Origin of the sequence: Micromonospora sp. NPDC048830, from assembly GCF_043198215.1 — a bacterium.
Lineage (GTDB): Bacteria > Actinomycetota > Actinomycetes > Mycobacteriales > Micromonosporaceae > Micromonospora.
The window spans coordinates 55,300-109,501 of the sequence record NZ_JBICUP010000006.1 but is presented as its reverse complement, the minus strand read 5'-3'; the positions used below and the strand labels follow the sequence as shown (position 1 = coordinate 109,501).

General features: G+C 73.4%; 56 protein-coding genes, 1 tRNA gene and 2 pseudogenes (2 of these 59 running past the window's edge). 32 read left to right on the top strand and 27 right to left on the bottom strand.

Annotated features, from left to right (window positions below):
• A protein-coding gene (locus ACGFIZ_RS08260) for an MFS transporter (protein ID WP_393417051.1) crosses the window boundary here: on the top strand, nt 1–869 show its 3' portion. It extends 556 nt beyond the left edge of the window; 869 of the gene's 1,425 nt are visible here — the last part of the coding sequence; the start codon falls outside the window, past its left edge; its stop codon occupies nt 867–869.
• Between the two features lie 57 nt (nt 870–926).
• Here the strand turns inward: ACGFIZ_RS08260 and ACGFIZ_RS08255 are convergent, their stop codons facing one another.
• The 5 genes from ACGFIZ_RS08255 to ACGFIZ_RS08235 form a co-directional block, all read right to left on the bottom strand.
• On the bottom strand, nt 927–2,603 hold the full coding sequence (locus tag ACGFIZ_RS08255) for an alpha-amylase family glycosyl hydrolase (protein ID WP_393417264.1): 1,677 nt from the start codon (nt 2,601–2,603) through the stop codon (nt 927–929).
• 63 nt (nt 2,604–2,666) lie between these two features.
• Nucleotides 2,667–3,725: a LacI family DNA-binding transcriptional regulator gene (locus ACGFIZ_RS08250; protein ID WP_393417049.1), complete on the bottom strand. Its 1,059-nt coding sequence runs from the start codon at nt 3,723–3,725 to the stop codon at nt 2,667–2,669.
• A gap of 61 nt (nt 3,726–3,786) precedes the next feature.
• Nucleotides 3,787–4,752: a carbohydrate ABC transporter permease gene (locus ACGFIZ_RS08245; protein WP_393417047.1), complete on the bottom strand. Its 966-nt coding sequence runs from the start codon at nt 4,750–4,752 to the stop codon at nt 3,787–3,789.
• A 1-nt stretch (nt 4,753) separates the two neighbouring features.
• Nucleotides 4,754–5,803, bottom strand: a complete 1,050-nt coding sequence (locus ACGFIZ_RS08240) for a carbohydrate ABC transporter permease (RefSeq protein WP_393417045.1) — start codon at nt 5,801–5,803, stop codon at nt 4,754–4,756.
• A 71-nt stretch (nt 5,804–5,874) separates the two neighbouring features.
• Nucleotides 5,875–7,221, bottom strand: coding sequence for an ABC transporter substrate-binding protein (locus ACGFIZ_RS08235; protein WP_393417043.1), 1,347 nt, complete (start codon nt 7,219–7,221; stop codon nt 5,875–5,877).
• A 262-nt stretch (nt 7,222–7,483) separates the two neighbouring features.
• Between ACGFIZ_RS08235 and ACGFIZ_RS08230 the strand changes: the two genes are divergently transcribed.
• Nucleotides 7,484–8,257, top strand: a complete 774-nt coding sequence (locus ACGFIZ_RS08230) for a peptidoglycan DD-metalloendopeptidase family protein (protein ID WP_393417041.1) — start codon at nt 7,484–7,486, stop codon at nt 8,255–8,257.
• 158 nt (nt 8,258–8,415) lie between these two features.
• On the opposite strand, the gene ACGFIZ_RS08225 is transcribed toward ACGFIZ_RS08230, so the two are convergent.
• From ACGFIZ_RS08225 to ACGFIZ_RS08210, 4 genes are read right to left on the bottom strand one after another with little or no spacing between them, the layout of a single operon-like run.
• Complete coding sequence (locus ACGFIZ_RS08225) at nt 8,416–8,559, bottom strand: GPGG-motif small membrane protein (RefSeq protein WP_393417039.1); 144 nt, start codon at nt 8,557–8,559, stop codon at nt 8,416–8,418.
• 6 nt (nt 8,560–8,565) lie between these two features.
• Complete coding sequence (locus ACGFIZ_RS08220; RefSeq protein WP_347667464.1) at nt 8,566–9,327, bottom strand: metallophosphoesterase; 762 nt, start codon at nt 9,325–9,327, stop codon at nt 8,566–8,568.
• 10 nt (nt 9,328–9,337) lie between these two features.
• Nucleotides 9,338–9,601 (bottom strand): hypothetical protein, encoded by a 264-nt coding sequence (locus tag ACGFIZ_RS08215; protein WP_393417262.1) that lies wholly within the window; start codon nt 9,599–9,601, stop codon nt 9,338–9,340.
• Nucleotides 9,602–9,627: 26 nt separating this feature from the next.
• Entirely contained in the window at nt 9,628–10,212 is a 585-nt protein-coding gene (locus tag ACGFIZ_RS08210; protein ID WP_347667462.1) for a nucleotidyltransferase, read from the bottom strand.
• A gap of 157 nt (nt 10,213–10,369) precedes the next feature.
• Between ACGFIZ_RS08210 and ACGFIZ_RS08205 the strand changes: the two genes are divergently transcribed.
• Nucleotides 10,370–11,107, top strand: coding sequence for a dTMP kinase (locus tag ACGFIZ_RS08205; RefSeq protein ID WP_393417036.1), 738 nt, complete (start codon nt 10,370–10,372; stop codon nt 11,105–11,107).
• Here ACGFIZ_RS08205 and ACGFIZ_RS08200 read toward each other — a convergent pair.
• Nucleotides 11,092–11,784 carry an SDR family NAD(P)-dependent oxidoreductase gene (locus ACGFIZ_RS08200; RefSeq protein ID WP_393417034.1) on the bottom strand — a complete coding sequence of 231 codons (693 nt, stop codon included), beginning with the start codon at nt 11,782–11,784 and terminating at the stop codon, nt 11,092–11,094. The genes ACGFIZ_RS08205 and ACGFIZ_RS08200 overlap by 16 nt on opposite strands.
• 216 nt (nt 11,785–12,000) lie before the next feature.
• Between ACGFIZ_RS08200 and ACGFIZ_RS08195 the strand changes: the two genes are divergently transcribed.
• The 3 genes from ACGFIZ_RS08195 (at nt 12,001) to ACGFIZ_RS08185 (ending at nt 15,460) form a co-directional block, all read left to right on the top strand.
• Nucleotides 12,001–12,915: a MurR/RpiR family transcriptional regulator gene (locus ACGFIZ_RS08195; protein ID WP_393417032.1), complete on the top strand. Its 915-nt coding sequence runs from the start codon at nt 12,001–12,003 to the stop codon at nt 12,913–12,915.
• Entirely contained in the window at nt 12,912–13,862 is a 951-nt protein-coding gene (gene murQ / locus ACGFIZ_RS08190; RefSeq protein WP_393417030.1) for an N-acetylmuramic acid 6-phosphate etherase, read from the top strand. The genes ACGFIZ_RS08195 and murQ overlap by 4 nt, the downstream gene beginning before the upstream one ends.
• Nucleotides 13,863–14,470: 608 nt before the next feature.
• Nucleotides 14,471–15,460, top strand: a complete 990-nt coding sequence (locus ACGFIZ_RS08185; protein WP_347667524.1) for a sigma-70 family RNA polymerase sigma factor — start codon at nt 14,471–14,473, stop codon at nt 15,458–15,460.
• Between the two features lie 92 nt (nt 15,461–15,552).
• On the opposite strand, the gene ACGFIZ_RS08180 is transcribed toward ACGFIZ_RS08185, so the two are convergent.
• Nucleotides 15,553–16,524 (bottom strand): NlpC/P60 family protein, encoded by a 972-nt coding sequence (locus ACGFIZ_RS08180; protein ID WP_393417028.1) that lies wholly within the window; start codon nt 16,522–16,524, stop codon nt 15,553–15,555.
• Nucleotides 16,525–17,051: 527 nt separating this feature from the next.
• Here ACGFIZ_RS08180 and ACGFIZ_RS08175 point away from each other — a divergent pair.
• Nucleotides 17,052–17,534 (top strand): DUF6232 family protein, encoded by a 483-nt coding sequence (locus tag ACGFIZ_RS08175; protein WP_393417026.1) that lies wholly within the window; start codon nt 17,052–17,054, stop codon nt 17,532–17,534.
• Nucleotides 17,535–17,575: 41 nt separating this feature from the next.
• Here the strand turns inward: ACGFIZ_RS08175 and ACGFIZ_RS08170 are convergent, their stop codons facing one another.
• Both ACGFIZ_RS08170 and ACGFIZ_RS08165 read right to left on the bottom strand, forming a co-directional pair.
• Nucleotides 17,576–17,902, bottom strand: coding sequence for a DUF3817 domain-containing protein (locus ACGFIZ_RS08170; protein ID WP_347667455.1), 327 nt, complete (start codon nt 17,900–17,902; stop codon nt 17,576–17,578).
• Nucleotides 17,903–17,955: 53 nt separating this feature from the next.
• Nucleotides 17,956–18,399 (bottom strand): hypothetical protein, encoded by a 444-nt coding sequence (locus tag ACGFIZ_RS08165; RefSeq protein ID WP_393417024.1) that lies wholly within the window; start codon nt 18,397–18,399, stop codon nt 17,956–17,958.
• Between the two features lie 122 nt (nt 18,400–18,521).
• On the opposite strand from ACGFIZ_RS08165, the gene ACGFIZ_RS08160 reads away from it, so the two are divergent.
• The 3 genes from ACGFIZ_RS08160 to ACGFIZ_RS08150 all read left to right on the top strand — a co-directional run bounded on the left by ACGFIZ_RS08160 (nt 18,522) and on the right by ACGFIZ_RS08150 (nt 19,806).
• Nucleotides 18,522–18,848: a DUF6158 family protein gene (locus tag ACGFIZ_RS08160; RefSeq protein ID WP_393417022.1), complete on the top strand. Its 327-nt coding sequence runs from the start codon at nt 18,522–18,524 to the stop codon at nt 18,846–18,848.
• Nucleotides 18,848–19,180, top strand: coding sequence for a hypothetical protein (locus ACGFIZ_RS08155; RefSeq protein WP_393417020.1), 333 nt, complete (start codon nt 18,848–18,850; stop codon nt 19,178–19,180). Before ACGFIZ_RS08160 ends, ACGFIZ_RS08155 begins: the two co-directional genes overlap by 1 nt.
• An 86-nt stretch (nt 19,181–19,266) precedes the next feature.
• A complete protein-coding gene (locus ACGFIZ_RS08150) occupies nt 19,267–19,806 on the top strand; it encodes a DUF1360 domain-containing protein (RefSeq protein ID WP_393417018.1) in 540 nt (179 codons plus the stop codon).
• A gap of 19 nt (nt 19,807–19,825) precedes the next feature.
• Here ACGFIZ_RS08150 and ACGFIZ_RS08145 read toward each other — a convergent pair whose 3' ends face one another.
• The 3 genes from ACGFIZ_RS08145 to ACGFIZ_RS08135 all read right to left on the bottom strand — a co-directional run bounded on the left by ACGFIZ_RS08145 (nt 19,826) and on the right by ACGFIZ_RS08135 (nt 21,719).
• Nucleotides 19,826–20,023: a hypothetical protein gene (locus tag ACGFIZ_RS08145; RefSeq protein WP_393417016.1), complete on the bottom strand. Its 198-nt coding sequence runs from the start codon at nt 20,021–20,023 to the stop codon at nt 19,826–19,828.
• Between the two features lie 119 nt (nt 20,024–20,142).
• Nucleotides 20,143–20,451, bottom strand: a complete 309-nt coding sequence (locus tag ACGFIZ_RS08140; RefSeq protein WP_393417260.1) for a hypothetical protein — start codon at nt 20,449–20,451, stop codon at nt 20,143–20,145.
• 182 nt (nt 20,452–20,633) lie between these two features.
• Entirely contained in the window at nt 20,634–21,719 is a 1,086-nt protein-coding gene (locus ACGFIZ_RS08135; RefSeq protein ID WP_393417014.1) for a 3-deoxy-7-phosphoheptulonate synthase, read from the bottom strand.
• 516 nt (nt 21,720–22,235) lie between these two features.
• Between ACGFIZ_RS08135 and ACGFIZ_RS08130 the strand changes: the two genes are divergently transcribed.
• From ACGFIZ_RS08130 to ACGFIZ_RS08075, 12 genes are all read left to right on the top strand, one after another.
• Nucleotides 22,236–22,490 (top strand): hypothetical protein, encoded by a 255-nt coding sequence (locus ACGFIZ_RS08130; protein ID WP_393417012.1) that lies wholly within the window; start codon nt 22,236–22,238, stop codon nt 22,488–22,490.
• A 246-nt stretch (nt 22,491–22,736) separates the two neighbouring features.
• Nucleotides 22,737–24,029, top strand: a complete 1,293-nt coding sequence (locus tag ACGFIZ_RS08125; RefSeq protein WP_393417010.1) for a M16 family metallopeptidase — start codon at nt 22,737–22,739, stop codon at nt 24,027–24,029.
• The gene (locus tag ACGFIZ_RS08120) at nt 24,026–25,375 is read left to right on the top strand and encodes a M16 family metallopeptidase (protein WP_393417008.1); all 1,350 of its coding nucleotides are present in this window, start codon (nt 24,026–24,028) and stop codon (nt 25,373–25,375) included. Before ACGFIZ_RS08125 ends, ACGFIZ_RS08120 begins: the two co-directional genes overlap by 4 nt.
• A gap of 528 nt (nt 25,376–25,903) precedes the next feature.
• A complete protein-coding gene (locus ACGFIZ_RS08115; protein ID WP_393417006.1) occupies nt 25,904–26,926 on the top strand; it encodes an aspartate-semialdehyde dehydrogenase in 1,023 nt (340 codons plus the stop codon).
• 189 nt (nt 26,927–27,115) lie between these two features.
• A complete protein-coding gene (locus tag ACGFIZ_RS08110; protein WP_393417005.1) occupies nt 27,116–27,556 on the top strand; it encodes a PPOX class F420-dependent oxidoreductase in 441 nt (146 codons plus the stop codon).
• Between the two features lie 87 nt (nt 27,557–27,643).
• Nucleotides 27,644–28,060, top strand: a complete 417-nt coding sequence (locus ACGFIZ_RS08105) for a CBS domain-containing protein (RefSeq protein ID WP_393417004.1) — start codon at nt 27,644–27,646, stop codon at nt 28,058–28,060.
• Between the two features lie 163 nt (nt 28,061–28,223).
• Entirely contained in the window at nt 28,224–28,592 is a 369-nt protein-coding gene (locus ACGFIZ_RS08100; RefSeq protein WP_393417002.1) for an SCP2 sterol-binding domain-containing protein, read from the top strand.
• Nucleotides 28,592–30,652: a glycogen debranching N-terminal domain-containing protein gene (locus ACGFIZ_RS08095; protein WP_393417000.1), complete on the top strand. Its 2,061-nt coding sequence runs from the start codon at nt 28,592–28,594 to the stop codon at nt 30,650–30,652. Before ACGFIZ_RS08100 ends, ACGFIZ_RS08095 begins: the two co-directional genes overlap by 1 nt.
• A 563-nt stretch (nt 30,653–31,215) precedes the next feature.
• On the top strand, nt 31,216–31,956 hold the full coding sequence (locus ACGFIZ_RS08090) for a hypothetical protein (protein ID WP_393416998.1): 741 nt from the start codon (nt 31,216–31,218) through the stop codon (nt 31,954–31,956).
• Nucleotides 31,957–31,991: 35 nt separating this feature from the next.
• Nucleotides 31,992–32,465 carry a GNAT family N-acetyltransferase gene (locus ACGFIZ_RS08085; RefSeq protein WP_393416996.1) on the top strand — a complete coding sequence of 158 codons (474 nt, stop codon included), beginning with the start codon at nt 31,992–31,994 and terminating at the stop codon, nt 32,463–32,465.
• A gap of 173 nt (nt 32,466–32,638) precedes the next feature.
• Nucleotides 32,639–33,019, top strand: a complete 381-nt coding sequence (locus ACGFIZ_RS08080) for a YybH family protein (protein ID WP_393416994.1) — start codon at nt 32,639–32,641, stop codon at nt 33,017–33,019.
• Between the two features lie 77 nt (nt 33,020–33,096).
• Entirely contained in the window at nt 33,097–33,990 is an 894-nt protein-coding gene (locus ACGFIZ_RS08075; protein WP_393416993.1) for a hypothetical protein, read from the top strand.
• 56 nt (nt 33,991–34,046) lie between these two features.
• On the opposite strand, the gene ACGFIZ_RS08070 is transcribed toward ACGFIZ_RS08075, so the two are convergent.
• The gene (locus ACGFIZ_RS08070) at nt 34,047–34,751 is read right to left on the bottom strand and encodes a uridylate kinase (protein WP_393416991.1); all 705 of its coding nucleotides are present in this window, start codon (nt 34,749–34,751) and stop codon (nt 34,047–34,049) included.
• Between the two features lie 415 nt (nt 34,752–35,166).
• Nucleotides 35,167–35,463, bottom strand: coding sequence for a hypothetical protein (locus ACGFIZ_RS08065; RefSeq protein ID WP_393416989.1), 297 nt, complete (start codon nt 35,461–35,463; stop codon nt 35,167–35,169).
• A gap of 211 nt (nt 35,464–35,674) precedes the next feature.
• On the opposite strand from ACGFIZ_RS08065, the pseudogene ACGFIZ_RS08060 reads away from it, so the two are divergent.
• Nucleotides 35,675–35,857 (top strand): annotated as a pseudogene (locus ACGFIZ_RS08060) (helix-turn-helix domain-containing protein); the annotation flags it as partial.
• Between the two features lie 135 nt (nt 35,858–35,992).
• Nucleotides 35,993–36,898, top strand: coding sequence for a transcriptional regulator (locus ACGFIZ_RS08055; RefSeq protein WP_393417258.1), 906 nt, complete (start codon nt 35,993–35,995; stop codon nt 36,896–36,898).
• Nucleotides 36,899–37,240: 342 nt separating this feature from the next.
• Here ACGFIZ_RS08055 and ACGFIZ_RS08050 read toward each other — a convergent pair whose 3' ends face one another.
• From ACGFIZ_RS08050 to ACGFIZ_RS08025, 6 genes are all read right to left on the bottom strand, one after another.
• Nucleotides 37,241–37,750, bottom strand: a complete 510-nt coding sequence (locus tag ACGFIZ_RS08050) for a TrmO family methyltransferase (protein ID WP_393416987.1) — start codon at nt 37,748–37,750, stop codon at nt 37,241–37,243.
• A 32-nt stretch (nt 37,751–37,782) separates the two neighbouring features.
• Nucleotides 37,783–38,838, bottom strand: a complete 1,056-nt coding sequence (locus ACGFIZ_RS08045) for a Tat pathway signal protein (RefSeq protein ID WP_393416985.1) — start codon at nt 38,836–38,838, stop codon at nt 37,783–37,785.
• Between the two features lie 92 nt (nt 38,839–38,930).
• A complete protein-coding gene (murF, locus tag ACGFIZ_RS08040) occupies nt 38,931–40,322 on the bottom strand; it encodes a UDP-N-acetylmuramoyl-tripeptide--D-alanyl-D-alanine ligase (RefSeq protein WP_393416983.1) in 1,392 nt (463 codons plus the stop codon).
• Nucleotides 40,323–40,522: 200 nt separating this feature from the next.
• Nucleotides 40,523–40,595 (bottom strand) — tRNA-Arg (locus tag ACGFIZ_RS08035).
• Nucleotides 40,596–40,725: 130 nt separating this feature from the next.
• Nucleotides 40,726–41,775: an alpha/beta hydrolase gene (locus ACGFIZ_RS08030; protein WP_393416981.1), complete on the bottom strand. Its 1,050-nt coding sequence runs from the start codon at nt 41,773–41,775 to the stop codon at nt 40,726–40,728.
• Nucleotides 41,776–41,879: 104 nt separating this feature from the next.
• Nucleotides 41,880–42,299: an HPF/RaiA family ribosome-associated protein gene (locus tag ACGFIZ_RS08025; RefSeq protein ID WP_393416979.1), complete on the bottom strand. Its 420-nt coding sequence runs from the start codon at nt 42,297–42,299 to the stop codon at nt 41,880–41,882.
• Nucleotides 42,300–42,634: 335 nt separating this feature from the next.
• Between ACGFIZ_RS08025 and ssb the strand changes: the two genes are divergently transcribed.
• From ssb to ACGFIZ_RS08005, 4 genes and pseudogenes are all read left to right on the top strand, one after another.
• Complete coding sequence (gene ssb / locus ACGFIZ_RS08020) at nt 42,635–43,549, top strand: single-stranded DNA-binding protein (RefSeq protein WP_393416977.1); 915 nt, start codon at nt 42,635–42,637, stop codon at nt 43,547–43,549.
• A gap of 366 nt (nt 43,550–43,915) precedes the next feature.
• Nucleotides 43,916–44,902 (top strand): annotated as a pseudogene (locus ACGFIZ_RS08015) (cobalamin biosynthesis protein); the annotation flags it as partial.
• Between the two features lie 230 nt (nt 44,903–45,132).
• On the top strand, nt 45,133–46,689 hold the full coding sequence (locus ACGFIZ_RS08010) for a cobyric acid synthase (RefSeq protein WP_393416975.1): 1,557 nt from the start codon (nt 45,133–45,135) through the stop codon (nt 46,687–46,689).
• A gap of 9 nt (nt 46,690–46,698) precedes the next feature.
• Nucleotides 46,699–47,760 carry a hypothetical protein gene (locus ACGFIZ_RS08005; protein ID WP_393416973.1) on the top strand — a complete coding sequence of 354 codons (1,062 nt, stop codon included), beginning with the start codon at nt 46,699–46,701 and terminating at the stop codon, nt 47,758–47,760.
• A 21-nt stretch (nt 47,761–47,781) separates the two neighbouring features.
• Here the strand turns inward: ACGFIZ_RS08005 and ACGFIZ_RS08000 are convergent, their stop codons facing one another.
• Nucleotides 47,782–48,183 (bottom strand): rhodanese-like domain-containing protein, encoded by a 402-nt coding sequence (locus ACGFIZ_RS08000; RefSeq protein ID WP_347670280.1) that lies wholly within the window; start codon nt 48,181–48,183, stop codon nt 47,782–47,784.
• A 113-nt stretch (nt 48,184–48,296) separates the two neighbouring features.
• Between ACGFIZ_RS08000 and ACGFIZ_RS07995 the strand changes: the two genes are divergently transcribed.
• The 4 genes from ACGFIZ_RS07995 to ACGFIZ_RS07980 all read left to right on the top strand — a co-directional run bounded on the left by ACGFIZ_RS07995 (nt 48,297) and on the right by ACGFIZ_RS07980 (nt 52,221).
• Nucleotides 48,297–48,920 carry a uridine kinase gene (locus ACGFIZ_RS07995; RefSeq protein ID WP_393416971.1) on the top strand — a complete coding sequence of 208 codons (624 nt, stop codon included), beginning with the start codon at nt 48,297–48,299 and terminating at the stop codon, nt 48,918–48,920.
• Between the two features lie 50 nt (nt 48,921–48,970).
• The gene (locus tag ACGFIZ_RS07990) at nt 48,971–50,326 is read left to right on the top strand and encodes a dipeptidase (RefSeq protein ID WP_393417255.1); all 1,356 of its coding nucleotides are present in this window, start codon (nt 48,971–48,973) and stop codon (nt 50,324–50,326) included.
• A 73-nt stretch (nt 50,327–50,399) separates the two neighbouring features.
• A complete protein-coding gene (locus ACGFIZ_RS07985) occupies nt 50,400–50,606 on the top strand; it encodes a hypothetical protein (protein ID WP_347670264.1) in 207 nt (68 codons plus the stop codon).
• Nucleotides 50,607–50,637: 31 nt separating this feature from the next.
• The gene (locus ACGFIZ_RS07980; protein ID WP_393416969.1) at nt 50,638–52,221 is read left to right on the top strand and encodes an ATP-dependent DNA ligase; all 1,584 of its coding nucleotides are present in this window, start codon (nt 50,638–50,640) and stop codon (nt 52,219–52,221) included.
• A gap of 70 nt (nt 52,222–52,291) precedes the next feature.
• On the opposite strand, the gene ACGFIZ_RS07975 is transcribed toward ACGFIZ_RS07980, so the two are convergent.
• Together ACGFIZ_RS07975 and ACGFIZ_RS07970 are read right to left on the bottom strand one after the other, a co-directional pair.
• On the bottom strand, nt 52,292–53,113 hold the full coding sequence (locus ACGFIZ_RS07975; protein ID WP_393416967.1) for an SURF1 family protein: 822 nt from the start codon (nt 53,111–53,113) through the stop codon (nt 52,292–52,294).
• Between the two features lie 97 nt (nt 53,114–53,210).
• On the bottom strand, nt 53,211–54,202 hold the end of the coding sequence (locus tag ACGFIZ_RS07970) for a transglycosylase domain-containing protein (RefSeq protein WP_393416965.1). It continues 1,141 nt past the right edge of the window; only the last 992 of its 2,133 coding nucleotides appear in the window; its start codon lies beyond the right edge, outside the window — the gene reads right to left on this strand; the stop codon is at nt 53,211–53,213.

Here is a 54,202-nt window from a genome sequence, read left to right as displayed (position 1 = left end):
TCGCCACCGTCGCGTACCTGTTCACGTACGACATCCGGCGCGGGCAGAGCGAGCCGGAGCTGGCCGACGCGCTGGCCACCGGCGCCGAGTACGACTACCGGATCACCCGCGCCGACCTGCCGCGCATCCTCGCCCGGCGGACCAACCGGTGGCTGGTGCTGCAGGGGCTGACCGCGCAGGCCGCCTTCGGGTCGCTGGTCTGGCTGCCCGTGCTGTTCGCGCAGCGCGCCGAGGCGCAGGGCTACTCGGCGGCCACGGCGGTCGTCGTGGGCAGCGTGTTCGCCACCCTGTTCCAGCTCGGCGGGGTGCTGTCCATCGTGGGCGGCCTGGTCGGCGACGCCGTGCAGCGGCGTACCCCGCGCGGCCGGGCGCTGGTGGCGGCGGTGGGCATCCTCGCGGCCCTGCCGTTCTACCTGGTGCTGTTCTTCGTGCCGCTGCGCATCGACGTGCCCGACGGCGCCGGCTCCGGCGCGGTCGTCGCCGCCGTGCTGGCCAGCGTGGTCACCGAGCCCACCGTCGGGCTGAGCCTGCTCACCGCCGTGCTCGCCCTCGCGCTCACCTCGGCCAACTCGCCGAACTGGTTCGCCCTGATCGCCGACGTCAACCCGCCCGAGCACCGGGGCACGGTCTACAGCCTCGGCAACCTGGTCAACGGGGTGGGCCGGGCGGCCGGCAACGGACTGGTCGGGGTGGCCTTCCACGCCCTGCGGGCGGCCTTCCCGCCGCCGCTGAACTACGCCGTCGGCCTGGCCGCGTTCCAGCTCTTCTTCGTCCCCACCGGGGTCATGTACTGGCTGGCCTCGCGCACCTCGCCGCGGGACATCGAGGCGGTGCGCGACCTTCTGCACACCCGCGCCGCCCGGCTGTAGGGAAGGGCCCCTTCTCGACGCCGTGGGCGTCGGGAAGGGGCCTCCTCGCGCACCCCGTCAGGCCGAGCGGTACCAGACCGTGACGTCCGTCGGGACCCTCCCGTCGTCGGTCAGCGGCCCGCTGGCCCGCACCGGCTCGGCGCCGGACGGCAGCGGCACGGCCGCCTCGCCGAAGTTCGTCAGCACGCCCACCGGCCCGTTGCGGAAGTGCAGCACCTCGTCGCCGGAGGAGAGCCAGTACAGGGAGCCCCGGCCCAGCCCGTGCTCGCGGCGCAGCCGCAGCGCGCTCCGGTACAGCTCGTACGTCGAGCCGGGCACCCCGCGCTGCCGGTCCAGGGCGTACTCGGCCCAGAGTGGCGGCTGCGGCAGCCAGCTCGCGTCGGTCGGCCCGAAGCCGTACGACGGGGCGTCGGCCTCCCACGGGATCGGCACCCGGCAGCCGTCCCGGCCACGCTCGGTGTGCCCGCTGCGCTCCCAGGTCGGGTCCTGGCGCACCTCGTCCGGCAGCGTCATGTGCTCCGGCAGCCCCAGCTCCTCGCCCTGGTACAGGTATGCGGAGCCGGGCAGGGCCAGCATCAGCAGCGTGGCCGCCCGGGCCCGGCGCAGGCCCAGCGCGGCGTCGGGCTGCGGGTCGCCGATGCCGATGCCGTTCGGCCGGGGCGTGCCCACGGGCAGCCCCAGCCGGGACGCGTGCCGGACGACGTCGTGGTTCGACAGCACCCAGGTGGTGGGCGCGCCGACGGCGTCGGCGGCCTCCAGCGAGCGGGTGATGACGGCGTACTGGGCGGGCGCGCTCCAGGAGGCGAGCAGGTACTCGAAGTTGAACGCCTGGTGCATCTCGTCCGGCCGGATGTACCGCGCCAGCCGCTCGGCGGGCTCCACCCACGCCTCGGCGACCATGACGCGGTCCCCGGGGTACGAGTCGAGCAGCTGCCGCCAGTCCCGGTAGATCTCGTGCACGCCGTCCTGGTCCCACATCGGCGGGCGTGGCTTGTCGACCTCGTTGCCGGAGAGGATCTCCTGCGGCTCCTGCCAGTCCGCCAGGTCGGCCTGCTTGACCAGCCCGTGCGCCACGTCCACCCGGAAGCCGTCCACCCCGCGGTCCAGCCAGAACCGGAGCACGTCCAGGAACTCCGCACGGACCTCCGGGTTGTCCCAGTTGAGGTCGGGCTGGCCCGGGTCGAACAGGTGCAGGTACCACTGCCCGGGGCGGCCGTCCGGCTCGGTGACCCGGGTCCACGCCGGGCCGCCGAAGACGCTGCGCCAGTCGTTCGGCGGCCGGTCGCCGTCGGGGCCGAGGCCGTCGCGGAAGACGTACCGGGCGCGCTCGGGGCTGCCGGCGCCGGCGGCGAGGGCCGCCTGGAACCAGCGGTGCGCCGACGAGGTGTGGTTGGGCACCAGGTCGACGATCACCCGGAGTCCCCGGCCGTGGGCCTCGGCGATCAGCCGGTCCGCGTCCGCGAGCCGCCCGAAGAGCGGGTCGACGTCCCGGTAGTCGGCCACGTCGTACCCGGCGTCGGCCTGCGGGGACGGGTAGAACGGCGACAGCCAGACGGCGTCCACGCCCAGTTCGACGAGGTGGTCGAGGCGGGCGGTGATGCCCGGCAGGTCGCCGAGGCCGTCGCCGTCGGAGTCGGCGAACGAGCGGGGGTAGATCTGGTAGATGACCGCCTCGGTCCACCAACCGGTGGCCGGGCCGACGGACCGTTCCTGGTGGGTCGCGTTGGTGTTCAGGGTCTTCTCCCGTGTGTCGAAGCCGTCCCGGTCAGGTGCCCGCCACGCTACGGGCTGAACCGCTCAGGGTGCCCGGGGTGGGGCGGTCGACTCCCGCACCACGAGCCGAGTGGGCAGGATCACCACCCCGGCCCCCAGGTCGCCGCCCGGGGCGGGGGTCCGTCCGGCCAGCGGGGACAGCTCCCGCCCGCCGAGCGGGTCGAGCAGGATGCGGACGGCCAGGCGGCCCTGCTCGGCGGCCGGCTGGGCGATCGTGCTCAGCCCGAGTACGCCGGCCAGGTCGTGGTCGTCGATGCCGATGACGCTGACGTCCTGCGGCACCCGCAGGCCGGCCTCGCGCAGCGCGTTGATGGCGCCCATCGCCATCTCGTCGCAGGCGGCGAAGATCGCCGTCGGCGGCTCGCCCCGGGCCAGCAGTTCGGCGGTGGCCCGGTTGCCGCCGTCGATGGTGAGCTGGGACTCGACGTCCAGGCCGGGGTCGGGGACGATGCCCGCGGTCCGCAGCGCCTCGTGGTAGCCCCGCCGCCGGTCCAGGTGGGTGGTGTAGGCCAGCTCGTCGTCCGGGTCACCGGAGATGTGGGCGATCCGGCGGTGGCCCAGGTCGAGCAGGTGCCGGGTCGCGGTCCGCGCGGCGGCCACGTCGTCGATGCGTACGCAGGGCCAGCCGGGCACCTGGCTGCCGGAGCTGATGGTCACACCGGTCAGGCCGAGCGCGGCCAGGGCGGTCAGCTCGGCCGGCCGCAGCGGGGTGGCGACCAGCATGACGGCGTCGACCCGCTTGTGCAGGTTGGCGGTGCGCAGCACCCGCTGGCGGGTGTGTTCCCGGCCGCCGAGGTTGTAGAGCAGCAGGTCGTAGCCGGACTCGTGCAGGGTGTCCTCGACCGCCTCGACCACGGTGCCGAAGAACCAGCGGGTGATCCGGGGGACGACCACCGCCACGGTGGCGGTCCGGCCGCCGGCCAGCCGCGAGGCGTTCGGCGAGACGGCGTACTGGAGCTGCTCGGCGGCGGCGAGCACCCGGCGGCGGGTGGCCGCGGAGACGGTCGGCAGGCCGCGCAGCGCGCGCGAGACGGTGGCCGTGGAGACCCCGGCCAGGCGGGCGACGTCGTCGATCCTCGTCATGCTTGCTCCGCTCCGGGCCCGACCGCCGCCGCCCGTCCACGGGCGGCGGCGGTCGTCCGGTTCAGCCCTTGACGCTGCCGGCGAGCAGGCCGCGGACGAAGTACCGCTGGAGCGACAGGAACACGATCAGCGGTACGACCAGCGAGACGAACGCGCCGGCGGTCAGCCGCTGCCACTCGTTGCCGCGGGTGCCGGCCATCTCGGCCAGCCGGACGGTGAGCGGGGCGGTCTCGTCGCCGCCCCCGGCGAAGATCAGCGCGACCAGCAGGTCGTTCCAGACCCAGAGGAACTGGAAGATGCCGAAGGCCGCCAGGGCCGGGGTGACCAGCGGCAGGACGATGGTGCGGAAGATCTTCGGGTGGGTGGCCCCGTCGACCCGGGCCGCCTCCATCAGGTCCCGCGGCAGCTGCGCGATGAAGTTGTGCAGCAGGAAGACGGCGAACGGAAGCGCGAAGCAGGTGTGTGCGAACCACACCTGCGCGAACTTCTGCTCGTCGACCAGGTCCCAGGCGGGCATCAGGGTGACCCCGCCCAGGGTGACGCCGGTGGAGAAGAACTTCAGCAGCGGCACCAGGGCCATCTGCAGCGGCACGATCTGCAACGCGAAGATCGCGATGTAGAGCCAGTCCCGCCCCCGGAAGTTGATCCACGCCAGCGCGTACGCGGCCAGCGAGGCGAACGCCAGCGGGAACAGCACCGACGGGATGGTGATCGCCAGCGAGTTGATGAAGTAGCTGGCGAGCTGCCCGGACGACGAGGAGGTGCCGAACAGCACCTCCTGGTAGTTCTCCAGGGTGAACCGCGGGTCGCTGAAGAACGTCCACCAGCCCGTGGTCTTGATCTGGTCCTCCGGCCGGACCGAGGAGACGAACAGGCCGAAGGTCGGGATCGTCCAGAGCAGCGCGAGCGCGATCGAGACGACGGTGGCGGTGCGGCTGTTCAGCCGCCTACGGACGCGGCCCGCCGCGGTGGTGGCCTTCCCGGTGGCCTGGGCCCCGGCGGGGAGTGTGGGCGTTGCGGTGGTCATCTCAGCCCTCCCGCTGCTGACGCAGGTTGCGGATCTGGTAGATCACGATCGGTACCACGAGGACGAACAGGAACACCGCCAGCGCCGAGCCCTGCCCGTTCTCGCCGTACCGGAAGGCCTGGTTGTACATCTCGTTCGCGATCACGCTGGTGTCGTAGTTGCCGTTGGTCGCGGTCCGGACGATGTCGAAGACCTTCAGCGTGGCGATCGACAGCGTCACCACCACGACGATCAGCGCCGGCCGGATGCTCGGCATGGTGATCTGCCAGAACATCTGCCACGGGCTGACGCCGTCGAGCCGGGCGGCCTCCACGATGTCGGCCGGGATGGCCTTGATCGCGGCGGAGAGCACCACCATGGCGAAGCCGGCCTGGATCCAGATCATGATCACGATCAGCAGCAGGGTGTTCAGCGGGGGGTCCAGCAGCCACTGCTTCGGCTCCCCGCCCAGGCTCACCACGATCTGGTTGAGCAGACCGATCTGCTCCTGCCCGTCGCCGCGGAAGGCGTACACGAACTTCCAGATGATCGCGGCGCCGACGAACGAGATCGCCATCGGCATGAAGATCAGCGACTTGGCCACCGACTCGAATTTCGCCCGGTCCACCAGCACGGCGTAGAGCAGGCCGAACGCGGTGGTGACCAGCGGCACGAGGAGGACCCAGACCAGCGTGTTGATCAGCACCCGGACGATCGAGTCATCGGAGAACATCCAGGTGTAGTTCCGGAACCCGACCCAGTCCACGCTGCTGCCGTCCATGAAGGACAGCAGCATGGTGCGGACGGCCGGAACGACCAGGCCGACGAGGAGCAACAGCACCGCCGGCAGCAGGAAGAAGAACGCGAACATGCCCTCCCGCGGCTTCGGGCGCCGGGGCAACGGTGCCCCGCTCGCCGATGCGGCGACCAGCTGTGCCTCGCGGCGCCGGGCGAACCAGGCCGGCACGGCGTCGAGGAGCAGCAGCAGGCCCCCGACCACCGCGACGAACGCGATCAGCCCGTACATCAGCATGAGGAGCTTCGGCTGCTCAGCGGCGAAGTCGAACTCCATCAACCCTCCTTCGGGGTCTCGGCTCGGCCGGTGGTCCGGCCCGCGACCGCGGGCCGGACCACCGACTCAGGTCACTTCGGCCAGCTGCTCTCGATGCCCTGGAGCACCGTCGCGGTGTCCTTGCCGTTGATCCAGTCGACCATGCCCTTCCAGAACGTCCCGGCACCGACGGCGGCCGGCATCAGGTCGGAACCGTCGAAGCGGAAGACCGTCTTGGGGTCCTGGAGGATCTGCACGGACAGCTTGTCGACCGGGTTCGGCACGTTGGCCAGGTCGAGCTTCTTGTTCGCCGACACCCAGTCGCCGATCTTGGCGCGGCTGTTGGCGTACTCGCCGGAGGCCAGGTAGGTCTGCACCGCCTGGACCTCGGCGCGGTCGGCGAAGGCCGCGACGAACTCGCCGCCGCCCAGCACCGGCTTGCCCTTGGCCGGGTCGACGGCCGGGAAGTAGAACGCGAAGACGTCGCCGTCCTCGGCCACCTTGGTGCCCTTCGGCCACTGGTTGGCGTAGAAGGACGCCTGGCGGTGCAGGGCGCACTTGCCGGTGGTGATCGGCGTGCCGGCCTCCTGGAAGGAGGTGGTGGCGATGCTCTTCACGCCGCCGAAGCCGCCGTTGACGTACTTCTCGTTCTTGAGGATCTGGCCGGCCTTGTCGAGGGCCTCGGCGACCTTCGGGTCGTTGAACGCGACGCCGTGGGTGGTCCACTGGTCGTAGACCTCGGGGGTCTGCGTCCGCAGCATCAGGTCCTCGATCCAGTCGGTGGCCGGCCAGCCGGTGGCGTCACCGGACTCGATGCCGACGCACCACGGCTTGGTGCCGCTCGCCGCGATCTTGTCGCTGAGGGCGATCAGCTCGTCCCAGGTGGTGGGGACGGTCCAGCCCTTCTCCTTGAACGTCTTCGGTGAGTACCACACGAAGGACTTCACGTTGGAGCCGAGCGGGGCGCCGTAGAACTGGCCGTTGACGGTGCTGTACTTCAGCCAGTCGGCCGAGTAGTTCTGCTCGGCCATCGCCTTGGTGTCGGCGCCGGCCGGCTTGAGCTTGCCCGAGTCGACGAACCGCTTGAGCAGACCCGGCTGCGGGATGAAGGCGAGGTCGGGGGCGTTGCCGCCATCGACCCGGACGCCGAGCTGGGCCTCGAACTCACCGCTGCCCTCGTGGTCGATCTCGATACCGGTGCAGTCCTCGAACTGCTTCCAGGACTCGGCGAGGCGGTCGGCCTCGATGTCCCGGATGGACGAGTAGATCGTGACCTTCTTGCCCTTGTGGCCCTGGTACTTCTCGTATGCGGCGCACTCCGCGGAGCCCGCCTTGTCGCTCTTCTTGTCGTTGCCGGTGCCACAGGCGGTGACGCTGAGCGCCAGCCCCAGCACGCCGGCGATCGCGAGAGCCTGGCGTGGTCTGGCAAAGACCGCCATGCCGTTCTCCTTACCTAGCCGGCGCGGCCGGGTCGGACCTGGCGCCGGTACCGATGGACGTCCACACATGTAAGCGCTTGCATTCGGGTCAGTCCACCCCGGATCGGACACGGACGAGTAACAATCCCGAAACCCGCCGATCCCGCGTGGGAACGTCCCCGGCGACGGCGGCGGGAGATCGACGGATGGCACTTCCTTGTGCTGCAGGTTTCTGTCACCCTATGGGCAGTGAATTGAAGGATATGCACATCGGAGGTACTGAATGCGCAAGCGGTGGATGAGCCTCGCGGCGGTCAGCGCGCTGGCCGTGGCGATGCTGGTGCCGGCGGCCCCGGCGATGGCTGCCCCGACCTTCAAGGTTCCTTTCCCCTGCGGGCAGTCCTGGTCCGGCCAGACCCGCACGGACCACAGCCCGGCGTACGCGATCGACTTCAACCGCACCGACGACCTGGGCGACCCGGTGGTGGCCAGCGCGCCCGGCACGGTGGACCGGGTGACCGACCTCGGTGGCACCAGCTACGGCAAGTACGTCCGGATCGACCACGGCGGCGGCTACACCACCTACTACGCCCACCTGCAGGGCTTCAACGTCTCCGTCGGCCAGAGCGTGGGCTACGGCAAGGTGATCGGCTGGGTCGGCAGCACCGGCGGCTCCACCGGGCCGCACCTGCACTACGAGCAGCGGCTCAACGGCAGCGACATCCAGGTCCGGTTCAACGGGTCGCTCGCCCTGTACTGGGGCACGAAGACCTACACCAGCGACAACAACTGCTCCTCCAGCACCGGGTCGGGCACGGTGAACACCGCCGGCAGCCCGCTGACCATCCGCTCCGGGCCCGGCACCGGGTACACGGCCGTCGGCTCGGTCGCCGACGGGACGCGGGTCACCATCTACTGCCAGACCAGCGGCACCTCGGTCACCGGCACGTACGGCACCAGCTCGATCTGGGACCGGATCGGCAGCGGCCAGTACATCGCGGACGCGTACGTCTACACCGGCTACGACGGTTACATCCCGAACGTCCCCCGCTGCTGAGCAGCCACGGGCCCCGGCGTCGGCCGGGGCCCGTAGCGCGTTCCGCGCAGCAGAACGCCGGGGTCGTCCTGGCCGGGTGCGCTCCTGTCTGGGAGGACGGAGCCCCGGTCGCGACGACCCCGGCGGGTCGGTGGGGTACGGCAAACGGCGGGGGTGATCTAGGTGAAGATGCTGACGCCGCCCGGGCCGACCAGCAGCCCGACGATGATGAGGACGATGCCCCACAGGATCTGCCGGCGGAACAGCGCCAGGACGCCGGCGACCACGAGCACGACTGCGAGAATCCAGAGAAGCAGCTCCATGTCGGATCAGGTACCCGACGCCCCGATCCGGGAAACCTCCGCCTGATCCAGGTGGTCGCCCAGGTGGAAGACGCTGTACGCCTGCTTGATGACCGGGTGGGCCACGTTGCGTACCCGCACCCCGCCCGGGGTGGTGCCGCGCTCGGTGCCCGCGTGCGCGTGCCCGTGCAGCGCCAACGCCGTCGGCGCGGAGTCGATCGCCTGCCCCAGCTGGTACGCCCCGAGGAACGGGTAGATCTCCAGCGGCTCGCCCGCCAGGGTGTCCGGCACGGGGGAGTAGTGGGTGAGCGCGACCAGCAGGTCGCAGTCCAGGCCGCGCAGCGCCGCGCCCAGCGCCTCCGCGCTCTCGTGGGTGGTCCGGATGAACGCCTTCATCTCGGGCTCGCCGAAGTCGCTGGCGCACCGGCCGGCGAAGCCGCCCCCGAACCCCTTCACCCCGGCCACGCCGAGCCGCCCCCCGGCGCACTCCAGGACGATCCCCTCACCCTCCAGCACCCGGATGCCGGCGTCGCTGAGGACCTTGACCACCTGGGGCACCTGGTCGCACTGGTGGTCGTGGTTGCCGAGCACGGTCACCACCGGCACGCCCAGCCCGCCGAACTCGCGGGCCACGCAACGCGCCTCGGACTCCGTGCCGTGCCGGGTCAGGTCGCCGGCGAGCAGCAGCGCGTCGGCGCAGTCCGGCAGTTCCTCCAGAGCGGGCCGGAACCGGCCGACCACGTCCTCGTCCATGTGCACGTCGCCGACCGCGGCGATCCGGATCACCACTCGACCTCCCTCACGGCAGCTGCTCGATCTGTGTGGGCGCCTGCGTCCGGATCACCCCGATGTCGCTGCTGATCGGCATGTCCGGGAAGCGCTCGGCCACCCGGCGCAGGATCTCCTCGCGCCGGTGCGGGCTCTCCACCTCGCCGTAGAGGACGAGCCCGCGCTCCCGGCGGACCACCGTGATCCCCTGCTCGGCGACGTCCGGGTCCTCGGTCAGCAGCCGGTGGATCTCGGCCTCGACGTACTCGTCGGGCGGGCCGGCGGCGCCGGGCATGCCGGCGGCGCGCTCGCGGTGCTCGCTCACGGGGTCTCCCTCCCCTCGGTGGCGCCGGAGTGCGGCACCACGTCCAGCCGGTCGAGCAGCACCAGGAACGCCTCCGCGTACGGCGAGTGCTGCGTCTCCTTCCGTACCCGTTCCCAGTCGATCTGTTCCCGCAGCGACCGGGCCAGCGGCAGCGCGCGGGCGAAGTCGCAGTAGTGCTGCGAGAAGCTGAGCAGCTTGTGCACCATGAGCTGGGAGGCCGAGAGCACGGGCATGTGGATCGCGTCGACCGGGCGCATGATCGTGTCGGCGAAGGTCTCCTCGGTCACCGGGGTCTCGATCGGGCGGTGGATCAGGTCCACCATCCGGCCGTCGTCGTAGACCTTCACCAGCCAGTCCTCCGGCGGGCGCTCCGCGGTGAAGCCGGCCTCGACCAGAGCCTCCAGCGCCCGGTCGACGTCCTGCTCCCGGATCAGGAAGTCGACGTCGTGCTCGCTGGAGTGCCCGCCGTGGGCGTACACGGCGAAGCTGCCGCCGAGCGCGAACGGGATCTCGGACTGCTTGAGCACGGCGGCGACCTTCTTCAACGTGTGCACCAGGGTCTCGTCCCCGCGCTCGGCCATCTGGATCTCCCGTCGGTCGTGAGGGGTGGACAGGCGGATTGAAATTGCGTACCCGGCATGCAGGTCGCCCACACCTCGGCGCGGCGCGGTCGGGAATCACCGGCTGAAAAGGTGACAAATCGCCGCAGGTGAGCGCGGCTCCGATAGCCTGTCAAGGGTGCTCAGATCACTGCGGGTGCGGCGCGGCGGCGCTCGACTGCGCGCCGTCGCCCTGATCGGCATCGACGGCTCGGGCAAGACCACCCAGGCGCACCGGCTCGCGGACGCGCTCACCGCCGCCGGTCGGCCGGCGACCTACCACCGCAACGCGGGCGGCCGGCGCTGGCTCGGCCGGCTCGCGCAGCGGCTCGGCCGCCCGGACGCCGAACGGCTGGTCGGCCGGCGGGGCCTGCTCGCCGTGGAGTCCGTGCTGCGCTGGCTGGCCATCGCGGCGGCCCTGCTGAGCTGCCTGGTCACCGGGCGGACGGCCGTCATGGACCGCTACTCGGCCTGCCAGTACGCCAGCATCCGGGCGCATGGCGGGCAGCGCTGGGAGCGGCTGGCCCGGGCCGGCTACCGCGTGTTCCCGACCCCGCAGGTCGTCTTCCTGCTCACCGTCGACCCGGCCGAGGCGTACCGGCGCATCGAGCGGCGCGGCGAGGACCACGAGACCATGGGCTGGCTGACGGCCGCGGACACGGCCTACCGCACCCTGCCCGAGTACCCCAGCTTCGTCGTCGTGGACGCCGGCCGGTCGCCGGAGGAGGTGTCCCGGCAGATCCAGGCCCACCTGGCCGAGTGGCTGCCGGCCGAGGACACGTCCCCGGTCGGCGGGCCGGCCGCGGAAGAGCGCCGGGCCGACCCGCCGGCCCCGGCGCCCCGCAGATGGCTCGCCTGGGCTCAGGCCCGCCCGTAGACCGGGACGCTCGCCCCGCTGGTCGGCGCGGACTCGTCGCTGGCCAGGAAACGGACCACCGGCGCGATCTCGGCGGGGGAGACCCAGCGGCGGTGGTCGGCGGCCGGCTGGGCGGCCCGGTTGGTGGGGGTGTCGATCACGCTGGGCAGCACGGTGTTGCAGCGCACGCCCCGCTGCCGGTACTCCACCGCCACCGCGTTGGCGAAGGCCAGCACGGCGGCCTTGGCCGTCGCGTACCCGGCCGCGCCGGGGAAGGGGGCCAGCGCCGCGCGGGCGGAGACGCAGACCACCGCGCCGCCGCCGGCCGCCACCAGCCGGGGCAGGGCGGCCGAGGTGACCAGGTACGTCGGTCGCAGATTGAGCGTCAGCATCCGCTCGAACTCCTCGACCGGGGTCTCGTGCACCAGCCCGCCGCTGGCGTACCCGCCGACGAGGTTGACCACCGCGCGCAGCGGCGCGGCCGGCTCCCCGGCCGCGATCTCCACCGCCCGCGCGGCGGCCGCCGGGTCCAGCAGGTCCGCGGCCAGCCGGACCAGGCCCGGCCGCGCCGGCTCCGCCGGGGCCGGCTCCTCCCGCGCTGGTACGACCACCCGCCAACCCGCCGCCAGGAAGGCGGCGGTGACCGCCCCGCCGAGCCCGCCGGTGCCTCCGGTGACCAGCACACTGCGATCCGCCATGCCCGACAAGTTAGCGGGCCGGCGCCCGGCGCGTGGACCCCGGCCGGACGGCGGGCCGCCGACGCCGTCCGGCCGGGGGCCGTAGCCCCCCGGGGGAGGCGGCGGACGCTGCGGAAATGGCACTCTGCCGGCGACGATTGTGAACGGCCGGAGTACTTTTTACCGATACGCGGAGACGTGGTTGACGCTCACGCCTCATGAAAGTAAGTTTCATCCGTGGCGAAGAGTCCGAAGATTTCTGCGAGTCATGAGCCTGGTGGGCTGATCGTCCACATCAGTGGGCTGCTCCCCTCGCTGTCGCCCGCCGAGCAGCGGGTGGCCCGGCTGGTCGTCGCCGATCCGGCGGACGCCGCCCGGCGCACCATCACCGACCTCGCCACCGCCGCCGAGACATCGGAGGCGACGGTCATCCGGTTCTGCCGCTCGGTCGGCATGGAGGGCTACCCCCAGCTGCGGATCCGGCTCGCCGCCGAGGCCGCCCGCCGGGTCGAGCCGCTGGACGCCCGGGTGGTCGGCGGCGACATCCCGCCCGGCGCCGACCTGGCCCAGATCATCGCGACCATCTCGTTCAACGACGCCCGGGCGGTGGAGGAGACGGCGGAGCAGCTCGACCCGGCGGTCTGCGAGCAGGTCGTCGAGGCGATCGTCGGCGCCGGCCGGATCGACGTCTACGGCGCGGGCGCGAGCGGCTTCGTCGCCTCCGACTTCCAGCAGAAGCTGCACCGGATCGGCCGCACGGCCTTCTACTTTCCCGACGTCCACACCGCGCTCACCTCCGCGGCGCTGCTCTCCCGGGGCGACGTCGCCGTCGGCATCTCGCACACCGGCACCACCTCGGACGTGATCGAGGTGCTGGAGCAGGCCCGGTCCCGGGGCGCGGCGACGGTCGCGCTGACCAACTTCCCCCGCTCGCCGATCACCGAGGTCGCCGACTTCGTGCTCACCACAGCCGCCCGCGAGACCACCTACCGCTCCGGCGCGATGGCCAGCCGCCTCGCCCAGCTCACCGTGGTCGACTGCCTCTTCGTCGGGGTGGCCGCCCGCAACCGCGCCCGGGCCCGCCGGGCGCTGGAGGCGACCGCCGAGGCGGTCAAGACCCACCGGGTCGGTGCCGGCCGGAGGCGGGCATGACCGCCAACCGGGTGGAGTCCGGCGAGGTCACCGCCGCCCTCCGCTCCGCGGTCCGGGTGGGTGCGCCCACCGAGCGGCGCAACCCGCTCAGCGCCGACCTCGACCTGATGTCGACCCGGGATGTCCTCGCGGTGATCAACGAGGCGGACCGGCGCGTCCCGGACGCCGTCGCGGCCGTCCTGGACGAGATCGCCGCCACCGTCGACCTCGCGGTCGCCGCGCTGCGCGGCGGCAGCCGGGTGCACTACTTCGGCGCCGGCACCTCCGGCCGGCTCGGCGTGCTCGACGCCGCCGAACTGGCCCCCACCTTCAACTCGCCCCGGCACTGGTTCTGCGCCCACCTCGCCGGGGGCCCGGACGCGATGTGGCGGGCCGTCGAGGACGCCGAGGACGACGAACGGGGCGGCGCGGCCGAGGCGGCCGACTGCGTCCGGGAGGGCGACCTCGTGGTCGGCCTGGCCGCGAGCGGGCGCACGCCGTACGTTCTCGGGGCGCTCGCCGCGTCCCGGGCCCAGGGCGCCTCGACCGTGCTGTTGTGCGCCAACCCGGAGGCCGAGGCCGCGTCGTCCGTGGACGTCTTCATCGGCGTAGACACCGGCCCCGAGGTGGTGACCGGGTCGACCCGGATGAAGGCGGGCACGGCGCAGAAGCTGGTGCTCAACACGTTCTCCACCGCCGTGATGGTGCGCCTCGGCCGGGTCTACTCGAACCTCATGATCGACCTGGTGGCCACGAACGCGAAGCTGCGCGGCCGGATGATCTCGATCCTGATGGAGGCCACCGGCTGCGCCGAGGAGGTCTGCCGGCGCGCCCTGCAGGAGGCCGACGGGGACCTGAAGACCGCCCTCGTCGCGTTGGTCTCCGGCGCCGGCGTCCCGGCCGCCCGGGCCGCCCTGGCCCGCTCCGCCGACCAGGTCCGCGGCGCCCTCGCCCTGCTCGCCCACTGACCCGCGGCCCGTATCGCGCCCCGTTGCAAGTCGCCGTCCAGGTGTTCCACGCCGCCTCGCCGGTGCGACCCGTGCGCCAGGCGTCGGGGCCGGACCCGGCGTGGTCCCCCGCGCGGCAGCCGGCCCTTCCCGGGTCGCCGGCCGGCGGCGTCACGGCGCGGGTGACGGCGGCCACGGCCGGTGTCCGGTGACGCTGGTCACGGCCCGGCGCGGACGGGACTGCGCAGCGGGTGCGGATTGTTCAACCGGGGCGAGGGTATTCCGTATCCGTGAATGAACCGACCGGTCCGCCGGCGCGTTTCTACCGGTGACAAGGATCGCAGCCCGGTGGTGACGCGGGTCGCTGCGCTGCCCGGTTTGGCGGTGGTGCCATGCTGAGGCGGACGGCGTTCCGTCGATCCGCCGACCCGTTCGTGGTGTCCAGCGCCGGGCCATCAGACGGGGTGCTGACAGCAAACATGGACCGGGCTCTCAGCTAGTACTCAGGCATTCGTGACACTTTCGACTCACGACATGGAATCCCCGACGCGTCTCAACTGTTGTGCAGGTGTCAGGTCAGCACCGGAGGGCACAGCGGAAGTTACGGGGGAGGGCTGATGGACGTGGGGATGGCAAGGAACCGGGCAACCGGCGCGAGCGAGGGGACCGTGGGCAACGTGGACAAGAACATCAGCATGCGAACCGACGAGGTGGCCGAGGAGCGCGACCTGGTCGGAGTCTACCTGCACGAGATCTCCCGGACGCCGCTGCTGGACGCCGCCACCGAGGTCGAGCTCTCCAAGACGATCGAGGCCGGCCTCTACGCCGAGCACCTGCTCGACATCGACCGGGTTCCCGCGGGCGTCGACCGGGAGGACCTGGAGCGCGTGGTCGCCGAGGGGGAGCGGGCGAAGGACCTCTTCATCCGCGCCAACCTGCGGCTGGTCGTCTCCATCGCCCGGCGTTACGTGCGGTCGGGGATGCCCATGCTCGACCTGATCCAGGAGGGCAACACCGGCCTGGTCCGGGCGGTCGAGAAGTTCGACTACGAGCGCGGCTTCAAGTTCTCCACCTACGCGACCTGGTGGATCCGCCAGGCGATCAGCCGGGCGATCGCCCAGCAGGAGCGCACGGTGCGGCTGCCCGTGCACCTGGTCGAGGACGTCAACCGGATGCGCAACGTGGCCCGCCAGCTCACCCGTGAGCTGGGCAGCGACCCGGAGCCGGAGCAGATCGCGGCGGCCCTCGGCGTCACCGTCGAGCGGGTCAACGAGCTGGTCCGCTGGTCGCAGGACACCGTGTCGCTGGACACCCCGGTGGGCGACGACGGCGACACCAACCTCGGCGACCTGGTCGCCGACAGCGACGCCCCGTCGCCGGAGGAGATCGTCCTGACCGGGCTGGAGCGGCAGCGCATCGAGGGCCTGCTCAACCACCTCGACGACCGGTCGGCCGGCATCATGCGGGCCCGGTACGGCCTCGAGGACGGGCGGGAGCACTCGCTGACCGAGGTCGCCTCGCGCTTCTCGCTGTCGCGGGAGCGGATCCGGCAGCTGGAGATCCAGGCGCTGGGCCGGCTGCGCGAGCTGGCCCGGGCCGAGGGGCTCCAGGCGGCCTGAGCCGGCGCGGGCTGCAGGCGGCCCGAGCCCACGGGAATGACGGCGAACGGCCGGCGTCCGACAGGGGACGCCGGCCGTTCGCCGTACGCCCGTCAGCGGACCCGGCCGTAGCCGTACGGGGTCATCAGGTCCATGGCGCGCTTCTCCACGTTCCGGCCGAAGGTCGGGGCGTGGATCACCTGTCCGCCACCGACGTAGAGCGCGACGTGCCCGAGGCTGGTGTAGAAGACGAGGTCGCCGGGCCGTAGCTGGCTGCGGCTGATGTGGCTCACCACGCCCCACTGCATTCGCGCGTTGTGCGGCAGGGACTTGCCGGCGGCGCGCCAGGCGGCCAGGGTGAGGCCGGAGCAGTCGTACCCGTCGGGGCCGTCCGCGGCCCAGACGTACGGTTTGCCGAGCGCGCCGTAGGCGTACCGGACCGCCGTACCGGCCCGCCCGGAGACGGCCGGGGCGTCGCCGCCGGACTCTCCCCGGGAGCCCGGCGGCTCGGTGGCCCGGCCGTACGCCTGCCGGCGCATCTCGTACAGCTCGGCCAGGTCCTTCTCGATCCTGCGCTTGGCGGCGGCGAGCTGCCTGGCCTGCGCCGCCTGCCGGGCCAGTGTCATCTCCAGCCGGGTCTTCTGGTCGAGCAGCCGGCGCTGGTTCTGGGTGAAGCCGGCGATGCGCCGCTGGCGCTGCCGGGTCAGCTGGTCGAGGGTGTCCAGCCGGTCCAGCAGGTTGCTCGGGCCGCCCGTGCCCAGCAGCGCGTTCGCGGTGTCCAGCCGGCCCGACTTGTACGCGGTGACGGCGATCTCGCCGACGTCCGCCCGGCTCTGCGCGGCCTGCCTCTCCAGCGGTTCGATCCGGACCACCAGCGCCGCCGCGGCGGCCTTGTTCTCCTTCATGTCCTCGGTGAGCTTGTTGTAGGACTCGACGACCCGTTCCAGCTCGGTCGAGGACTTCTCGATCCGCCGCGTCAGTTCGGCGGGCGACGGCTCGGCCCGAGCCGCCGACGCCGGGGCGACCAGCACGGCCGAGACGCCGACCGCCGCCAGGGCGCGCAGCAGATTCCTGACACACGACAAGAGCGGAGGGCTCCTCTCCTGCGGCCCGCCGGACCACACGCGCCGCGGCGGCACCGGCCCGGGGCTGTCCAGGGTGGACGGCGCTCGACCGTTCCGGCTCGCCCAACGTAGCGCGGGGCAGGAGTGAGCCGCAGGGAAAGTAGGGGCGACAGAGGAAAAAGGGCCGGATGTTTTGCGAGGGATTGTCACGTTCGGTAGTCGGGGCGCGGAGTCGATGCGCCGGAGGCGACGGTCGAGACGGGCGATCGGTCGCTTTCGTCGTTCTGGGCGGATGCTGCCGGGGTGCCGAGCACGATAGCGTGATAAGTCGGAATTGGCGGCAGTTTGCCGGCGTCGGCGCGGGCGGGGCAGCCCGCCACGCGCCGCAAAATGCACGCCTGGGCTGGCGCGACGGCAACAAAATGAAGGTGAGCCGGGATCCCGTCGGCGTCGATGGGCAGCCGCGGGGACCGCGCCCGGCGCCTCAGCCGTGGGAGACAGCCGTGACCCGAAATGGTTCCGCTACCCGCCCGCCCCGGTCACCGAGAGTGACCCCCGCCTCCCCGATCCTGCTCTACGCCCGGCCCGGCATCGTCGTCACCGCGGACCGGTTCACCGTCGGCAGCACCACCTGGCAGGTCGCCGACATCACCCACCTGCACACCAGCCGGGGGCCGCACGACAGACTCGCCGTCCGGGCCGTCGCGGCGACCGCCGTCGTGATCGCCGGGGTCGGGGTGGTGCTCGGCTTCGCCGGCGGCCTGGAACGGCTCACCGCCCGGGCGTACCTGGCCCTCGGGGCGGTGGTCCTGCTGCCGCTGCTGCTCGCCGCGGTCGGCGACCGCTGGCGTCCGCCGCCGTACGAGCTGTGGGGCTGGTACCGCGGCGTCGAGGTGCTGCTGTTCAGCAGCGACGACGAGCGCCAGTTCGGGCAGGTCAGCCGCGCCGTGCGGCGGGCCCGGGAGGGCGTGCGGTACGGCGGCTGGGGCGACCCGCCCGCCGCCGACGACCTCTGGCGTCCGGGCCGCTGATCCGCCGCTGGGTCGCTGATCCGTCCCCCGGGCCGGCCGCTTCAGCCGGCGACCGGCTCCGGGGTGCGGGTCTGCTCCGGGGCGGCCCAGTGGCTGACCTTCCGCTCGGCGTAGAAGGAGACGAACGGCACGGTGCCGGCGAGCATCACCAGCAGCATCCGCTTGAGCGGCCAGTCCGCGCGGCGGGACAGGTCGAACGTCGCGGCCAGGTACAGCATGTAGAGCCAGCCGTGCGCCGTGCCGACCACCGCGACCACGGTCGGCCGGTCGAAGCCGTACTTCAGCGGCATGCCGATCAGGACCAGCACGGCCAGCGCCACGCCCACGATCCAGGCGATCACGCGGTACCGGGTAAGGGCTCCGCCCACCTTCGTCCGTCCTTCCGAGCCCGGCGTCGGCCGGGGTAGTCGCGAACCCGGCGTCAGCCGGGGTAGTCACCGGGCCGGGCGCCCGGGTTGGCGTTCAACCATCGCAGGTAGCGGTTGTAGGCGGCCAGCTCGGCGTCCTCGGCGTCGTCCGCCGGCGCCGCCGGCACCCGGACCCGCACGGGTCGGCGTACCCCCGACGGGGCCGCCGGGGACGGCGCCGGTGCCGCGGCGTCGACCGCGCCCGCAGCGGCGGTGGCGTCGGGACCGGTGGCGGCGTCGTCGGCCGCCTGAGCACGCAGGGCGTGGCGCAGCTCACGCCACCAGACGTAGCAGACGAAGCCGGCGAAGACCGGCCACTCGACGGCGTAGCCCCAGCTCAGCGTGTTGCCGCCGGCGGCCCGGCTGACCTGCCACCAGCCCAGCCCCAGAAACCCCCCGACCAGCACGACTGTGGCCACGTGGCGGGCGATCCACGCCGGTGTCCAGAGCCGCTTCATGCCTACGAGGGTACCGGGGCCGGCGGCGGTCTCCGACGCGGTGTCGTAGTTCCGAGGGGTTTGGTGACACCGGGTCTGGGCATCCGTCTAGACGCCAGCCCAGACGAGACGAGGAGGCGACGATGACCGAATCGGTACGGTGGAGCACCGATACCACGGACGCCAGCCCCGAGCAGCGGGTGCCCGAGTGGGACGGCGACCACCTCCACGACGTGTCGGCCGACGACGCGGCCGGCGACGTCGAGCTGGGGATCGACCCGGCCGAGCTGGCCGACGAGGACCTGATCCGCGAGATGCACAGCCTGCACCGCACCCGCCTCGACACGCTGCGGCACGCGACGGACTCGGCGCTGGCCAACCACCTGCGCCGTACGGCGGAGTTGGAGACCGAGTACCTCGCGCGGTATCCCGGCCGCGAGATCGACCCCGGTCGGCTCCGGGGCGAGTGATGCGGCACCACGCCGAGCGGGGGATGTCGGTGCCGCCCGAGGTCGTCTTCAACACGGCGACCGACCCCGACCGGGCGGCGGCGTGGCTGCCGGAGCCACTGCGCAGGGACGGCGGCAGCCGTCCCGACGTCAGCACGGGCCAGATGCGCGCCCGGTGGGCCAGCGAATCCGCCCCCGACTGGTCGGCCGAGATCCAGGTGGAGCCGGCCGACGCCGGGGGCGCCCGGGTCAGGCTGGACCTGGCCGGCGGGTCCGCCCAGGACGCGGGACTGGCCGACGAGACCCTCGCCAACCTGGCCCGCGAGGCGGCCGACAACCTGACCGCCGGCTGAGCGCCGCGCCCGTTCCCCCGGCTGGACCTGGCCACCGGCCGCCGGGCCCGCCGCGCCGCGGGCGCCCGAGACGACAGGAGACGGGGTTGACCCAGACCAGCCTGAAACAGAAGGTGGCGCGGCTGCGCCAGGCGTACGCGCCGCACGAGCACCGCCCGCTGGGCGGGTACCTGGCCGCGATGGGCGCGTACGCGGGGGTGACCGCCTCGATCGCGGCGCTGGCCAGGGCGACCGGCCGGCCCGTGCCGGAGCGGCCCGCCGTCGCCGACGTGGCGCTGCTCGGCATCGCCACCCACAAACTCAGCCGGCTGCTGGCCAAGGACGCCATCACCAGCCCGCTGCGCGCCCCGTTCACCCGCTACGACCGCCCCAGCGGCAGTGGCGAGGTGATGGAGCAGGTCCGCGACTCGGGCAGCCCGACCCGGCACGCCATCGGCGAGCTGCTGAGCTGCCCGTTCTGCCTGGCGGTGTGGGTCGCCACCGGGCTCACCGGCGGGCTCGTGCTGGCGCCCCGGCTCACCCGGCTGGTGGCCACCGCGCTGACCGCGGTGGCCGCCTCCGACTTCCTCCAGATGGGCTACGCGGTGGCCCAGCGGGCCGCCGAGGGCGGCGGCCGGCAGGACTGAGCACCGGTGGCCCGGTGGGTCAGGACTGCATGCCCGACCAGCCGCGCGGCGATTCCGGTTCGCGGTCGTCCTCGTCCTCGCCGGTGATCACGTCCCGTGCCACGGCCGTCCGGTCGTGCTCCTCGGCGAAGTCCGGTTCGGGCGTGGTGCCCCGCCCCTCCGGCGGCTGCCCGAGCGCCGTGACGTGCTCGGGGCGCGGCTCCTCGCGATCGGTCATCTCGCTGTCCTCTCCGTCAGGGCCCTCGGGGTCCGGCGTCGCCGGTCACCCTGGCAGGGCGGGCTCAGGCCCACGGTGCCGACCAGCGGGCGACGGTGACGTGAACGCCCGCGAGTGGCTCAGGCCACCGTCCCGCCCAGTTGGTCGGCCGCCTCGTCCACGGCGTACTCGCCCTCGGGAAGGGCGGCGATCCGGGTGAGCAACGCCGCGGGCAGGCCGGCCGCGACCGCCCGGCGGTAGATGTCCGCCTGGCTGATCCGCTCCTGACCGTGGTAGAGGTCGTCGAGCAGCTCGTCCAGCGGCCGGGTGTCCGGCTCGTCGGCGGCCTCCGGGCCGGTCGGCGCGTCCGTCGCGGCGGCACTCGTCACGGCCGCGTCGCCGGCGGTCCGGTCGAGCGCGGTCGGATCGGTCCCGGCCTCGTCACTCATGGGCTCGTCGCTCACGCCGACCACCTACCCGGGGCGGAAACGGTCAAACGTCACCCGCGCCGTCCCACCCTGGCCCGGCTGCCGGTGATCATGGAGTTGGCGGCCTTGTCGATCTCCGAATCAGCCGCCAACCCCATGATCATCGGTTTCCCGGGGGGCCCGTGCCGGTGGGGGTGGGTGGGTCAGGCGGGGGTCGTCAGGACGGGGGTGCGGCGGCGGGTACGGACGGCGGCGGCCAGGTCCTCCAGCACCTCAGCCGTCGTGTCCCAGCCCAGGCAGGCGTCCGTGATGGAACGGCCGTACTCCAGCTCCCGGGTCGGGTCCAGGTCCTGCCGGCCGGGGAGCAGGAAGCTCTCCAGCATGATGCCCACGATGCCCCGCTGCCCGGCGGCGAGCTGGGCCGCGACGTCGGCGGCGACCAGCGGCTGGCGACGGTGGTCCTTTCCGCTGTTGTCGTGGCTGGCGTCGATCACGACGCGCTCGGGCAGCCCGGCCGCCCGCAGCTGCCCCAGCGCCGCCGCCACGGAGTCCGCGTCGTAGTTCGGGCCGCCCCGGCCGCCGCGCAGCACCAGGTGGCCGTCCGCGTTGCCCCGGGTGTGCATGATCGCCGGGGTGCCGGAGACGTCGATGCCGGGGAAGACGTGCGGGACGCCCGCCGCCCGGATCGCGTCCACGGCCGTGGCGATGCTGCCGTCGGGGCGGTTCTTCATCCCGATCGGCATGGACAGGCCCGAGGCGAGCTGCCGGTGCACCTGGCTCTCCACCGTACGGGCGCCGATGGCGCCCCAGGCCACCGTGTCGGCGATGTACTGCGGGGTGATCGGGTCGAGGAACTCGCAGCCCACCGGGAGACCGAGGCGCAGCACGTCCAGCAGCAGCGCCCGCGCCGTGCGCAGGCCCGTGTTCACGTCGCCGGAGCCGTCCAGCCCGGGGTCGTTGATCAGGCCCTTCCAGCCGACCGTGGAGCGCGGCTTCTCGAAGTAGACCCGCATCACGATCAGCAGGTCGTCGGCGAGTTGGTCGGCCACCACGCGCAGCCGCCGCGCGTAGTCCAGGGCGGCGACCGGGTCGTGCACCGAGCAGGGGCCGACCACCACGAGCAGGCGGTCGTCGGCGCGGTCCAGCACCCGGCCGGCCGCGCGGCGGCCGTCGAGCACCGCCTCGGCGAGCGGGGCCTCCAAGGGCAGATCGTGGTGGAGCAGGGCGGGGGTGGTCAACGGCACGACGCGGTCGATCCGCTGGTCGATGACCCGGTCGGGGGTCGTCACGGTGGTTTTCCTTCCGCCGACCGCACCCGGGGCCGGCGCCCGGGGTCGAGCCGGCTGCTCGTACGCAGAAAGGCAGGGGCTGGAAGTCCCTGCCTGGGCCGGCTCGAAGAGGAAGTGACGTCAGATCATGGTGAGGTCACCGGCTCCTCCAGCCGGCTGCCTAAACCATCGATACGACCGCGTCACGCCGGCCAGCCTACCCGACGCGACGGGTAACGCTCACCCCCAGGTGGCGAAAGTCTCGCCTCGCGTTAATCATCATCGATGGATCGGACGGTAGCGTCGGCGTCACGTGACGCCGTCATCGGGAGGTTGCTCGCAGCGCGGCACCTCGGGCTCGTCCTCCATCGGCATCACGTACGAGGTGCGCGGCCCGTTCCATTGAAGCGGGGGTGCGCGGCCCGTTCCGCTGAGCCCCGGACGGGGTACAGGGGGCGGCATGAGCGAGCGTAGCGAGCGAGTCGGCCAGCTCAGTGCCACAGCTCATGACGGCGCCGAGCGGAGCGAGGTGACGGCATGAGCCACGACCAGAGCGACCAGGACCGGGTGGAGTCCCGCGCCCACCACCTGCTGCCCGAGGAGGCGGCCGTCGGCAGCGAGGACCCGCAGGCCCAGGCGGACGCCATCCTCACCGAGTCGGACATCCGCGAGGACACCGACGTCGCCCCGGACACGATGCTGGAGCGGCGTACCTCGGAGGAGACGGTGACTCCGGTACCGGAGCGGCGTACCTCCGAGGGGACGGTGATCTCGGACGAGCCGCCGGACTGAGCGCGGTGGCGGCCGCCCGGCCGCGGGACGCCCATCCCGCGGCCGGGCGGCGCCGTGCTGGATCGGCGCCGTGCGGGATCGATCGGCGCCGTGCGGGATCGATCGGCGCCGTGCGGGATCGATCGGCGCCGTGCGGGATCGAACGGCGCCGTGGCGGATCGGGCGATCCGGGCCCTCCTGGCCCGTGCCGCGCCGACCCGGCCGGCTCGTCCCCTTTCCGCCCGCGCGATCGGATAGCGTCGGGCCATGCCCGACAGCGGTTACCCCTGGCCGATCGAGACGACCCGACTGGACAACGGTCTGCGTGTGGTGGTGAGCGAGGACCGCACCGCCCCGGCGGTCGCTGTGAACCTCTGGTACGACGTGGGCTCGCGACACGAGCCGGACGGACAGACGGGCTTCGCCCACCTCTTCGAGCACCTGATGTTCGAGGGCTCGGTGAACGTGGCGAAGACCGAGCACATGAAGTTCGTGCAGGGCGCGGGTGGTTCGCTCAACGCCACCACCAACCCGGACCGCACGAACTACTTCGAGACCCTTCCCGCCGAGCACCTGGAGTTGGCCCTCTGGCTGGAGGCCGACCGGATGGGCGGCCTGGTGCCGGCGCTGACCCAGGAGACGCTGGACAACCAGCGTGAGGTGGTCAAGAACGAGCGCCGCCAACGCTACGAGAACGTCCCGTACGGCGACGCGTGGCTGCGGCTGCTGCCGCTGCTCTACCCGCCGGGGCACCCGTACCACCACGCCACGATCGGCTCGATGGCCGACCTGAACGCGGCCGACCTGGGCACCTTCCAGGGCTTCCACCGCACGTACTACGCGCCGAACAACGCCGTGCTCACCGTGGTCGGCGACACCACGGCGACCGAGGTGTTCGCGCTCGCCGACAAGTACTTCGGCGCCATCCCGGCCCGGGAGGAGATCCCCGCCGCGCCCGACGGGCGGCACGTCCCGGCCGCCGGCGAGCCGGCCCGGGAGACCGTGGCCGCCGCCGTGCCCGCCCCCCGCGTCTACGTCGCGCACCGCACCCACCCGTTCGGCACCCCCGGGTACGACGTCGCCACGGTGCTCGCCACCGTGCTCGGCAGCGGTCGGGGCAGCCGCCTCTACCAGCGGCTCGCCGACGGCGAGCGGATCGCCCAGCCCGACCTCGTCGCCGCGTACGGGGTGGACCTCGCGTACGGCCCCGCCCCGCTGGTCGTCACCGCGACCGCCCGTCCCGGGGTGACCGCCGAGCGGCTGGCCGCCGGGGTGGCCGAGGTGGTCGACGAGCTGGCCACCGTTCCCGTCACGGCCACCGAGCTGGACCGGGCCAAGGCGCTGCTCACCACGGCCTGGTGGCGGCAGATGTCCACCGTGGACGGCCGGGCGGACACCCTCGGCCGGTACGCCACCCTGTTCGGCGACCCGGCGAAGGCCGCCGAGCGGCTGCCCGCCTGGCTCGCCGTGACCGCCGACCAGATCGCCGAGCTGGCCGCCCAGGTCCTGCGCCCCGAGGACCGGGCAACCCTGACCTACCTGCCGGAGGAGAACTCGTGACCCTCATCGCCGACCGTCCCGGGCCGGGGCTGGCCCGGCCGTACCGGTTCCCCCAGGTGGTCCGGCGGACCGTCGCCGGCGGCCCGGTCGTCGCCGCGCACCTGCCCGGGCAGAACCTCGCCGTGGCGCTGCTGCTGCTCGACGCCGGCGCCGGGCGCGAGCCCGTCGGCAAGGAGGGGCTCGGCGCGGTGCTGGCCAAGGCGCTGGAGGAGGGCACCGCGCAGCGGGACGCCGCCGCGTACGCGCTCGCCGTGGAGGGGCTCGGCACCGAGCTGGTGACCTCGCTGGACTGGGACTCGTTCCAGGTGAGCGTCCAGGTGCCGGTGGACCGGCTGGGCGCCGCCGTGGAGCTGCTCGCGGAGGCCGTCCGGACGCCCAGGCTGGACCCGGACGACGTGCGCCGGGTCCGCGGCGACGAGGCGACCGCGCTGCGGATGGACTGGGCCAACCCCGGCCCCCGGGCCGACGCCGTGCTGCGCGCCGACCTGTTCGGCGCCCAGAACCGCTGGGGCCGGCCGATGTACGGCGACCCGGACTCCGTGGCGGGCCTGGACGTGGAGGACGTCACCGTCTTCCACTCCGAGTGGTTCATCCGCCCGGGCACGCTGATCGTCGCCGGCGACCTGGAGCGGATCGACCTGGACGCGCTCGGCGCGGCGGCCTTCGCGGGCGTCGGTGGCGGCCCGGTCGAGCGGGGCGGCCCGATCGAGGTCCCGCCGCACGCCGGGCGGCGGATCATCCTGGTCGACCGGCCCGGGTCGGTGCAGTCCACGCTGCGGCTGGGTCATCCGTCCCCGCACCGGGCGCACCCCGACCACGTGCCGATGACCCTGGCGGGGACGGTGCTCGGCGGGGCCTTCACCTCCCGGTTGAACCACCTGATCCGCGAGGTGCACGGCTACACGTACGGCATCCGGGGCGACTTCGCCTCGTCCCGCCGGTTCGGCCGGTTCGCGGTCAGCTCCGCGGTGCAGACCGCCGTCACCGCGCCCGCGCTGGTCGAGGCGGTGGGCGAGATCAGCCGTACGCAGGCGGGCGGGGTGACCGAGGACGAGCTGGCGGTGGCCCGCTTCTGGCGGGCCGGGCAGCTCTCGGTCGAGTTGCAGAGCCCCCGGTCGATCGCGTCGGCCCTGACCACGCTGGTCGTGCACGACCTGCCGGACGACTACCACGCCCGGCTGCGCGAGTCGCTGCTCGCCGCCGACGTGGCCGGCGTCTCGGCGGCGGCCGCCGCCCACCTGCACCCGGAGTCGCTCACCCTGGTTGTCGAGGGCGACGCGGCGTTGATCCGCGACGACCTCACCGCCACGGGCCTCGGCGAGGTCGTCGACGCCCCACCCCTGTGACCGTCCCGGTCGCGATGGGGTGGGGCCCGCCGTGCCGGCTCCGATGGTCGCGCTGGGGGTGGGGCCCGCCGTGCCGGCTCCCGTGGTTGCGGTGGGGGTGGGGCCCGCCGTGCCCGGCTCCGGGCGGTCAGGCTTGATCCCTGCGCCGGTCACGGGCCCCACCCGGCCCGCCGCCGGCTCCTGCCGCCGGCCCCCACCCCGTTGATCATGGAGTTGACGGCACTTCGGGAGATCCACATCGCCGCCAACTCCATGATCAACGCGATTGGGCGGGGCGTGCGGGCGGCGCGAGGGCGGGGTGGGGCGGGGTGGGGGCGGGTGTGATTCGCGTCGCTTCCCGGGTGTGGTGGGTGGGGCGGTCGGTGCGGATGCTGCGGCGGGGCGGGGGATCCGCCGGGGATCTTCCGTCGGCGACGGCCCCGGCGGGCGGTCGTTGTGGCGGACGGGCAGGTCGGGCGGGGCGTGGGCCGGGCCCGGCGGTGGGAAAGCGTTCCCGGGTGGCCCGCGCGGCTGGGTAGCCTCGCGGGCATGAGGATCGGCATTGTGGGGGCCACCGGGCAGGTCGGTGGCGTGATGCGGCAGGTGCTGGCGGAACGGCAGTTCCCGGCGGAGCAGCTGCGGCTGTTCGCCTCCGCCCGGTCGGCGGGGCGCACCCTGCCCTGGCGCGACGGCGAGGTGACGGTCGAGGACGCGGCCACCGCCGACTACTCCGGCCTGGACATCGTGCTCTTCTCCGCCGGAAAGGGCACGGCGAAGGAACTGGCGCCGCGCGTCGCCGCGGCCGGCGCGGTCGTCATCGACAACTCGTCGGCGTTCCGGACGGACCCGGAGGTCCCGCTGGTCGTCGCCGAGGTCAACCCGCACGCCGCGACGCACCGCCCGAAGGGCATCATCGCCAACCCCAACTGCACCACGATGGCCGCGATGCCGGTGCTGCGCCCGCTGCACGCCGAGGCCGGACTGGTCGCGCTGGTCGTCTCGACGTACCAGGCGGTCTCCGGCGCCGGCCTGGCCGGCGTCGCCGAGCTGGACGAGCAGGTCCGCAAGGTCGCCGAGCAGGCGACCGGGCTGGCCTTCGACGGCGCGGCCGTGGAGTTCCCGGCGCCGCGGGTGTTCGCCCGGCCGATCGCGTTCAACGTGCTGCCGCTCGCCGGCTCGGTCGTCGACGACGGCTCCGAGGAGACCGACGAGGAGCAGAAGCTGCGCAACGAGAGCCGCAAGATCCTGGAGATCCCTGGGCTGAAGGTGTCCGGCACCTGCGTCCGGGTCCCGGTCTTCACCGGCCACTCGCTCCAGATCAACGCCCGCTTCGCGCGGCCGATCACCCCCCAGCGGGCCCGCGAACTCCTCGACGGCGCGCCCGGGGTGGCGCTGGCCGAGGTCCCGACGCCGCTGGCCGCCGCCGGCCAGGACCCGACGTACGTGGGCCGGATCCGGGCCGACGAGACGGTGGAGCACGGCCTCGCCCTGTTCTGCTCCAACGACAACCTCCGCAAGGGCGCCGCGCTGAACGCGGTGCAGATCGCCGAACTGGTCGCCGCCGCGCGCTGACCGACGGCCCTGTCCGCGCCGGAGGTCGAACGCCCACCTTCGCGGAAAGAGTGGCTGTTCCGCGCCGGATGGCCACTCTTTCCGGGAGTCTGCGCGGACGCGCCAGGCTGGCGGGGCGTCGTGCCGCCCTGCGCGGCGCTGCGTCGGGTTGGATGGAGGCGACATCCACGACGCGACGCGGAGGCTTCGATGGCGGACGAGACCGAGCGGCAGGCCCTGACCGACCTGGTCGCCGGCCGGTGGCTGGGAGTGCTGGCGACCGTCAAGCGGGACGGTCGGCCGCAACTGTCCAACGTGGTCTACGCCTTCGACCGGGAGCGGATGCTGATCCGGGTCTCGGTGACCGACGGGCGGGCGAAGACGGCCAACCTGCGCCGCGACCCCCGGGCCAGCTTCCAGGTGAGCAGCGAGGACGGCTGGTCGTACGCGGTCGCCGAGGCGCGCGCCGAGCTGACCCCGGTCGCGCAGCGCCCGGACGACCCGACGGTCGAGGAACTGGTGGGGCTCTACCGGGCCGTGCAGGGCGAGCACCCGGACTGGGACGACTTCCGGGCCGCGATGGTGGCCGAGCGCCGGCTGGTGCTGCGGCTGTACGTCGAGCGCCTCTACGGCATGGCCCCGCGCGGCTGACCCGCTCCGCCCGCCCGGTGCCGCCGTCGCGTTACCCCGCCCCGAGGGGCGGGTAGACGGCGGTGCCGACACCGAGAGGGGAGCACCATGACAACGGTCGGAGAGTTCATGACGACCCGGTTGGTGACGATGAACGGCAACGACTCACTCACGGCCGCGGCGCGGGAGATGCGCGACAGCGCCATCGGCGACGTGGTGGTGACCGACGGCGACGCCGTGGTCGGCATCGTCACGGACCGGGACATCACGGTCCGGGCCGTGGCGGAGAGCATGGACCCCAGTTCGACCAGGCTCAACCAGATCACCAGCCGCGACGTGGTCACGGTGAGCCAGAACGACGACGCGGTGGCCGCCGCCGACCTGATGCGCACGTACGCCGTACGCCGCCTGCCGGTGGTCGACGACGGCCGGCTGGTCGGTCTGGTCTCGATGGGCGACCTCGCGGTCGAGCGGGAGCCGCAGTCGGTGCTGGCGGACATCAGCGCGGACGACCCCAACAACTGACCGTCCGCCGCGGCGCGCCGGCCCCCTCCGCCTGAGGGGGCCGGCGTCGCGTCTCGGTGGACCGGCCGGCCCCGCTCACCCGATCCGGGCGAGGTTGACCCCGCCCCGCGCGGGGACCCTCCTGCTGCGTCGGACGCCACGATCGACGGGAGGGGGCGACCCGATGACGGACGTGAGCAGGTTCTTCGAGGGGCTGCACCGGCGGGGGTACGAGCCGCTGCTGGCCAAGACGTCCGGGACCCTGCGGTTCGACCTGCAGGAGGGGGCGCAGACCACGCACTGGCTGGTGGCGATCGACCGGGGAAACCTGCGGGTGAGCCAGGAGAACCGGGAGGCGGACACGGTCGTCGGGATCTGCCCGGAGCTGTTGGAGAAGCTCGCCTCCGGCCGTGAGGACGGCATCGCGGCGTGGCTGCGCGGGGACATGACGGTGACCGGTGACGCCCGACTGGTGGTGCAGGTGGAGCGGCTGTTTCCCGGGCCGCCGGACAGTCACGGGCCGCGCCGGGTCTTCGAGAGGGAGGCGCGCTGATGGCGCAGACCAACACGATCCGGATCCTGGACGGCAGCACCTTCGTGGTCTCGGAGGACACGGGCGACATCGAGGCGACGCCGAGCGAGCCGACGGGGCTGTTCTCGCTCGACACCCGGTTCCTGTCCCGGTGGGTGCTGACGGTCAACGGGGAGCGGCTGAACGCCCTGTCGTACGACGACCTGCAGTACTACGAGGCGCGGTTCTTCCTGGTGCCGGGCATGGCCACCCACTACATCGACGCGAAGCTGTCGATCGTCCGGGAGCGGACCGTCGGCGGCAGCTTCCACGAGCAGCTGACCATCCTCAACCACGACGAGAAGGCGGTCGACCTGGAGGTCCGGATGGACGCCGGCTCCGACTTCGCCGACCTGTTCCAGGTCAAGGACGAGATCCTGAACAAGACGGGGGAGATCTACTCCGAGGCGGAGCCGGACCGGCTGCGGCTGGGCTACCGGCGGGGCAACTTCACGCGGGAGACGGTCATCACCTCGTCCAAGCCCGCCCGGTACGACCGCGACGGCTTCGCGTACAGCATCCACCTCGAGCCGAACGAGCAGTGGGTGGCCGAGATCGACGTACGGACGTACGCGCTGGGCCTGGGCGGGCGGGACCTGCGGATGGGGCTGCGCGCGCACGGCGGCGAGCGGGTGGCCCTGGAGCACGACCTGCGGGAGTGGATCGCCAACGCGCCGAAGGTGAACGCCGAGTGCGAGCACGTGCAACGGACGTACCGGCGGAGCCTCGTCGACCTCGCGGCGCTGCGCTTCTCGCCGCTGTCGCTCGGCGGGGCGACGCTGCCGGCGGCGGGCCTGCCCTGGTTCATGACGATGTTCGGCCGGGACAGCATCCTGACCTGCCTCCAGGTGCTGCCGTTCGCCCCGGCCCTGTCCAGTACGACGCTGCGCATCCTCGCCTCGTTGCAGGGCACCCGGTTCGACGACTTCCGGGACGAGGACCCGGGCCGGATCCTGCACGAGATGCGGTACGGCGAGACCGCCGCGTTCGAGGAGCAGCCGCACTCGCCGTACTACGGGACGGCGGACGCCACCCCGCTGTTCGTCGTGCTGCTCGACGAGTACGAGAAGTGGACCGGTGACGTGGCGCTGGTCAAGGAGTTGGAGCGGGAGTGCCGGGCCGCGCTGAGGTGGATCGACGACCACGCCGACCTGGTGGGCAACGGTTACATCTGGTACGAGCGGCGCAACACGGACACGGGCCTGGAGAACCAGTGCTGGAAGGACTCCTGGGATTCGCTGTCGTACCGCGACGGCCGGCTGCCCGGCTATCCGCGGGCCACCTGCGAACTCCAGGGCTACGCGTACGACGCGAAGATCCGGGCGGCGCGGCTGGCTCGCGAGTTCTGGCAGGACCCGGCGTTCGCGGAGCAGTTGGAGCGGGAGGCGGCGGAGCTGAAGGAGCGGTTCAACCGGGACTGGTGGGTCGAGGACGGGGAGTACTACGCCCTGGCGCTGGACCCGGAGGGCCGCCCGCTGGACGTGCTCAGCTCGAACATCGGCCACCTGCTGTGGAGCGGCATCGTCGACCCCTCCCGGGCCGAGAAGGTCGCGCAGCACCTGGTGGGGCCGCGGCTGTTCTCCGGTTGGGGCGTGCGGACGCTGGCCGAGGGGGAGGTCCGCTACAACCCGATCGGCTACCACAACGGCACGATCTGGCCGTTCGACAACTCGTTCATCGCGTGGGGTCTGCGCCGGTACGGGTTCGCCGAGGAGGCCGCAACCATCGCCGACGGCATTCTCGCCGCCGCCCAGTACTTCGACGGCCGGCTGCCGGAGGCGTTCGGCGGGTACCCGCGCGAGCTGACGAAGTTCCCCGTGGAGTATCCGACGGCGTGCAGCCCGCAGGCCTGGTCGACGGGCACCCCGATGCTGCTGCTGCGTACCATGCTCGGCCTCGAGCCGCACGAGGGCCACCTGGGGGTGGAGCCGCGCCTGCCGGTCGGCATGGGCCGGATCGAGGTGCTGGACATCCCCGGCCGGTGGGGCAGGGTGGACGCCTTCGCCCGGGGCCGGCTCGACCTGCACCAGTTGGCCGCCTGAGCCGCCCCCGCCGCCGGCGTCGCCAGTGTCGTCGGCTCCGGCGGCGGGGGCTTCCCCGACGAACTCGCCGCGCAGCTCGTCCGGCTGCTCGACATCCGGTTGCTCGACCCCCTGGAGATCCTGCTCGACGGCGACGAGTCCGTTCGCCGCCCTGCGCGACCTCGTCCGCGTCCGCGCCGGCCGCTGGGCGGAGCGGATCGTCGCCGGGGACGACGCCACCGCCGTCGGCACGGTGATGCGCCTGATCAGCACCCTGTACCCCGACGACGGCCCGTTCTCCCCGCCGCCGGAGTGGTGGCGCACCCCGCTGGGCAGGGCCGTCGCCTGGCGGGTCGGCCACCCCACCGCCACCTCCGTCTCGTACGCCGTCGCCGGGGCGATGCTCGGGATCAGCCGGCAGGGCGTGCACGACCTGGTCACCCGGGGCAAGCTCACCCGGCACCCCGACGGCGGGGTCACCCCGGAGTCCGGTGGCATGCGTCGATCGTGCCGACGGCGGCGGATGCTGTCGCCCCGATTTCGTGCGGGTGCCGCGGGACCGCGGCCGGTCCCGCTCCTGGGCCGTGCCCGCCGAAACCGGCGTCGGCGCCCGGGCGCGGCCGGCGCTGGCGTACCCTCGGCCGGTGCTGCTCGACGCCGACGCCGAGAACGAGGTCGCCTACCGGCTCTGCCAGATCCTCGGCCGGGCCATCCTGCCGGTCGACGGGCCGGCGGGCTCCGGCACGGCGTTCCTCTTCGACGCCGGCCCCGCGGGCGAGCACCTGCTCACGGCCGACGCGCTCACCCACACCCCGACCGGCGAGATCGTGCTGCGCGGCAGCGTCACCGAGCCGGCCGGCGTGGCAGGCGACGCCGTGGACCTGGCCGACCTCGCCCCGGCCTGGGCCCACCGCCCGGACCTCGGGGCCGCGATCCTGCCGATGGCGGTGCTGCACGAGTACGCGCGGGAGCGGGGCTGGCGCTGGCGTACCCAGCACGTCACCGAGGGCCTCGCCGCCGGGGCGGACCGGATCGCCCGCCTCGGCCCGCAGCCGTCCTCGGCGTTCGTGCTCGCCCACGGCGTACGGGAGGACCCCGCCACCCGGCGGCCGCTGGAGCTGGCGATCGAGCGCGTCGTCCGGGACGGGGACGCGGTCCGCCTCGACGCGGAGCTGCCCGACGGGTACGTCGGCGCGCCCGTGTTCGCCGTCGACACCGACCCCGACGGCGACCTGGAGGTGCACTGCCTGGGGCTCGTCCTGCCCGGCGACGGCGGCCACCTGCTGGCCACGTTCGACCGGATCCGCGCGGCACTGCCAGGATGAATTCGGGTCGAGGCGGTGGCAGTCGCGCCGGTAGGGTGCGCGCCACGCCCACCTCGCCGCGCCTCGAACAGGTCACGCCGGACAACGTCGAGGCCGCGTGCGAGCTGCGCGTACGGCCCGACCAGGAGCACCTGGTGGAGCCGGTCGCGCGGTCGCTGGCCGAGGCGTACGCGTGGGGGGAGATCGCCTGGCCCCGGCTGGTCTACGACGGCGACGAGCTGGTCGGCTTCCTGATGGGCTTCTTCCGCATCCAGTGGCGCCCGGACGACCCGACGGACCTGCGGTCGGGGCTGTGGCGGCTGAACATCGCCGCCGACCGCCAGGGGCGCGGGTACGGGCGCTTCGCCGTCCGGGCGGTCGCCGAGGAGGCGCGGCGGCGCGGGGAGACCCGGATCTACACGACCTGGGAGCCGGGCGAGGACGGGCCGGAGGAGTTCTACCGGCGGCTCGGGTTCCGGCTCACCGGGGAGTCCAGCGGCGGCCAGACCGTCGGCGCGCTGGAGCTGTAGCTCCCCCGCGTGGCCGCCTCCCGCGCGCTGGGGCCTCCCGCGCGGCCGCCTCCCGCGTGCGGGGGCGCGCAACTTCGGGGAAGTTGCGCCCTCGACGCCCGGCGAAGGCGACGTTTTCGGGGAAGTTGCGCGGATGGCGCCGGGCACCCGCTGATCCCGGCAGGCTGGTCCTCATGGACAGGAAACTGGTGGCCGACTGGATCGCGGCCTACGAGCGGGCGTGGCGGACGCCGGGGACGGACGCGCTCGCCGGCATCTTCACCGAGGACGCGAGCTATCGGCAGGGGCCCTACCGGACACCGGTCGTCGGCCTGCCGGCGATAGCCCGCATGTGGGAGGCGGAGCGCGACGGCCCGGACGAGGTGTTCCGAATGACCGCCGAGGTCGTGGCGGTCGAGGGTGACACGGCGGTGGCACGGCTGGAGGTCCGGTACGGCAACCCGGTCGCCCAGGAGTACCGAGATGTGTGGATCATGCGTTTCGCCGGGGACGGGCGGTGCCGCTCGTTCGAGGAGTGGCCCTTCTCGCCGCCGGAGCGGACCGCCGCGGGATAGGTGTGGGACTGTGCCAGGGCTGTCCGGTCCGGGCAGCGGTCGCTGCTGTCCTCTCGTCCATGGCATGATCGCGGACCGTGCGCCCCACTCGCGTCCTGCTGATCGCGTCCGCCGCGGCCGGCGCGCTGTCGGTCCTGGCGGCGCTGGTCGCCGCGGAGCGGGCCGCCGTGCAGTACGGTCTCGCCGCGTCGGCCGCGCTGATCGGGTACGTGCTGTTCGCCCGGCCGGCAGTGCCGCGGGTACGCTCGGCGCTGGCTGCCGGCGTCGGGCTGTTCGCGGTGCTCATGGTCGTGCGGCTCTGGTGGCTCCCGGAGCAGCCGGCCGATCTCCGCTGGATGACCCCCTGCTACGCGCCGATGGACGGCGGCGGCGCGTCCATAAGTCCGGTCCAGGTTCCGCCGACCACCCTGGACCAGTGGCGGCAGGCGATCGACCAGGAGCGGCTCGCCGCCGTCGGTCTGTTGCTCCAGGTGCTCTGTCTCGCGGTGGCGGTGATCGCCCTACCGGTTCGGCGGGGGCCGAAGGGCACCTGGCTGGCCGAGGGCGTCGCCGTACTGCTGCTCGCCGTGGTCGGCGTGAACGTCTGGTCCCGGGTCGACGGCGTCCCGCTGCTCGGCCTGCTCGGGGCCGGGTGGCCGGCGTTGCTGGCCACCCTGGCGGCGGCGGGGATGGTGGCGCTGTCGGGTGCGCGCGCCGACCGGGCCGTGCTCGTACCGCTCGGGGCGTTGCTGATCGCGGCGTCGGCGGCCGCCGCATTCGACGACGTGACCAGTGCCTGGTCCGCCTGGTGGAGGTTCGCGAACAGCGGCGACGATGCCTTCCTGGAGGCTGGCGTCGCCGTATCGGCGGGCGTATCGGTCGCCGGCTGGGCGGACGTGCCGGCGGCGGTCCGGACCGGCATGGCGCTCGCGGGGACCACGCTGCTCGCGGTGGGGGTCGTGACCGCCTCCCGCGACGCCGAACGGGCCTGACCGGCGCTCGGCGCATGCCGCGTCAACAACGTTGTTCCCACGTTCGTACGCTGCGTCTACGGCGCGTCGCCGTGTCTCCCGGCGCACGGCTCGACGTCTTTCCGCCAGCGCAGAATGGCGGGGACCAGTGGGTCACCCATGTCCAGCACGATGTCCGCCCGGTCGATCGGTCGCGCCTCCGCCCGGTACAGCGCCTGCCCCGGCAGGTACCGGCCGCGGTACCGCTGCTCGACGACGGCGGCCGACCCGAACAGGTCGAGATCGCGTACGAGGGCGCGTCGCAGGGCCACCTCGGGCTCGACGTGCAGGTAGAGCGTCACGTCCCAGAATTCGCGGAGTTCGGGGCGTAGGAGGAAGACCCCGTCGAACAGTAGGATCGAGTCCTTCCGCGCCTGCTGGCGTTGCGGCGGCACCGGCTCGTCGGCCCGGTGGTCGTAGATTCCCGGCAGGTACTCTCCGTCGCCGTCCGGGCCGAGCGGGCGCAGCACCGAGCCGACGATGGCGTCGTGGTCGAACGAGTCCAGGTAGCAGCCCTCGGCGGACAGGGAACCTCGTCGCCGCCGGACGGCGGCCGGCCGGTGGAAGCGGTCGACGCTGAGCCGGATCACTCCTCGGTGCACGCCCAACCGGTCGGCCAACTCGTCGGCCAGGCGGGTCTTCCCGGCCGCGTCGAGGCCGTCGACGGCTACCCGCAGCGGGTGCGGTACCCGCTGGCGCCCGAGGTCGTCGGCCAGGCGCGCCAGTAGCCGCTCACGCTCCATCCGGACCACCTGCCGAACGTAATGCGGCGCCCGTCCGGTGGGTGAGTGCCCAGCCCAGGGGTGGGTTCACCAGCGCCCGCCGTTGGCGCGCCGGGGTTGTGCGGGGGTGAGGCGGCAGACCCGGCCGACCTGTGGGTTGGTGCGGGTCACCTTGTCCCACAAACAGCTGTTTCGCCCGGAACCGGTCCTGCTGCGGCCCGACGGGCGCGAATCTTGGTATGAAACGGCCCCTCCGGGGGCATTTTCGTACCAAGATTTCCCGTCGGACGGCTCGGTGGGGGCGGGTGTGTGGCGGTCGGGGCAGGTGGTCCAGCGCAGGCCGCAGGAGCACCAGCGCCGCCACCGCCGCCAGGTGCGCCGGTGGCGCGGAGCGAGGGGGATGGGCTGGGCGTCGCGCCGCCGGCGCGGCCACATGTCAGCGCCGCCCATCGGGTACGCGCACCGGCTGCTGCGCGTGGGCCACCAGCTCGTCGACGGCCCGGTCGGTCATGCCCCGGGTACGCAGCACGGCCCGACCCCACCGGTGCAGCCGGCACGGGTACGGGGTGCGGTCGCTGCGGCACAGTTCGCCAGCTGGCCAGGATTCCGGCCCGTGTTGCAGCACGGCCCGCATGGCGAGCTGTATGTGCTGCTGTGTCACGTACGGCGGTATCGGCAATTCGCCGAGCACCTTCTCCACCGCGTCCACCGGCTCATCGACCGCAAACTTCACGCCGTGCCCTCCCTCGTTGCTTGGATTGCGGCACCGGAACGGGCGGGGGCGGCCAGCCGCCCCATTGCGGCCGACCGGTGACCCAGCACCCGCCCCGGGCCTGCGGATCGAGCTTCGCCCTCGACCTGTGGGTCCGGTAATGACTACAGTCAGTACGGATGCCGCATAGTTGTGGTACAGATGTCGCACCGGCCAGCCAGGGGAGATTCCGGTGACCGCGATTCGCCGATGGTCGGGTCGGGAGACGAGGGCACTGCGCGAGGCGCTACGGATGAGCGTCCGCGCGTTCGCCCCGTATCTCGGGGTAAGCGAACGCGCGGTATCGAAGTGGGAGGCGGGTCAGGCCGTTCCTGGGCCTGAGATGCAGGCCGCTCTGGACACGGCCCTTCGTCGCGCCGATCCCGAGGTCGTGTCGCGGTTTCAGCTGTTGACGCAGACCCCGGCAGTCCAGGCGTCACCGGTTGCCCCAGGTGAGGGCTCGGCGTCTGCCGTCGCCGACGAGTTGGACGCCCTGGAGCTTGCTCGCCGCGTGGCGGCCAGTGACGTCAGCGACGAGATGTTGGATCGGTTGGAACGGGTTGTCGACGAGTTGGCGATGGCGTACGCCCGGACGCCCCCGCAGCAGCTCATCGTCCGGGTACGCCAGCACCTGTCATACGTCCGGCAACTCGTCGACCGTCGCAAGACCCTCCGGCAGCACCGGCGATTGCTGGTGGTCGGCGGATGGCTCTCTCTGCTCGGCGCCACCCTGCACATCGACCTTCGGCAGCGGGCGGCCGGGGACGCGAGGCTCGACACCGCCGTACGACTCGCGACCGAGGCAGGTCACGACGAGTTGGCGGCCTGGTGCATCGAGACTCGGGCGTGGGACGTGCTGACGGACGGGAACTACCGCGAGGCCGTCAGCCTCTCCCAGCAGGCACAGGAAGTTGCGCCGCACGGCAGCTCCGCCCACCTACAGGCCACGGCGCAGGAAGGGCGTGCCAGGGCGCGCATGGGCGAGCCGGCGGAGGTCCGCCGGTGCCTGGGGCAGCTCAGCCGACTTGTGGCACCGCTGCCGGCTCCCGAGGGCCCAGAACACCATTACCGCTACGACCCGAACAAGGCGCTCTCGTACACGGCCACCACTCTCTCCTGGGTGGGTGACCCGGCGGCGGAGGGCATGGCCCGAGAGGCAATTGCCGAACTGGAACGGGCATCGGACGGGGTACGCCGCCCTCGCCGAATTGCCTCGGCCAAGCTCGACCTCAGCCTTGCCCTGGTAGGCGTGGGGAAGGTCGACGAGGCCAGCGGGACGGCACTCGCCGCGATCTGCTCCGGCCGGATCGTGCCGTCGAATCGCTGGCGCGCGGCGGAGGTGGTGACCGCCGTGGAGGCGAGCGGCATCCACGAGGCGGCCGAACTACGCGAGGCTTTCGAGGCGTACTGCCGGTAGCTGACTTAAGGATGTCTCGTAACTCGGTGAAGGCGTTGCCCGGCAACGGTGCTGGTATCGCCCGGCGAGGATGATGTTGTGGAGATGGGCGATGTCGGAAGCGGTGTCGGTCAATGTGTGGGCGGCGCGGCGGTAGTCGCGCAGGCGGGTCGGGTCGAGAAGTGCCTGTGCGCCCGGCAGGATTCGAACCTGCGGCCTTGGGATTAGAAGTTGAATCCGGGAGTGCTACCGGGTGATTGTGAGTCCGTAGGGGTGTCTATCTGTGCAGGTAGACACCCCTACGCCTGTTCATTGTAGTGGACGGTGCTGGTTGGTCCGTAGGCGTCCGGGCTCACACCGGGCTCACCGTGGCTGCTGCTCTGCCTGGGCCTCTGCGGGGTCCGCGAAGTACAGTCCGAGCATCTGAGTCGTCCAGGTCGGTTGCTCGACCTCGCCGCGTGGGCCGAACTCGGAGAACCATGGCTTGATGTCCAGGACGGGGGAGCCGTCTACGGCGTCCAGTTCCTCGACGTGAAGGTCAAGGCCGTCGACCTTGACCAGGCGGCATCGAGACACGCCCAACCAGTTGATGCGACGCATGTTGCGGTGGCCGAAGATGCCCACCTCGGGCCATTCCGGGTTGTCCCTGGGGCGGCGTGCACCGAGGTTTAAATCGGTCGGATCGGTGAGGTGGAATCGAAATACGACCTCAAGGTGGGAGAATTCCTCTAGTCCCTTGGTGGCTGCTGGGGTGAACCTATCTTCGTTGATTCGGATAATGGCCCGGCTTCCGCCCCAGTAGTCATCAGTCGGTTCAGTTCTTCCGCCAACGACCCGCGCAATTGATTCCACGGCGAACTTCTCGGCTGCCATTCGGCTCTCCCGCTCCTGTTGCTGATCGTCGTTTAGGCAAAAGTGGAGAGGTAGGTCTTGGCGCGGGAATCCACGTCCCGGACCGCTCGCACGGTGCGGCGTCTGTAGGGAGAGAGGATGGCGCGCATTTCGGCAGCGACCTGGCGCGTGCGGCCCGATCGGACGCCTTCCATGGCGTCGAGGGCACGGGACCATGTCGCACAGGCTTCTTCGATTTCGCCCTGCCTAGCCTGGACGGCTCCCATATATCCGAGCGTGACGGCGTGGGTTCGAGTGAAAGCTGTCGCTTTGCGCGTCTTGACGCTGCGACGGAACTGGTTCGTCGCGCCGGCTAGGTCGCCGGTGTCGCGCAGTGCGCAGGCCGTTTCGTGTGCGAGGCTCGCTTCGCCGAAGAAGAAGACGCGTCCGGGCTCGTCGTCTCCGCCGGTGGCGGCGGCGAGGTCGTCTTCGGCTCGGAGAAGTGCGCGAGCCGCGTCTTGCGTTTCGCCGTTCACTGCTAGTGCGCGTGCGTAGACCACTCCGAGTAAGGCTCGTTCTCGTGGAGCTGCGGCGTTGTACCGTTCGCCGTCTACTGATGCCGAAGCGAGGTTGAGAGCGCGCTTGTGGTGGCCGAGGTCGATGGCCTGATGTGCCATCGCGCGTAGTACATGGCCTGCCATTGCTGGATTGTCGGCTTCTGCGGCTAGTTTGACTGCGACGTTGAAGTAGTACTGAGCCACGTTGTGTTCGCCGTTGTCGAATGCCATCCACCCGGCGAGGTAGGAAAGCTCGCTGGCGGCGGTGAACATGTCGCGTCTCAGAATGTCGTCGGTGTAGCGCCCGCAAAGGAAGATCGCCACATCGGAGGTGAGGTATTGGACGAGCGCCGAGCGGGCATGTCCGCCGCCTCTGCGCTGGTCGACGCGGGAGAACAGGGACATCATGTCGTGGACCGCGTCTACGTCGCCACGGCTCACGGTCCTCCCGCCTGCTGCGCCGCGCGCCTGGCCACGTTTGGCCATCTGCGACCACCAGCGATCGGCGGGCAGAGCCAGCGCGGCGAGCGAGTAGGCGGCGGTGCTGAGAACGCGCCTGCGTTCAGCGTCCACGTCGACTCTCCCGAGTTCGGTTAGCGCAGCCGATCCTGGACCGCCTGGGCAGCCGATCCGAGGTCGCCCTGTCCGCCTGACCCCCTTCCCTGTCAGGCGGTGACGGCGCCGGGTTCCTCGATCAGCCTGTCGGCGAGCGCGAGGAGTCCGGCGCTGTTGGCTGCCTTGACCAACACCACATCTCCCGGCCGCAACCCGGTGCGTAGTAGCTCCCATGCCTCGGCCACGTTCGCCGCCCGGTCCACTGCCGTGCCGGTGCCGGCGGCTCCGGCCGCGTACTGCTCGGCGTCCGTGCCGCCGATGGCGACCAGCCAGCCCGCGCCGATCTCGGCCACCTGCTGCCCGATCTCGCGGTGTACCTCGGAGGCGTGGTCGCCCAGCTCGGCCATCTCGCCCAGCACAGCTACTGCGCGCCGGCCGTCGCCGGTCATCGACCGGAGTGCCCGCAGTGCGGCGCGCATGGCGTCGGGTGCGGCGTTGTATGCGTCGTTGATGACCGTCACCCCATCGGGGCGGGTCGTGACCTGCATACGGCCCGGTGACACCGCCTCCGCCAGCGACAGGGCGTCGGCCACCGCGTCGATCGGATGGCCTAGCCCGAGAACGACCGTGGCGGCAGCTAGCGCGTTGGACGCCTGGTGCAACCCGTACAGCCGCAACCGCACCTCGGCGGACTGGCCGTCGTGCACGAGCCGGAAGCGGGCGCGGCCCAGCTCGTCCACGCTCACATCCTCGGCGCGCACGTCGGCCGGCCGCTCGATGCCGTACCGCACCACTCGTGCGGCGGTGCGGGAAGCCATGGCGGTCACCAACTCATCGTCGGCGTTGAGCACGGCCAACCCGCCATCGGCGGCGTCGGGGAGTGCTTCCACGATTTCGCCTTTGGCCTGGGCGATGTTCTCCACCGACCCGAACTCGCCAAGGTGGGCGTGCCCAACGCGCGTGACGACGCTGACCTTGGGCGGGGCGAGGTGGGTCAGGTAGGCCACGTGCCCGATCCCGCGCGCGCCCATCTCCAACACGAGGTAGCGGGTATCGGCGGTGGCGCGGGTGACGGTGTAGGGCAGGCCGAGTTCGTTGTTGTTCGACGCCCGGTTGGCGACGGTCGGGCCGAACGCGGGTAGCACCTGGGCGAGGATGTCCTTGGTCGATGTCTTGCCGACCGAGCCGGTCACGCCGATCACCGTGGTCAGCGGCAGCCGGTCCACCACCGCGCGAGCCAGCCGCCCGTACGCGGCGGGCACGTCGCCGACGACCACTGCCGGCACACCGACGGGCCGGGACGCCAACACCGCCACAGCGCCGGCCTCGACCGCCTGAGCGGCGTAGTCGTGTCCGTCCACCCGTTCACCGGGCAACGCCACAAACATTCCGCCGGGCTCCACACGCCGGCTGTCGAACACCACCGGCGCGATCACTGTCAGGTTGGGGGGAGCGTCGTGCAAGGCTCCGCCGACAACGGCCGTGATCTCTCGGAGAGTCATCGCAAGCACGGCATGAACCTACCCTGCCGGGTTGAGCGTGTGTCCGGTCCATCTGTGGGCATGACTGGAGCAGTCTGGCGACGGCTGACCCGCTGCGGCGCGGCAAGGCTCCGCTAACACTGTCCCCAGGTTGTCCCCACACTGTGCGCGACGGCCCCCGATGATCCATTTCGGGGGCCGTTCATGCAGCTAACGATGGGTGCGCCCGGCAGGATTCGAACCTGCGGCCTTGGGATTAGAAGTCCCCTGCTCTATCCGCTGAGCTACGGGCGCGCGTGGTGCGTGTCGCGCCAAGAGGGTACCGCCGAGGCGGCGCGTACGGGTGCAACGGGGCACCCATCGGCGCCCGCTCAGGGTCGCACGTCCCGCCCACGCTGGGCATCCCCGTTTCAGCCTGCTCGGGTCACCCCTGGGCGGTCGCGTCCGCCCGGGTCGCCTCGCCGACGGCGTCCGTTGCGTCCGGTTCCTCGGTCGGCCGGCGGGTGGCGGGCACCGGGACGGTCGGCCCGGCGGCGAGGAACGCCTCCGCCCACCGGCCGACCTCCGCGAAGACCTTCTCCCGTACGGCAGGGCCGGACAGGGTCAGGTCGTGCAGGCCGCCGTCGAAGCGGGCCAGGGTGACGTGCCGGCCGAGGCGCGGCGCCCAGCGCACGATGTGCTCCACGTCCAGCACGGCGTCGGCGAGGGTCGCCGAGTCGTGCCACTTCGTGCCCCGGTACGTGCGGGTGGAGCAGGCGACCAGCACCGGCACCGGGATGTCGAGGCCGGCGCGCAGCTGCCGCTGGGCGGTGCGGATCGCGTCCAGCCAGCCGACCCGCACCGGGAACCCGGCCAGCGGCTTCCACGCCAGGTCGTACGTCCACTCGCCCCGATGCTCGGCGTGCAGGCTCTCGCCGTACACGGTGCCGAGGCCGATGGGCAGGGCGCGGCGCGGCGCTTTGCGGCCCAGGCGGGAGGCGGCGGCCGCGAGGGGCCTGCGCACCAGCCAGGGGGCGTTGATGTCGAAGAAGGGGCTGTTGAGGAAGAGCCCGTCGACCAGGCCGGCCTCGCGGCGGGCGTGCGCCCAGAGCGACAGGACCAGGCCGCCCGTGGAGTGCCCCATGGCGAGCAGGGTGTCGTGGCCGTCGCCGTCGCGCACGATCGCCGCGGCGGCGTCCAGCTCGGGAAAGTAGTCGCCGAGGTCGCGGCAGAAGTTCGGGGTCTGGTGCGGCAGCAGGCTGCGGCCGTACTTGCGCAGGTCGAGGGCGTAGAAGTCCCAGCCATGCTCGGCGAAGAAGTCGGCCAGGTGGGTCTGGAAGAAGTAGTCGACGTAGCCGTGCACGTAGAGCACCGCCCGGCGGGTCGGGCGGTCGGCCCGCCGGCGGACCAGGGTCGCGACGACGCGCCCCTCGTCGTCGCTGCCCAGGTCGATCGTCTGCCGCTCGTACGGCGGCCCCAGCACGTCCGGTTCCACGCCCGCGACGGTACGCCCCGGAACTACCCGCCGGTAGCCCCGCCGGGGAAAGTGCGGTATCCCCCTCGGTGCGGGCGCCGGAGCGCCGCCGTCGCCGGTCGTGGTCAGGCGGTCTCGTCGTCCGCTCGCGCCTGGTCGGCCCCGGCCCCGTCCACCTGGCCCTCGGGCTGGCCGAGCTCGCGGACGTGCTTGTTGCTCCGGGGCTCCTGCCGGGTCTTGGCGTCGTCGAGCCGCCGACGCAGGTCGTCGCGGACGTCGTTGAGCGCGGTGCGCAGGTCCTCCTCCGTGGAGGTGGTCACGACCCGTTGCCGACCGGCGATCCAGCACTCCAGCGTGACCCTCTGCCCGCGGGCGTTCCGGTCCTTCACCGAGACTTCCAGCTCGGTCGCGTCGGCGTGGAAGCCGGCCAGCCGGGCGTCGAGGGTGGCGAACCGTTCGACGATCCAGTTCCGGTCGCCCTGCGAGAACCCCGCGCCGACGCGCAGGCACTCCGCCACGGTCGCGGGATTCGCCACGGCGCTCATCGGCGCGCCCCGCCCTCGCCGTGGGTGGAACCGGTCGTACGGAGTCCAGTCATCTTCCGTGGCCTTTCTCGTCGCTTCGGTTGATCAGATCCGTACCCGGCCGCGACGCCAGCGGAAACACCCCTCCGCCGCGCACCTGCGGGCCTCGAACGGCGGCGGGAGGGCGGCCCTGGGCCGGTGGCCCTAGCACACCGGAACCTTGATCAGGCGGTTGTCCACAGGCAGCCCCGCCGTCCACAGGTCGCGGGCGGGAGGTGGCGGTGGGGCGGCCGGGTGGCGAGGCTCGGCGGTGAGTCGACTCGCCACGGCAAGCCTGGTTCTCCCCTGGAGGGACGATGTTCGATACCTATGTAACAATTGTCGGTAATGTTCTAACCGCGCCGGAGTGGCGGCGCACCACCCAGAGCAACACCCTGGTGGCCAACTTCAAGGTGGCCTCCACCGCCCGGCGGCTCGACCGGGACAGCGGCCGGTGGGTCGACGGCAACAGCCTCCGCGTACGGGTCAACTGCTGGCGGAAGCTGGCCGAGGGGGTCGCCTCGTCCGTCATGGTCGGCGACCCGGTGGTGGTCGTCGGGCGCCTCTACACCCGGGACTGGACCGATGACGCCGGCAACCACCGCACCCTGTACGAGCTGGAGGCGGTCGCGGTCGGGCACGACCTGTCCCGGGGGCGGGCGCGGTTCCTGCGTAACCGGCCGAGCACGGCCACCAGCACGGTCGAGGACGCCGAGGCCGAGAGCCGGGTGCACGGCGAGCCGACCGAGCGCGTCCCGCAGGGGCAGGCGCCCGCGTCGCCGGACGACCGGCCGTTCGACGAGGACTTCGAGCGGGCCGGCTTCGACCCGGCACGCGTCTCGTTCGACGACCCGCCCGTCGGGCGCGGTCTGCGGGCCGGCCCCGACTTCGACGGCCTGCGCGCCGACCCCTTCGACCGCGGGGCTGACTCCCTGCGCGGCCGGGCCGAGAACGCGGACGAGGGCCCCGACGACCCCGAGGACGACGGCGGGCTCGGCGACGACGAGGACCTGGACGAGTTGAGCGCCGTCGCGGATCCCCTGTCGCCGCTGCCCACGGCCGCAAGGCGGCGCGACGGCATCGAGTCGTCCGGTGGGGCCGGGCAGGACGAGCCGGCGCCGTCCGACGGGGGCGGAGAGGACGAGCCCGAGCCGTCCGACGGGGAGCCGGGCGGGGCGGCCGCGAACCGCCGGGGCCGGCGAGGCCGCGGACGCGTCCCGGTGCCCGCCTGACGATCGGTCCACCATGTCGGCGACATGGCGGTGTCCGGGCGCCGGAATGCCCCCATGTCGGCGACACGGAGTGGATCAACCGCGTCCGCGTGGCGGGGACGCTCGACGGGCTGACGCGGGGCAGCCCGCCGAGCGTCCCGCCCCACCCGCCGCCCCACCCGCCGCCCCACCCGCCGCCCCACCCGGGCCGGCGGCGGCCCCACCCGGCGCCGGTGATCATGGAGTTGACGGCCGGTTCGATCTCTGCGGCTGCCGTCAACCCCATGATCACGGGAGCCGGGGAGGGTAGGGGAGGGGCGAGGGAGTGGCATCAGTGCGGCGCCCGGCTAGGCTGCCGGCCGGAGGTGGTGGCGGGTGCGGCAGTCGATGGCCGTGGCGAACTCGGCGGGACTTGTGGCGGGGTACGCCCTGGACGTGCTCCTCGGCGATCCTCGCCGCTGGCATCCGGTGGCCGGCTTCGGCCGCGCGGCCAGGGCCCTGGAGCAGCGCGTGTACCGGCCGGAGCGTAGGGCCGGGGCGGTGTTCACGGCGCTCGCCGTGGGCGTGCCGGTGCTGGTCGGGGCGGGGGCGGTGGTCGCCACCCGGCGGCACCCGGTCGGTCGGGCCGCGCTGGTGGCCTCCGGCACCTGGACCGTGCTCGGCGGTCGCACCCTGCGCGGCGAGGCGGAGGTGATGGGGCGGGCGCTGCGAAGCGGCGACCTGCCGGCGGCCCGTGGCCGGCTGGGGCACCTCTGCGGGCGGGACCCGTCGACCCTGGACGAGCCCGAACTGGCCCGCGCCACCGTCGAGTCCGTCGCCGAGAACACCTCGGACGCCGTGGTGGCACCGCTGTTCTGGGGCGCGGTCGCCGGGCTGCCCGGCCTGCTCGGCTACCGGGCGGCCAACACCCTCGACGCGATGGTCGGGCACCGCTCGCCCCGGTACGCCCGCTTCGGCACCCCGGCCGCCCGCCTGGACGACCTGCTCAACCTGGCGCCGGCCCGGCTGACCGGGCTCCTCACGATCGCGGCCGCTCCGGTCGCGCACGGGGACCGGGCGCGGGCGTGGCGGGTGTGGCGCCGGGACCGCAACGACCATCCGAGCCCGAACGCGGGGCAGTGCGAGGCGGCGATGGCGGGGGCGCTCGGCGTACGGCTCGGGGGCCGCAACGTCTACTTCGGGCGGTCGGAGGTGCGGCCGTTCCTCGGCGACGGGCCCCGCCCGGAGGCGCGGCACCTGAAGCGGGCCGCCCGGATCTCCGGCGTGGTGGGCCTGGCCGCCCTCGGCCTGGCCGCCGCGTACCCGGTCACCGCCGGCCGGCTCGCCGGCGCGCTCGGTCGGCGGGGCTGGCGCGCGCTGCGCCGGCCGGGCTGGCCCGGGCTCGCGGCCGGAGCGCCCATGACGTCGGCACCCGGCTCCTGGGGGCCCGCCGGCCGGCCGGCGCGCGCCGCCCGCCCCATTCCTGCGGGCAGCTCCACAGTGCCCACACCGACAGCTGACGCCCCGGCGAGGGCGAGCGTCGGGTGGGGCGTGCGCCGGAGTGCCCCGGCCGCGGCACGCGCCGTGCGGGGCGTGCGCCGGATCTTCGCGGCCGGGGCCGGCCGATGAGCGGGGGGCTGCTGGTCGCGGGGACCACCTCCGACGCGGGTAAGAGCGTGCTCACCGCCGGGATCTGCCGCTGGCTGCGCCGCCGCGGGGTGAAGGTCGCGCCGTTCAAGGCGCAGAACATGTCCAACAACTCGGCGGTGGTGGTCGGCGCGGACGGGCGGGGCGGCGAGATCGGCCGCGCCCAGGCGATGCAGGCGGCGGCCTGCGGGCTCGCCCCGGACCTGCGCTTCAACCCGGTGCTGCTCAAGCCGGGCAGCGACCGGTCCAGCCAGGTCGTGCTGCTGGGCGAGGCCGTCGACACGGTCACCGCCGGGAACTACCACTCGCTGCGGCCCCGGCTCGCCGAGGTGGCCTTCGCCGCGCTCGCCGAGCTGCGCGAGGCGTACGACGTGGTGGTCTGCGAGGGCGCCGGCAGCCCGGCGGAGATCAACCTGCGGGCCGGCGACTACGTGAACATGGGGCTGGCGCGGCACGCCGACCTGCCCACGATCGTGGTCGGCGATATCGACCGGGGCGGGGTGTTCGCCTCGATGTTCGGCACGGTCGCCCTGCTCGACCCGGCGGACCAGGCGCTGGTCGCCGGCTTCGTCATCAACAAGTTCCGGGGCGACCTCGGGCTACTCCGGCCGGGGCTGGACATGCTGCGCCAGGTCACCGGCCGCCCGACGTACGGGGTGCTGCCCTGGCACCTGGACCTGTGGCTGGACGCGGAGGACTCCCTCGCGTACGGGCGGGTGCTCGGCCGGCCGGCCGCCCCGCGCGGCACCGACTGGCTGGACGTCGCCGTGGTCCGGCTGCCCCGGATCAGCAACGCCACCGACGTCGAGGCGCTGGCCACCGAGCCCGGCGTGCGGGTCCGGCTGACCGTGGAGCCCGCCGAACTGGCCGCCGCCGACCTGGTCGTGCTGCCCGGCTCCAAGTCCACCGTGGCGGACCTGGCCTGGCTGCGGGAGACCGGGCTGGCCGACGCCGTGCTCGCGCACGCGGCGGCGGGCCGTCCGCTGCTGGGCATCTGCGGCGGCTTCCAGATGCTCGGCCGGGCGATCCACGACCCGGTGGAGAGCGGCGAGGGCAGCGTCCGCGGCCTGGGCCTGCTGCCGATCGAGGTCACGTTCGACCCGCGTAAGACCGTCCGGCAGTCGGCCGGCGTCGCCGCCGCCGACCCGGGCGTCCCGGTCCGCGGGTACGAGATCCACCACGGGTACGTCTCGTCCGCCGACCCGGCGCTGACGCCCCTGCTGACGTACGCGGACGGCACCGCCGAGGGGGCGGTCCTCGGCGCGGTGCACGGCACCCACTGGCACGGCGCGTTCGAGTCGGACGGGTTCCGCCGCCGGTTCCTCACCGAGGCGGCGCGGCTCGCCGGCCGGTCGGGCTTCCGGGTCGCCCCGGACACGGCGTTCGCGGCCGCCCGCGAGCGGTCCCTGGACCTGCTGGGCGACATGGTCGAGGAGCACCTCGACACCGACGCGCTGTGGCGGCTCATCGAGTCCGGCCCGTCCGGTAAACTCCCGTTCGTCCCGCCCGGCGCGCCGCCCACACCCACGGGCTAGGCTGCCGCGATGATCTTCAATCGCAGGGGGAAGCTGGCGGACCGGGTCGCCGCGGTCGAGGCGGCCGTACGCGACCGCGACGGCGCCGCCATGACCAGGGCGGCGCCGCGGGTGTGGGAGGCGGCGCAGCAGGCGTCCGTCGCGGAGCTGGACGAGGCGCTGCCCCGGTGCGTGGCGCTGCTGCCGCGGCTCGGCACCGGCGCGGGCGGCCAGTTCTCCGTCCTCTGCGGGGCGCTGGTCGAGCTGGGCGCCCGCCCGGACACACTGGTCGCCCCGGTCGCCGACGGGTTCGCCACCGCGCTCGCGGGGGCGGCGCGGTTCCGGGCCGGCTGGCAGCGGGTACGCGGCGACGACGCGCTGCCGGACCCCGAGGACCCGGGCAGCATGGACGAGTCGGTCGGCGTCCTCACGGAGGCGTACGAGACGGAGGAGGCCGCGTTCGACGCGGTGCAGGGCTGGTACGCGGCCGGCACCTGGGCGATGCCCGCGATCACCCTGCTGCAGCAGTCCGCCGCGGTCCGGGCCACGTTCCCGCACCGCGACCGCCTGCTGGCCGCCGGCGCGGAGCTGGCCGGCGAGCGCCCCGACCTGGACTGTGTGCTCGGCCTGCTGCGGGTGCTGGACGGCGAGCGGCTGCTCGTGCTGCACCGGGCGACGGGCCGGGGCTGGTGGGTGACCGTCGGCGGGGTGGCCGACAACTTCCAGCTGAACACCCTGCTGGCCGGGGCGCTGAGCGGGCCGGCCGAGCGGGGGCTCGTCGAGGGGCTGACCGTCGACCCGGCCTGGGTCGCGGTGGCCACCGACGCGCCCGAGGAGCGGTTCGGCGGCACGGTCGTCGGCAGCTTCAACCTGGTCGACGGGTACGGCAAGTGGATCTGGAACGAGGGCGCGCCGGCGGACATCCCGCCGTTCGAGGGCGTCCGGGTCGTCGTGCTGGACCCGCCGCCGTACCAGCGGAGCTGGAACAACATCCGGCGGTTCCCGATGATGCCCGCGTCGCTGGCCGTGACCGGGGCGCTCGACCCGGCCGAGGCGGCCGACTGGCTGGCCCGGGTCGCCCCGCCGGCCTGACCCCCGGCGGCGCCCCGAGGCTCAGAGGCGCACGTCGGCGGGGCGGTCGGACATCGGCAGCCCCGCCTCCCGCCACGCCTCCACCCCGCCGATCAGGTCGGTGGCGCGGTGCAGCCCGAGCGCCCGGAGGCTGGCCACGGCGAGGCTGGAGCTGTAGCCCTCGCGGCACACCAGCACGATCTCCCGGTCGTAGCCGGTGGCCTCGGGGATGCGCCACTCGCTGGCCGGGTCGAGCCGCCATTCCAGGACGGTCCGGTCGACGACGACCGCGCCGGGCAGCTCGCCCTGCTGCCGGCGCTGGTGTTCGGTGCGGGTGTCGACGAGCAGCGCGCCGAGGCGTACCGCCTCGACCGTCTCGTGCGGGGTCAGCCGGCGGACCCCGGAGCGGGCCTGTTCCAGCAGGGCGTCGACGCCCGGGCTCATCACGTTGTGGCGCACGGCACGATCATGCCGGTCGGCGCGGCGGCTGTGCGGGCGAACGGCGCCCGGGTAGACCGGTAGGCGTACGCGCCGGGCCGGGCGTTAGCGTCGGGCCCGTGGTGGTGCCGGCCGTCGAGACGTACGCCGAGCTGGGCCGGCGGGTGCTGGCCGGGCCGGCGCGGCTGGGGCGTACCCGACTGGTGGCGGTCGACGGGCCGAGCGGCGCGGGCAAGAGCGTCTTCGCCGCGCGCCTCGCGGACGCCCTCGCCGCGCTGCCCGACGGCGCCCGGCCGCCGGTGGTGCACACCGACGACCTGCTCGACGGCTGGGACGACCAGCTGACCTTCTGGCCCCGGCTGGAGGAGCAGGTGCTCGCCCCGCTGCGGGCGGGCCGGCCGGGAGCGTACCGGCGGTACAGCTGGGTGCGGCGGCGCTTCCTGCCCCGCGCGGTGCCGGTGCCGCCCGCCCCCGTGGTGCTGCTGGAGGGGCTCAGCGCGGCCCGCGCGGCGGTCCGTCCGGAGCTGACCCTGTCGGTGTTCCTCGCCGCGCCGGCGGAGCTGCGGCTGCGGCGGGCGGTGGCGCGGGACGGGCCGGCGATCCTGCCGGAGCTGCGCCGCTGGCACGCCGGCGAGCGGGCGCACCTCGCCGCCGACGGCACGGCCGAGGCGGCGGACCTGGTCGTCGACGGCGCCCCGGCCCTGCCGCACGACCCGTCCCGCGAGTACGTCCGGCTGCGCTGAGCCGGCCCGGTAAGGCCGGAATACCATTGCCGGTCATGACCACTCCGATCATGTCCGACGCCGAGCTGCGGGCCGCCGTCGAGCGGGAACTGCCGGGCGTCCGCGCCGACCTGGAACGACTCGTCCGCATCCCGGGCATCGCCTTCGACGGCTTCGACCACTCGCACGTGGAGCGGTCCGCCGAGGCGGTGGCCGAGCTGCTGCGCGGGTGCGACCTCGACGTCAGGATCGTGCGTTCGGGTGGTCAGCCGGCCGTGATCGGGAAGAAGGCCGCCCCGCCCGGCGCGCCGACGGTCCTGCTCTACGCCCACCACGACGTCCAGCCCGTCGGCGACCTGTCGCTGTGGGAGTCCGACCCGTTCGAGCCGGTCGAGCGCGACGGCCGGCTCTACGGCCGCGGCGCCGCCGACGACAAGGCCGGGATCATGGCGCACGTCGCGGCGCTGCGCGCGTTCGGCGACCGGCTGCCGGTCGGCGTGGTCCTGTTCATCGAGGGCGAGGAGGAGTTCGGCTCGGACTCGCTGGAGCGGCTGCTCGCCGAGCACCGCGACGAGATCGCGTCCGACGTCATCGTGATCGCCGACTCCACCAACTGGGACATCGGCACGCCGGCCCTGACCACCTCGCTGCGCGGCATCGTCAACTTGTTCGTCGAGGTCCGCACGCTGGACCACGCCGTGCACAGCGGCATGTTCGGCGGCGCGGTCCCGGACGCGCTGACCGCGCTGGTCCGGCTGCTGGCCACCCTGCACGACAAGGCGGGTAACGTGGCCGTCGCCGGGCTGACCGGCCGGGAGGGCGCGAACGTCGACTACCCGGAGGACCGGTTCCGGGCCGAGGCCGGCCTGGTCCAGGGCGTGCGGCTCATCGGCACCGGCCGGATCACCGACCGGATCTGGACCAAGCCCTCGCTCGCCGTGCTCGGCATCGACGCCCCGCCCACCGCCGAGGCCCCGAACGCCCTGGTCCCGGCCGCGAAGGCCAAGCTGAGCGTACGGCTGGCGCCGGGCGACGACCCGCAGCGGGCGTACGCGGCCGTCCAGAAGCACCTGACCGAGCACGCCCCGTGGGGTGCCCAGGTGACGGTCACGATCGAGCACGACGGGAACCCGTGCGTCATCGACGCCGACGGGCCGATGTTCGACGCCGCCCGCGACGCCTTCCGGACGGCCTGGGACGGCACGGCACCCGTGGACATCGGCATCGGCGGCTCGATCCCGTTCATCGCCACCTTCCAGGAGATGTTCCCCCGGGCGGCGATCCTGGTGACCGGCGTGGAGGACCCGCACGCCCGGGCGCACGGGCCGAACGAGAGCCTGCACCTGGGCGAGTTCGCCCGGGTCTGCCAGGCCGAGGCGTTGCTGCTGGCCAGGGTGGCCGCCGCGGGCACGCACCAGGTCGGATGACGAAACCGTAACTTCCGGGTGGGTCCGCCAGTTCTCGGTGTGTCGGGCGCGGGGCTGTTATAGCCTTTCGAACATGAGTACGAACGAGGTGATGGCCCGGCTGGAGGCCGCCGTCAGCGCTCTGGGGGACGTCGACGTCTCCGCGTGGCCCGAGGACACGCTCAAGGAACAGCTCGGCCAGCTCTCCACCGCCCTGGTCGCGCTCGACGCGACGCTCGCCCGGGTCGCGGACGGGGTGCGTGCCCGGGGCCTGCGCATCGAGGAGCCGGTCTCCGCCTGAGTCGGTCGGGGGTGGCTGGCAGGATGGGAGCGTGCGGTTCCTCGACCTGGCGGCCACCTCCGCCGCCGTGGGCGCCACCGGCGGCCGGCGGGCCAAGGTGGAGCTGCTGGCCGCCGCGCTGCGCGCGCTCGACCCGTCCGAGGTCGCGGCGGGCTCGGGCTGGCTCGCCGGTGAGCTGCGCCAGCGCCAGACGGGGGTGGGCTGGGCGAGCCTGCGCGACCTGCCTCCGCCGGCCGTCGAGTCGACCCTGACGGTCGCCGGGGTCGACGCCGCGATCGACGAGATCGCGGCGGTGCGCGGCCCGGGCTCCCAGGCCCGGCGCCGAGCGCTGCTCGGCGCGCTGTTCGCCGGGGCCACGGCCGACGAGCAGCGCATGCTGCGCGGCCTGTTCAGCGGCGAGCTGCGCCAGGGCGCCCAGGCGGGGCTGCTCGCCGACGCCGTCGCGAAGGCGGCCGACGTGCCGCTGGGCGCGGTGCGCCGGGCCCTGCTGCTCGTCGGCGACCTGCGGGTGGTCGCGGCGGCGGCCATGGCCGGCGGCGCGACGGCGCTCGCCGGGTTCGGCCTCCAGGTCGGCCGCCCGCTCGCCCCGATGCTGGCGCAGAGCGCCCCCTCGGTCGACGAGGCGCTGGCCGCGACGGGCACGCCCGCCGTGGTCGACGTGAAGCTCGACGGCATCCGCATCCAGGTGCACCGCTCCGGGTCCGACATCGCCGTGTTCACCCGCAGCCTGGACGAGATCACCGCCCGGGTGCCCGAGGTGGTCGCCGCCGTGCGGGCGCTGCCGGCCCGCGAGCTGGTGCTCGACGGCGAGGCGATCGGCCTGGACGAGACGGGTCGGCCGCTGCCCTTCCAGCAGACCTCCAGCCGGGCCGCCCGCCGCACCACGCCCAGCACGACCGGTCCCACCCCGGTCGCCCCGGCCGTGCTCGCCGCCGCCGCCACGACCGGCGAGACGGTGTTGACGCCGTACTTCTTCGACCTGCTGCACCTCGACGGGCAGGACCTGATCGACCTGCCCGGCCGGGACCGGTGGGCGGCGTTGGCCGACGCGGTCGACGCCACGCTGCTGGTCGGCCGGGTCGAGGTGGACGGCCCCGGGCCGGCGGGGGACGCCTTCGCCGCGGCCGTCGACGCCGGGCAGGAGGGGGTGGTCGTCAAGTCCCTCGACGCCCCGTACGACGCGGGCCGGCGCGGCGCGGCCTGGGTCAAGGTGAAGCCCCGGCACACCCTCGACCTGGTGGTGCTCGCCGTCGAGTGGGGCAGCGGCCGGCGCAGCGGCTGGCTGTCGAACCTGCACCTCGGCGCCCGCGACCCGGGCACGGGCGGATTCGTGATGCTCGGCAAGACGTTCAAGGGCCTCACCGACGAGATGCTGCGCTGGCAGACCGAACGGTTCCTCGGCCTGGCCGTGGAGCGCGGAGACTGGGTCGTCCGGGTCCGCCCCGAACAGGTCGTCGAGATCGCGTTCGACGGGGTGCAGACCAGCTCCCGCTACCCGGGCGGGATGGCGCTGCGCTTCGCCCGGGTGGTCCGCTACCGCGACGACAAGACCGCCGCCGAGGCGGACACGATCGACGCGGTCCGGGCCATCCACGAGGCCCGCCCGACGGGCTGACCGGCCGCCCGCCGGCCGGGCTCGGGCGGGGCGTCAGGCCGGCGTGCTCGGGCCGGGCTCGGGCGGGGCGTCAGGCCGGCGTGCTCGGGGCGGGCTCGGCGGCCCGGTCGAGCGGCTGCTCCGGCCGGTCCCCGCCGGCCAGCCGGCGGGCCTCCCGCCGGGCCACCCACCCGTAGCCGAACAGCGTCATGGCGGCGAACAGCCACCACTGCACCACGTACCCGAAGTTCTGCCAGTTGTTGGTGTGCCCGATCGGCACGGCCTGGAAGACCGGGTCGGCGGCCGGGGTCTGCTCGTCCAGCAGGACGTACGCCCCGTGCACGGGGTACGGCAGCTCGCGGGCCAGCCGGGGGACGCCGATCCGGCGGGCCTCCAGCCGGCCGTTCCGCCGGTCGACGGGGCCCGCGCCGCTCTCGCTCGGGTGCACCCGGCCCACCACGGTCACCTCGCCCTGCGGCACCGGCGGCAGTTGCGGCTGCGCGATGGCCCCGCCCGGGGCCGGGGGCACCCAGCCCTGGTCCACGAGCACGGCCGTGCCGTCGGCGAGGACCAGCGGGGTGAGCACCTCGAAGCCGACCCGGCTGTCGACCGTCCGGCCGCGCACCAGGACGACGTTCGTGGCGTCGTACCGGCCGGTCACGGTGACCCGGGACCAGGTCGCCCGATCGGCGGGGGCCGGGCCGGCCGTGCCGCTGCCGCCGGTCGGAGCGGGCACCGCGTCCCGCAGCGGCACCGGCGCCATCCGGCTGCCGGCGTCGATCCGCTCGTTGATCGCGGTACGGCCCCGGTAGCGGTCCAGCTGCCAGTTGCCGAGCTGCACCATCACGGCCGCGGCGACCAGGGTCAGCGCGAGGATGCCCAGCCAGCGCGGCGTCAGAAGGAACCGGTACACGCGTCGAGGCTACCCGTTTGACCGCCGCCACTGGCCCGCGGCGGCGGCAACGGTGCGCGGGCCCCTCGCCGACCGACAAGGGACCCTTCCTCACCGGTCAGCCGACGATGGCGTCCGAGGGCGGGGTGAACTGGCGGGTGGGCCTGCCCTTGAGGGCGTCGCGGAGGGTCTCCGCCACCGCCGCGATCGGCACCTGGGACATCCCGTCACCGACGGCGTTGAACGGGTTGTCCGGGTCGGCGATGAAGCTCGCCGCCGCCAGTTCCGGGGTGTAGCCGACGAACCAGGCCGACCGGGTGCTGTCCGTCGTACCGGTCTTGCCGGCGACGGGGCGTCCCACCGTGCCCCGGACGCTGTCCGCCGTCGACCAGCCGCCGCAGCTTCCCTTCGCCGGGGTGTCCCCGGTCGGGCAGCGGGCCGCGTCGGTGGCCGCCCGGGCCGCGTCCGCGTTCACCACCTGCCGGCAGCGCGGCTTGGCGACCTCCCGCTGGATCCCGCCGGCCGTGGTGTACGTGGTGGGTGTGCCGTCCCGGTTGCTGATCGACTGCACCGGCAGCGCCTCGCAGTACCGCCCGTCCGCGGCGATCGCGGCGTACGCGTTCGCCATCTCCAGCGGGGTGGCGTCGGAGACGCCCAGGGTGAAGGCGCCCCACTTGTTCGCCTTGGTGGGGGAGGCGTGGTCCCGGTCGACGTCGGTGCGCCAGCGCAGCCCGAGCTGCTCGGCCAGCCGTACCCCCTTCTCAGCCCCGATCTGCTCCTCGAGCTGCACGAAGTACGTGTTGACCGACTTGCCGAACCCGGACCACATGGTCTGCCGGCCCGTCATCGCCCCGCTGGCGTTCGACGGGGCCCAGCCGTCGTAGACCTTCGACTGGTACCGGTACGGCGAGTCGTACGCGGTCGACAGCGGCAGCCCGGAGTTGAGCGCGGCGAGCATCGGGAACATCTTGAACGTCGATCCCGCCTGGTATCCGGGCAGGTCGCCGCCGCCGAGCAGGGGGGCCACGGTGTTGGGGTAGGTCGCCTTGACGTTCGGGTTGGCCTCCGGGTTGCCGCTGGGCCCGTTCTCGCTCAGGTCGAGCGAGTACT

What these genes read in the sequence shown, in the direction of transcription:
- ACGFIZ_RS08250 (WP_393417049.1), bottom strand. Translation starts at nt 3,725, where the DNA reads ATGACGAGGATCGACGACGTCGCCCGCCTGGCCGGGGTCTCCACGGCC.
- ACGFIZ_RS08245 (WP_393417047.1), bottom strand. Translation starts at nt 4,752, where the DNA reads ATGACCACCGCAACGCCCACACTCCCCGCCGGGGCCCAGGCCACCGGG.
- ACGFIZ_RS08240 (WP_393417045.1), bottom strand. Translation starts at nt 5,803, where the DNA reads ATGGAGTTCGACTTCGCCGCTGAGCAGCCGAAGCTCCTCATGCTGATG.
- ACGFIZ_RS08235 (WP_393417043.1), bottom strand. Translation starts at nt 7,221, where the DNA reads ATGGCGGTCTTTGCCAGACCACGCCAGGCTCTCGCGATCGCCGGCGTG.
- ACGFIZ_RS08230 (WP_393417041.1), top strand. Translation starts at nt 7,484, where the DNA reads ATGCGCAAGCGGTGGATGAGCCTCGCGGCGGTCAGCGCGCTGGCCGTG.
- ACGFIZ_RS08225 (WP_393417039.1), bottom strand. Translation starts at nt 8,559, where the DNA reads ATGGAGCTGCTTCTCTGGATTCTCGCAGTCGTGCTCGTGGTCGCCGGC.
- ACGFIZ_RS08215 (WP_393417262.1), bottom strand. Translation starts at nt 9,601, where the DNA reads ATGCCCGGCGCCGCCGGCCCGCCCGACGAGTACGTCGAGGCCGAGATC.
- ACGFIZ_RS08210 (WP_347667462.1), bottom strand. Translation starts at nt 10,212, where the DNA reads ATGGCCGAGCGCGGGGACGAGACCCTGGTGCACACGTTGAAGAAGGTC.
- ACGFIZ_RS08200 (WP_393417034.1), bottom strand. Translation starts at nt 11,784, where the DNA reads ATGGCGGATCGCAGTGTGCTGGTCACCGGAGGCACCGGCGGGCTCGGC.
- murQ (WP_393417030.1), top strand. Translation starts at nt 12,912, where the DNA reads ATGACCGCCAACCGGGTGGAGTCCGGCGAGGTCACCGCCGCCCTCCGC.
- ACGFIZ_RS08185 (WP_347667524.1), top strand. Translation starts at nt 14,471, where the DNA reads ATGGCAAGGAACCGGGCAACCGGCGCGAGCGAGGGGACCGTGGGCAAC.
- ACGFIZ_RS08165 (WP_393417024.1), bottom strand. Translation starts at nt 18,399, where the DNA reads ATGAAGCGGCTCTGGACACCGGCGTGGATCGCCCGCCACGTGGCCACA.
- ACGFIZ_RS08160 (WP_393417022.1), top strand. Translation starts at nt 18,522, where the DNA reads ATGACCGAATCGGTACGGTGGAGCACCGATACCACGGACGCCAGCCCC.
- ACGFIZ_RS08155 (WP_393417020.1), top strand. Translation starts at nt 18,848, where the DNA reads ATGCGGCACCACGCCGAGCGGGGGATGTCGGTGCCGCCCGAGGTCGTC.
- ACGFIZ_RS08145 (WP_393417016.1), bottom strand. Translation starts at nt 20,023, where the DNA reads ATGACCGATCGCGAGGAGCCGCGCCCCGAGCACGTCACGGCGCTCGGG.
- ACGFIZ_RS08140 (WP_393417260.1), bottom strand. Translation starts at nt 20,451, where the DNA reads ATGAGTGACGAGGCCGGGACCGATCCGACCGCGCTCGACCGGACCGCC.
- ACGFIZ_RS08130 (WP_393417012.1), top strand. Translation starts at nt 22,236, where the DNA reads ATGAGCCACGACCAGAGCGACCAGGACCGGGTGGAGTCCCGCGCCCAC.
- ACGFIZ_RS08125 (WP_393417010.1), top strand. Translation starts at nt 22,737, where the DNA reads ATGCCCGACAGCGGTTACCCCTGGCCGATCGAGACGACCCGACTGGAC.
- ACGFIZ_RS08115 (WP_393417006.1), top strand. Translation starts at nt 25,904, where the DNA reads ATGAGGATCGGCATTGTGGGGGCCACCGGGCAGGTCGGTGGCGTGATG.
- ACGFIZ_RS08110 (WP_393417005.1), top strand. Translation starts at nt 27,116, where the DNA reads ATGGCGGACGAGACCGAGCGGCAGGCCCTGACCGACCTGGTCGCCGGC.
- ACGFIZ_RS08105 (WP_393417004.1), top strand. Translation starts at nt 27,644, where the DNA reads ATGACAACGGTCGGAGAGTTCATGACGACCCGGTTGGTGACGATGAAC.
- ACGFIZ_RS08100 (WP_393417002.1), top strand. Translation starts at nt 28,224, where the DNA reads ATGACGGACGTGAGCAGGTTCTTCGAGGGGCTGCACCGGCGGGGGTAC.
- ACGFIZ_RS08095 (WP_393417000.1), top strand. Translation starts at nt 28,592, where the DNA reads ATGGCGCAGACCAACACGATCCGGATCCTGGACGGCAGCACCTTCGTG.
- ACGFIZ_RS08080 (WP_393416994.1), top strand. Translation starts at nt 32,639, where the DNA reads ATGGACAGGAAACTGGTGGCCGACTGGATCGCGGCCTACGAGCGGGCG.
- ACGFIZ_RS08070 (WP_393416991.1), bottom strand. Translation starts at nt 34,751, where the DNA reads ATGGAGCGTGAGCGGCTACTGGCGCGCCTGGCCGACGACCTCGGGCGC.
- ACGFIZ_RS08050 (WP_393416987.1), bottom strand. Translation starts at nt 37,750, where the DNA reads ATGGCAGCCGAGAAGTTCGCCGTGGAATCAATTGCGCGGGTCGTTGGC.
- murF (WP_393416983.1), bottom strand. Translation starts at nt 40,322, where the DNA reads ATGACTCTCCGAGAGATCACGGCCGTTGTCGGCGGAGCCTTGCACGAC.
- ACGFIZ_RS08025 (WP_393416979.1), bottom strand. Translation starts at nt 42,299, where the DNA reads ATGAGCGCCGTGGCGAATCCCGCGACCGTGGCGGAGTGCCTGCGCGTC.
- ssb (WP_393416977.1), top strand. Translation starts at nt 42,635, where the DNA reads ATGTTCGATACCTATGTAACAATTGTCGGTAATGTTCTAACCGCGCCG.
- ACGFIZ_RS08010 (WP_393416975.1), top strand. Translation starts at nt 45,133, where the DNA reads ATGAGCGGGGGGCTGCTGGTCGCGGGGACCACCTCCGACGCGGGTAAG.
- ACGFIZ_RS08005 (WP_393416973.1), top strand. Translation starts at nt 46,699, where the DNA reads ATGATCTTCAATCGCAGGGGGAAGCTGGCGGACCGGGTCGCCGCGGTC.
- ACGFIZ_RS08000 (WP_347670280.1), bottom strand. Translation starts at nt 48,183, where the DNA reads ATGAGCCCGGGCGTCGACGCCCTGCTGGAACAGGCCCGCTCCGGGGTC.
- ACGFIZ_RS07990 (WP_393417255.1), top strand. Translation starts at nt 48,971, where the DNA reads ATGTCCGACGCCGAGCTGCGGGCCGCCGTCGAGCGGGAACTGCCGGGC.
- ACGFIZ_RS07985 (WP_347670264.1), top strand. Translation starts at nt 50,400, where the DNA reads ATGAGTACGAACGAGGTGATGGCCCGGCTGGAGGCCGCCGTCAGCGCT.